Consider the following 57,671-nt stretch of genomic DNA (forward strand, 5'->3'; position numbering starts at 1 on the left):
AGCGATTGTTATTCGCTGGCATAAACTCTGTAAAGGCACATTGTTAACGCAAAAATATGTACAAGGTGAAAAGCTAAGTAAAGTTGAACTCATCTTTTTCAACCAAACGGTTAAACAATACCGCGAACGCCTAGCAAGTATTAGCTGGTTTATGCGGCTATTAAATGAAGACATTGCGCGTAGAGCAAATAAAGAAGATAACTGCACAGGACGATTCTGGGAGGGTAGATTCAAATCGCAAGCATTACTAGATGAAGCAGCACTTGCAGCGTGTATGGCCTATGTCGATTTAAATCCCATTAGAGCAAAAATGGCTAACACACCAGAAGAGTCAGACCATACCAGTGTACAAAAGCGTTTAACATGCGCAGCAGAAGGTAAACAACCAAAACAGTTACTACGTTTTGCTGGTCTGCCTCGTCAGATTATGCCCAAAGGGCTGCCGTTTGAGCTTAAATCGTACCTTGAACTTGTTGAGCTAACAGAGCGAATAATACGAGAGGATAAGCGTGGGCATATTGATAATATGAACCTTCCTTTGTTAGAAAGGCTTAATATATCCCCCGAAAACTGGTTAAAACTCACCACACAATTTACGCGCGTATTCCATGGTGCAGTAGGTAGGCCCACTTCACAAGCAAGTTACTGTGAATATTTAAAGCGGAAACGGCGAACAAATATTAGCAACTGCGAAAAGTTACTCGCATAAAACTTAAACTACTCAGTAAAACCATTCAGTAAACATTAAAACTGTAATTATGTAGTTATTATCATGCGTGTAATTCAGGTTTTAGCGTGCTAATGACTTATTTATTAGATGAAATGAAAGTGACCCAGTAATCAAAGATAAATTTTGAACCTGATTGGCTAATTTAGTGGCACAGTTTTGTTTGTTCGATTAAGGTGGCTGTCAGGTTTGTATTTGTTTCTGTGTATTTCTACATTAAGGAAAAAACCTTAAAGTTAACTAATTGTTTACAGGTGTTTATTTGATGGTTAAGATAAATGCATTGTGATATGTGGACATTTGTCGGTTTATAAAACGACAAATATCGTAGACAAAATTGTTAGGTGCTACAAGCAAAAGGCAGTTGTTTCGAATTTTGCTAAAGCTTCTCAAAAGGAAAATTGGCTGAAAATAGTTTATGAAAAAACACTCAAAATCTGACAAGATACTTTTGGTTTCTTGTGGTCTATTTTTTACCTTTCTCTTCATTCACGATCTACTTACTGGTCAAGTTTCTCCCAAAGGAGGCGAAGATTACTCACTTGAAACCAGCCCAACTATGTTTTACTTTATTCTAGGTGTATATGCAGTTTTAACTGGGGCGTGTATTTTTGAACTTGTAAGAAACAAGATTCAGTTTAAATGAACAGCGCACCTAACAAACCAATCTTGTTCAGCCAGCAAGCAGTTATCGATTTTTCAAAAAACAGGCTAGAGCTTTTTAATAAAAAAAATTAAATAACTAACCTAAACTTTGTTCTTTGGTAGGTTTTAACTAACGCACCATGTTTATGGATTTCACTATGGTATGGTGCGACAGCTGTTATTGTTTACAATTTGTATTTTAAAGCTACTTTTCTAGTTCTTTTCTAATAATTCTTTTCTTATAATTTCAGCCCCAGCGCTCAAGGCATTTAGTTTACCTCTGGCTATATGGTGAGGTAGTGGAGCCATGCCGCAGTTTGTACACGGGTAGAGTTTGTCGGCATCTACAAATTGCAGTGCTTTACGTAGCGTATTAGCTACTTCCTCTGGCGTTTCGATAGTATGATTTGCTACATCAATTGCGCCTACCATTACTTTTTTACCGCGAATAAGTTCTAGTAAATCCATTGGTACATGGGAGTTATGGCACTCTAGTGAGATAATATCGATATTAGATTGCTGAAGCTTAGGGAATGCTTCTTCGTACTGTCGCCATTCGCTTCCTAGTGTTTTTTTCCAATCTGTATTTGCTTTAATGCCGTAGCCATAGCAAATATGCACGGCGGTTTCGCATTTAAGACCTTCAATTGCGCGCTCTAAACAGGCAATTCCCCAGTCGTTTACTTCATCAAAAAATACGTTAAACGCGGGCTCATCAAATTGGATGATATCAACGCCGGCGGCTTCTAATTCTTTTGCTTCTTGATTAAGAATGATGGCAAATTCCCACGCTAGTTTTTCGCGGCTTTTATAATGGTCATCGTAAAGCGTGTCGATCATGGTCATTGGGCCTGGCAATGCCCATTTTATTGGTTGCTTGGTTTGCTTGCGTAAAAATTTAGCGTCTTCAACAAACACAGACTTTTGACGGCTAACAGAGCCCACAACTGTAGGTACGCTTGCGTCGTATCGGTCACGAATTTTTACTGTTTTACGTTTTTCAAAGTCAACGCCATTTAGGTGCTCTATAAATGTAGTTACAAAATGTTGCCTTGTTTGCTCGCCATCGCTAACAATATCAATGTCTGCTTGTTGCTGGTCGAATAATGACAAGCGTAGAGCGTCGTGTTTGCCTTGGGTTAATTCATCACCTTTTAATTTCCAAGGTGACCAAAGTGTTTCTGGCTCTGCAAGCCATAAAGGCTTAGGTAAACTGCCAGCGGTAGATGTAGGTAGTAATTTTTTCATAATAAATAATGCCGTATATTTTAGTTAATTATTAAACGTATCGTTAAGCGCGTTATTACTGGTTGTTACTATTAGTTGTTATGACAGATAGCTAGTAGAGAATTGCTCAAGAACTGTTTGGTACGGTTTGATAAAATGCTCTTGTGCAAACTTGCCTTGCTCATTTGCTAACTTGCCACGTTCTTCTCGGTCATACACAATTTGCGTTAGTGAGTGGTCCAAGTTTTTTAAGTTTGGTTTATATGATTTACCCGCTGTTGCGTTGGCATTATAAATCTCTGGTCTGTAGATTTTTTGAAACGTTTCCATCGTACTAATGGTGCTTATAAGCTCAAGATTGCTGTAATCATTAAGTAAATCACCAAAGAAAAACAATGCCAAAGGCGCGGCGCTATTTTGTGGCATAAAATAACGTACCTGTAAGCCCATTTTTTTGAAGTATTGCTCAGTTAAAGACGATTCATTTGGTTCGTATTCAACGCCAAGTACCGGGTGCTGGTTTTCGGTGCGGTTGTAGGTTTTGTTATCTGACACACTTAGGCATATAACCGGTGGTTTTTTAAAGTTTTGTTTGTATGTATCCGAATTTACGAATGACTGAAATAGCTTGCCATGTAAAACCCCAAAGTCATCTGGAATGCTAAATTGAGGCTTGCCTTTATTGTGCTCTTGTAGGAGAACGCTAAAATCGTAGTCGCGTACATACGATGAAAAGTTGTTTCCTACAATGCCTTCAATGCGCTTATTAGTTTTATGGTCAACAATATTTGTTTTTAATATTTCGATAGAGGGGAAGCTTTCGCCGCCATCTTCAATACCTATCTCAACAGAGACAATTTCAAGCTCAACAGCATAACGCTCACCTTTGGTGTTATCCCAGTGGGCTAGGGCATTAAAACGGTTGTTAATCATGTTTAAGGCGTTACGCAAGTTTGCTTTGCGGTATTCACCTCTGGCTAAATTAGCAAAGTTGGTTGTGATACGCGTATTAGTTGATGGATGATAATTTTCATCGAGTGAAACGCTCTTTATATTAAATGTAAAATCTTTTTTCATCGTGTTTATATCCAATTTTATAATTTAAACCTGATTGATGCTCTGCGCTTTATTAGCCTTGCAACTTACTTAGCTGGCTTAGCTGGTTTAGGTATTCAGCGGCTTTAAGTTGTTAAATAGTGTTTTGCGCTAAGGAATGAGTAATTTATACGTTGATTGGTATATGAAGAAAAACGGTTTAATTTCACATAAAACATGAGTCATATTCATTAATCACTATTGTTAGATTCGATTACGTAGCAATTGGCGAGAAAAAGGCATAAATCGGTAAAAATAAAGGATGGATGTTTAGCCGTTTAGACTTCCTTGTCGTTGGTGTGTACTTTATTCATGTTGAACATGAGGAATATTCAAATGGTTTTTTTGTAGCTATATCAGTATGTTAGTTAAGTTTTTAGCATATTGCGTCGCTGTTTATAATAAATGTCGTCACGGGTAAGTTCCATCTAGCTATATAAGTAGATACCTTAGCTAATCTAATCTAATCTCAAAAGATAAACCGACTTTTCTGAGTACGTATATAAATGCTTGTAAATTAATAAAAGGCTATAAACCATATTAATGGCAATGCCAGTGCGTTAAGTAAGTTATACTCGTTTTTCATCACCTCACCTATTGAGTATTCGTGGATATCAAAGGCACTTGTATTGCATCAACTATTGATGAGCATGGCCCTGTTTATGTATATCAAACAAAAAAGAATCTTATTCTCAGCTTTGACGGAAAAATTTATCAAAGCTGTATTAAATTAAATAATATTAACGGGTTAAGCTTAGCTTATACGCAAGCTATGATGGCTGCGCTTTTTTTTATTCCGCACTTAAAAACCGCGATGATAATGGGACTTGGGGCGGGCTCTATAGCAAAAAGTCTTTATCATGCGTTTCCTGCACTGACTATACATACCGTTGAATACCGCAAAGCCGTTGCTGATATGGCTATAAAATATTTTGAAGTTCCTGTGTCAGAACGTTTGTTTATTCATATTGATGATGCGGCAAACTACATGAAAAACACGCAGATAAAAACGGACGTTATTTTTTCTGATTTATATAGCTCAGAAGGGATGGAATCAGATCAGGTGCAATCATCTTACTTACGCGATTGTAAAAATGCGCTCACTTTTGATGGTGTTTTAGTACTTAATATTTGCCATACCAAAGTTGGGCAGAGGGAAGCGTTTGATCAACTTCTTGAGAAAGAATTTGCAGGAAAGATTCTTAGTTTTATTATTGAAGGCGGTAATAAAATTGTGTTCGCTTTTAACAATAAAATGCCTGCACTTAGTGAAGATGAATTACTTGCTAAAGCTCACGTGTTACAAAAATTAATAAACGTACCAATGACGCGCTATGCCGGGCTTTTATTTAATTAAAATGGTTAGTTTTATTTACTGGTAAATGACGCGTTTGAATCCATCCATCTATCTGTTGTTCATTTAAACTTGGTTAAACTAATTATACTCTGAATAAAAATAATAAAGTACGTACCCGTACGGAAACACTTATACATGGATTACTGTAAAAATATAATCGCTAAATTTATAAGCGCGATGCAAAAGCGGCCTGGATTATTGGCTGTGTTGGCGTTTTTGTCGGGCGTTGCCAGCTTTGCACTTGTAGATAGAAAAGAGTCTTTTTCGCAAATTATTGCGATATTTTTGCTTATTAGTTGGTTGTGGCTAATTATTGATAATTGGTTACGTGACAAAGTAGAAGAAAAGTTTGGTGTGGCTGTATCTCCTAATGTAATGCGTTTTGCTCTGCAAATGGTGCAACAAGAAAGCTTATTTTTTGCTTTGCCGTTTTTTTTAGCGGTTACACAGTGGGATCATCCTCAAGCAATTTTTACCTCCCTCATTGTTTTGTGTGCGGTTATATCGGTTATAGACCCCTTTTATTACAAAAAACTTGCTAAAAACCGTACGTTATTTAGTGTGTTTCATAACTTTGCTTTATTCGTTGTTTTGCTTGTTACTTTACCTATTTTGTTAAACCTTACAACGAGCCAAAGTTTAGCCGCAGCTCTTGTAACGGCTGTAGTGGTTACTCTACCGAGTTTAAACAATTTAATGCCTAATGCACGCTGGTGGCGTTTTCCTATTCTTGTATTGATTTTATGTGCTTTGAGCACTGCTGTGTGGCAATTAAGGAGCTATGTGCCTCCTGCTGCGCTGCGATTAACCGATATTACGTTAGCTCATGAAGTTGATTTACAGCATAAAAAGCCAGTAGGGAGTATTAAACAGTTAGACTCTTATACACTGCACCATCAAGGTTTATATAGTTGGACCGCTGTTAAAGCACCAAGAGGCTTAAATGAAAAAATATTTCATGTGTGGCTTCATAATAAAAAAGAAGTTGATCGGATCACGTTAAATATAAACGGCGGGAGAGAGCTAGGTTATAGAGCGTGGACACACAAAGTAAACTTTCCTAAAGACTCTGTTGGTAAGTGGCAAGTAAAAGTAGTCACCGAATCAGGTCAGTTAATAGGTTTAACGAAATTTACTGTTACACCTTAATTAACTTAGTCGGCTGTATTTTAAACACATAGCTGATATAGTTTTTGCATTCCAAACTAATGGACATAGTTTATGAGTATTGCTTTTGAGATTTTTATTTGGCTAATTGTTGAAACTGGTTTGAGTTTTTTATTTTACTCGACCGGTTGGCTGCTATTAAAAGTGGTAACGTTGGGGCAATATAATAGCGAGTTTAAGGATTTTGCATCTTATAAAGCGAGTAAAGCTAGAAGAGTCGACTTAATCTTCTTACTCGGTTTTTGTTTTTATGTTGCACTCATTGCCGTTATGGCTTATTTAAATCACTAAACTGGCCAACAAATTAGGTTAATAATTTTAAGAATAATAAGCAGCTTAATGAGTTATTGCTGCTTATAGTTTTCCCCTTTACCGCACTTTTTTACACTTCCTACTTATACTTTTCCTGTTTTTGCAATAGGGAACACCTCACCGTGAGTACTATAACTATCATTTTACTATTAAATTAAGTACCTGCTAGAGCATTGCTCGGTGCGTATATAGCTTTGGTTTGTTGGTTGAAATCCGAGCTAATTGCAACTTGTAGTTTATGGGTAATACTTAGTAAATACTTCAAATCTAATAAATAAAACAATATATATGCATCCATTTATTTCGCTAACACGTTTTATAACAATACTATGCGCCACTTTTTACCATTTATGATGGTTTTGGACTTAATAAATGACTCACTATTTAAAATATGTATTTGTTATTACGACTCTAGCGGGTGCAAATACAGCTTACGCACAAGCAAAAACACAAGAGCACTATCAAGAGCTTGAAGTGGGTGTAGGCGGAAATATTAAGCATACCCATACTGACGTAAATTACAAAAATAAAGAGTTTGATTTACATATTCACCCATTATGGGAAAGCCGATATGTAACCGAAGGTCGAGATAACCTTGCCGGTAATGGTATTGTATCAATTGCTACTGAGTTTAATTATAAAAACTTTGCGGTGATCCCTTGGGCCGCAAAAGGTATTAGTAGTGATTATTCAGAGCTTAATTTAAATGCCATTTATACCGCTCACTTATCTGAGCGAGTAGAGATGTATGTAGGTTATAACTATATTAAAGCTCGCGAAGATGGCATTGACGCTCACGATAATGAGCTAAGCCTCGACTTTGCGTATCTCTATGCAGACGATATTCAGTTGTTAAGTAGTGTTTATCATTCATTTGATGCCAGCGGTACATTTTTGGAGTTGGCAGTAAAAAAAGATTTTTATATTAACGATTTACTATTATTGGATATTCAATCGGGCGTGGGGTTTAACGCGGGGTATGTTAGTAATGGGCACAACGGAATTAACAACGTAAAGTTTACTGCAAACTTGTCGTATCAGCTTTTTAATCAATTAGCCTTATACACATATACAAGCTATAGCATTGCCGTTAATAAAGATGAAAAACGCTTTGCAGGTGACGAGACACTTCGAAATATATTTTGGGGTGGTGTAGGGCTAAGTTATCAATACTAGGGCGTGTTTGCTTTTCGAGGGTGAGTTTACAGCTTTTAAATTATTCGTATGTTTTGAATCAATAAACAATGCGTATGTGTAATACACAATAACTAAAAAATGTTAGTGTTTAGCTATCGTTTAAACACAGTTGAGAATTACATATGAAGTTTTTAGTATTTTTAGGCACAGTACGCGATAGCACTCCACCAAAACCAGCTCGCTTAGGCTTAAGGGTTTCTAGGGCTTGTATAGAATGCTTAACAGAGCATTTTGGCGATCATGAGTTTGAGCTAATTGATACGTTGGATTTTCCTTGCGAAAACATATTTAAACCACACTTTGCATACGCTGAAAGTAATGCACCTACAGAGCTCACTCTTTTAGCTGATAAAATTAAAGCCGCAGATGGGTATATAATGATTAGCCCTGAGTACAATCACAGCATGAGTCCAGCTCTCGCTGACTTACTTAATCATTTTGGTAGCTCACTATTTTCGTATAAACCAAGTGCAATAGTAACTTACTCAGCAGGGCAGTGGGGTGGCGTAAGAGCGGCCATTAGTATGCGCACATTTTTATCTGAACTTGGCTGTTTGCCGGTATCGGCGATGATCCACGTGCCAAAAGCGCAAGATGTGTTTAGTGAGGATGGCAAACCTGTTGCAGGAGAGAGTCAATCATCGTGGTTTAATTATTTCTCACGCACGTTTAGCCAACTAATATGGTGGGCGCAGGCTGCTAAAGAGCATACCGAGGTGGTTGACCCACAAAGTTTGCTAAAAAGCTTTAAAACAGATCCTTCTCAGCGCAATGCACCTTAATACCCGCTAACTAATTGTTTGGATTGATTATAGAAACATGGCTGCATATAGTGGTATCATTAACGCTACATATTTTTAATAATGCATAATACCAATTCGCAATAATAGTTAATCAATTTAAGGGATTAAATCGCTAACTGCATTAAAAATTTTTGATATAGAACAACTCAATAACGAAATTTTGCTTTGTTATCGACACGATTTTCTTGTCTCAAAATAGATTACTTAATTATGCGAATTGGTGTAAGAAACAAGGAAATTGTGTCTTGAAATATCTAGCCTTACTAAGTGTGCTAACGCTTAGTGCATGTAGTTCTGTTCCCCATAAAATTGAAATGAGCCAAAGTACGGCTGCAAATATGAACCTTATCGCTTTAACTGAGCAAAGTGCACCAAAGGGGGTTGCTGGCACTTACCAGTTTCATATTAAAGCGGCGGGAGTTCAGGGGAGTTGGTTGTATTTAAATACAGAAACTGATTATCGTGACAGGCGTTCAATTACGGTATCAATACAGCCTAATGTGGTAGCAGAGCTTCAAAGTAAATACGGGCAACCAGCAGACACCTTTTTTATTGATAAAACAATAGAAGTAACAGGCGAAGCTAAACGAGTAACTATCGATTTTATGAGCCGTGGTAGAGTCACTAATAAATATTATTATCAAACGCACATAGCTGTGTCATCACTTAAGCAGCTTCGTGTTATTGAAAGTTAGCAAAAAGCAATGCACTGTATTTATATACAGTGCATTGTAAAAGCTTACTTTGAGCTTTAACGTTTACACTTAAATTTACTGCTATGGCGCTACTTTTGCGCTGTTTTATTCCACGATTTCAAAACTCTTATTTAACCTATTGTAATCTCATTACATAAAACTAATAATTGGTTAGTTTTATAAGTTTGAGTACCTGTATTGAAAGCCAAAGAAATCCGCAACTTTTATATCAACGAAGAGCAATCTGTTTATTTGCTTTCGCACCGCGATGCTAAAAAACACCGCCAGTGGCTTAATATTTGTATTAAGCAGTTAACACTGCTGGGCTACAAAAACGTTGAAATGATTGGCTCGGGTGCTTTTGGTTTTGTATTTGCAGGTGATGACGATAACGGCTTACCTTGGGTATTTAAGTTTTCGCGTATTACGCTTGCCCAAAGTGTACGTGACCGCCTAGAAGACGAAGCGTATATGCTTTCGCAAATTAATAACCCCTTAGTGCCTACCTTTTATGCATTCGAGCGAATTAAAAAACAAGGGATTTTAATGATGGCGCGCGCCATTGGAGAGGACCTTGAAAAAGTATCGCTTAAAACAGGGCGCTTTAGTGCCGCGCAAATAATGGCGCTAGCTGTTAGGTTACGTAATGTATTAATTGATTTACGCAGCCACAAAAACGGCATTAGCCCACAACCTATAGTGCATGGCGATATAAAGCCTTCAAACCTTGTTTGGGATGCAAACACTGATGCGCTGTCGTTAGTGGATTGGGGAAGCTCTGTGTATGCACAGCTCGATAGCGATGGTAACCCTGTTGCGAGTAACTTTATGGATTTAATGTCGGGCGATTTAAGTACAACTAATGCTCGTATGGGCGATGTGTACTTTATTGGTGAAGCACAAATGTCGGGGGAGCAATCATCCCCACGATTTGATGAACAAGGTGTAGCCGCAACGTTGTATGCGCTAGCGTCGGCGCAGTCGTGCCGCTTTGGTGCACAAGCCATCCCTGCAAGCAGCTTAGGGCTCCCAAAAGAGTTGGCTAAAGTGATTGATGGCATGCTTTCTAAAAGTAAGGCAAAACGTGATGGTGCAGGTGATTACTTTATGCGTAATATTACAACTATGGCTAAAGCGTATTTACCTGAGCTTGATAAAAAACAAAAAAAAGCAGATATTCCTTTTTGGTATGGCAAGGCAGAGCAACCCGACACGGTTGTATATAGTTCACGAAAACAGTTTTTACGCCAAGCCGATCATAACCAGCAATTACTAGATATAAACGACGCGCAACTTGACCGTTATTATAAAGAGTTTTTGTTTGATACAGGCGATACCGAAAAAGCATTTTTAGCATCAATAAGCCGATTAGCTAAGTACCCTGTTGTTGGTGGGCTTAGTTTTCATTGGAAGGATGAGTCGATGTTTGTTGAATCGTCTTTAATTATGCATGACGAATCATTGGGTGATGCGTTTAGTGATGCGATTAATAACACGGTGATGCTTGCGCAAGCGATTAATCAAAAAGGGTTATTTAAGTGTTGTTTGTTTGATGCCCGTAAAACCATTCAACTAGAGCGAGATGGCACGGGTGCATTTAAGTTTGATAGCCTACCAGAGCTTGAATACGAAGTTGTAAGTATGAAGGCAAACGACATAACCCGCCCGCATTCATACTTTGAAGACGGTAAAGACCCTGATGAGCAACTACAGCTACCTAAAAAAGTTATTAAGTGCGTATTTGAGCTTAACCAAATTCATCATACGGGGTGTATTATTTTTGAAGCACTGCCCGACAGAATGAAGATTCACCATTACTACCGTTTACTCGATTCGACCAAAGAGGTTGAGTTTAAACGTTTGCTAAATAAACTTATGCAATACGCGGTAAATATTACGGACGTGGGTGTTGCGGGCTTTATGAAACTCCCATATAAAAACACCCGTGAGTTTAGTTTATGTGAGCAGCAACAAGAGCATTACTTTCCTAAAAATCCCAAGCTTGTATCTTTATAGAAAGTACTTAAATTAAGAGTGCTGAATGAAAAGACAAAGATAAAAAAAGAGCACAAGTTTGTTTAACTTGTACTCTTTGCCACTTAATTATTAGGTAAGTATTACTAATTATTAAAACACCTTACTAAAGGGCGACGTTGGTGATAGCTCAAATTGATGAGTTAGCTTTTGCGTTTTATTAGTCGCTGTAATTTGATAATGCTGCTTGTGCTCATTGTTACTAAATAGCTTAACGTTAAAGTTAACTTTGGCTAGTTTACTAGGCAAAGAGTAGCGCCCAGTAATGGTTACTTGGTCTATATTGTCGCTTTTATGTGTATGCGACGCTTCTGGGTTTAGCAAAAGTCCGTCAATAGTAAATTTATACTGATGATCTGCTAAATAAACGTTCTTTTTAACTCGCTTACTTATTTGTTTTTTATGAGCATTAAACTCAACTATTGATACTTTGCCATCCTCATCTTCATCAACCCCTTTAAAAGCCGAAATAGGGATTGAAAGAACAATAAACACGTTATTATCAACAAAATTCAGCGTACCGTGCTCTGCAACCATTAAATGCGCGTTTGCTAATGTTGATGTGCTCAATAAGCCCAATGTGGTCACACTTAACAGATAATTTTTCTTATAAGGCATAACTTACTCCTAATTAAACTTCGCCTTTAACGCAGCGTTGAAAAAACGGGTAAGTGTCTGTTGCGTAGTAGTGGTATATCCCATCAGGAAACTCAGGCGTTACACCAACGCGGCCATTACATTCATCTAAATCACCCGAGCCTGCTACGTATTCCCAATCTTGTGCAAATGTACCTAATGAGTATATATCGGTAGAAGGGCGGTTTGCGCTTACGGTTGTTACGTGTTGATAGCTTGCGGTCATTGCGGTTAGGGCTGAAGTTGCATCACTTGAGTCTGAATAGCCGTAACGTGCATAAATAGGAAAGCCATCTGCTGCCCAGCCTATTAGAGTCATAGTAGTCCTATTGCCACCTCGCATTGCTACAAAGCCTTCAGGCATACCATGATAATGATATGTACCATCGGGTTGTACGTGTGCATTGTTGTCGTCTGTTCCAAAACTAAACGTGTCTTGGCTTAGGGCTTCTATATTCCAGTTGCCGCTGTTGTCGCCTAAATCGCAATCGGTGCCAGAATCATCACAACTTCCGCCTGTGCCTGCGTCTATTTTAATGCCATTAAGTACAACGCCTATCATTCCACGAGGACCACCAAGCATAGTTGCTTGTGTTGTTTCTATAGGCTCAAGTGTGTAGCTTTCATTTACTGATTGTTCAGAAATAGTATTTGGGTTATCAGCATTAGGGAATGTACCTACTTCGTGATCGGGTATGCCATTAGCTGCTAAGTCGCGTGTAGTTCCTGTGCATGACCAATCTGCAGCGCTGGTGGCTTGTACTGACTCTGACTCGTTATATTCACTGTAGCTATATTCACAAAGTACACTTTGGGTTGAACTGCTGGTACCTGTGCCATTATCTGTGGTGGTTTGTGATGAGCTTTCTGTAGTTTCTGAGCTATCAGCTATGCCTTCTCCACCTCCACATGCAACTAACGATGAAACAATTAAAGCAAGAGAAGTGAGCTTTAAAGCATTTATCCTATTTCGATTTTTATTATTAAGTGCGTATTGTTTCATTGCTGCCTACCTGATCAATTAAGTTACTCAAACAATAATCAGCAATTGTGCAAATAGTGTGTAAACAATGATGACAAATTAGCAATTATGTAAATAGGCGGAGTATTAAAGCTAAGTTGAGATTTAACTTTATGAGATTGTGTTTTATTTTAAAATTTCAAAAAGTTAAACTAATGCCAAAATAGCTAACATAAAAGGCTACCTTAATGGCTAAAACAAAACCTGTAGTGACGTTACAAAGTCACGGTATTTACTCTAAGTGGGATAGTGAAAGTAAAGCGTTGCCACAAATAGAGCAATTTACAACAAATGTAATAGCTGAGGTAGATATTGAGTTTGGCTTAATCGTAAATATCAAAAAAGGTAAAGGCGAAAAGCTTCATTATTGTATTTACCATCCTGATATTCCAGACAGTGACGGTGATGTGATGGATCCTTTTGAAGGCGATGTATACGTTAAAAACAGTGATTGGAGCTTTTATTTAGGCGATACGCTTTGGCTGCCAATAGAAAATAAATTGGGTGATTGGCGAATGACGATTGAATTAAATGGAAAAATCATTGCTGATAAAACTTTTAATGTGGCATTAGAGGCGCAGCGCACCGAAACAGATTTTTGGAAAAACCGAGGGTACTAATTGTTATTTATTGGCTATGTAAGGCGGATATAATTGAAGTTAATGAGAAAATAGTCGAAGAGCTATTTATAAATAGCTCTTCGACCTTAAATTAGTAAGTTTTTAGTTACCCCAAGGGTTACTAGAATTAGAACGCTGCTTACGATCGCGAGCACGTTGCTTAGATTCTTTTTTCTCTACAATACGCTTAGCATCAACAAAACTAAGCTCACACGGTTCCCCCGGTTTATGATCAGCTGGGATCACACGATCTCGTGGTGGTAGTTCGTATTGAACATCATCAGGCTTAGGTAAGTTTTTAAGACGATAAAGGTAAAAGTTATCTACTTTTTCTTGTGCCCATTGTGTTTTACGTAAAAATTTAACCGCAGACTTAACATCAGGATTATTTTTAAAGCAGTTAAGTTGTAAATAAGCGTGCAGGAGTTCCCACCCGTATTGTTCAACCAGCTCTTCAACCACTTGTTCTAATTTTACGCCTTGCAGTGGGTTATTACTGAAAAGTTCTTGGTTGCTCATAGGTGTTGCCTCATTATTAAAATACAAATTACATTATAAGTTTTATCTATAATTTTTGATACTCTAAAATCTACACATACAATGAATTGAAAGATAAAATTTACACGTGTTTAAATAATCGGTAATATTAAAAAGCTTTATAAAATACGGCAAGATGCCAATTTATAGTATTAAAGATTAAGGAATATTACGAAATGGGACTTTTTAATAAGATCAAAACTCAAGCAAGCACTATTGGCTCAAATATTAGTGACTCTACATCAAAACTAAGTAGTGATATTGCTACTTCAGCAAAAGAAAACGCAAAACTTTCATCTATTCGTTCAGAAATCACTTCAATCGAAGGTCAGCTTAATATTGGTTACAAAGATATTGGTAAAAAATATGTTGAGAACCTTTTAGCTAACCAAGGTGAAAATGTTGAAGTTGCTTTACAAGAGCCTTTATCAAGAATAGAACCTCTTTTAGAGAAAAAGATTGAGCTTGAAGATGAAGCCATTGAAATTGAAAAGAAAATAAAAGATCAAATTATAATTCAAGAAAAAGCAATTTTTCAAAAAGAATACGATCAAGAAAAAGAGAAGTTAGAAAAAGCAGTAAAACTTGATGTTTTATCTAAAGAAGAAATGGAAGAAAAGTTAGCTAAAGCACGTTTAAAACTAGATAACTTTGACAACATTCGCAAGCTTAAAAAGCAAGAAGAAATGGGTTTGATTACTAAAACAGAATTAGCTGAAAAATTAGCTGCATTCGGTGCCTAGTTAAACGTTTAAGCCACATATTACTATGTGGCTTATTATTTAATTAACTTTGGCAATTAACTACAACACGACCACGAATTTTACCTTCCATAAGTTGCTCTGCGTTATCGATTACGTGTTCGAGTGATATTTCTGTCGAAATTTTATCTAAATAATCAGCGCTTACTAATTTAGCTAAACGATCCCATGCTTCGATTCTGTCGGCTTTAGGGCGCATTACGCTATCAATCCCCATTAACGATATGCCACGTAATATGAATGGCGCAACTGACCCTGGTAAATCCATACCTTGTGCAAGTCCGCAGGCGGTTACTACGCCACCATATTTTAATGATGCACAAATATTGGCAAGTGTATGGCTCCCTACAGAGTCTATTGCCCCAGCAAAGCGCTCTTTTTGGAGGGGCTTACCTGGATTTGAAAGCTCATTTCTGTCAATTACGTGTTTAGCGCCTAAATCTTTTAAATACTCACTTTGATCTAATCGGCCCGTTGCTGCTGTTACGTTAAACCCAAGTTGATTTAATAAATAAATAGCAAAGCTGCCTACGCCACCATTAGCACCCGTTACCAGTATTTCGCCAGACTCAGGCGTAATACCTTGTTTTTCAAGCGCTATAACACTTAGCATGGCGGTATAACCGGCGGTACCAATTTGCATGGCTTGTTTTGGTGAAATACCAGCAGGCAAGGGGATTAGCCAATCGCTATTAAGTGCCGCTTTTTGAGCAAGCCCACCCCAATGTTTTTCGCCTACACCAAAGCCATTTAATATTACGTTATCACCGCTTTTAAATTCATCGCTGGTGGAGTTTGTAACCGTACCCACTAAATCAATACCTGGCACCATAGGAAAACTACGTACAACGGGGCCTTTGCCAGTGATTGCTAAGCCATCTTTATAGTTAAGTGTGCTGTATAGCACGTCGATAGATACGTTTTCGTTTGGTAAATCACTATTTTCGATAGTAGATAATGAAGCGCTATAGTTATTATCTTCTTTATTAATAACAATGGCTTTAATTGGGTTACTCATGGGATATCCTTTTAGACCGATCGTCTTTTAATTGGTAAATAAAAACGCATTAGGTTAATAATGCGCGTAAAAACATTTCTGTATACAAAGTAAGTGGGGTATTTGATTTAGTGAGCTTGGCGCGCATAACAGCACCTTCCCAACCAATCCAAAAGTACTCACTCATTAATTTTGTGTTTACATGGCTTGCAATAGTGCCTTGCTGCTTAGCTTTGTTTAAGCAAACTTCTACATGGTTTTGCCAAGCGGTGTAGCTTTGCATTAATCTGGTTTTAAACTCTTCACTTAAATGATTAAGCTCTTGGTTTAAGTTACCGACTAAGCAGCCACGTTTGTAATCGTATTTTTTCATCCCCTTAATTGCGCTTTGGGTAAAATTAACGATTCGCTCCAGTGGGGGAACATCTTCTTGCTGTAAGTAATAGGTAAGCTTGGCAATAAAATAATTGTCGTATGCATCAACTAACGCAATACCGTAGGCTTCTTTACTTTTAAAGTAATGATAAAAAGAGCCTTTAGGTACAGCGGCTTTTTTTAAAATAGTATCGAGGCCTGTGGCACTAAAACCAAATTCGGTTAGTGTTTCTAGGCCCGTGCGAATAAGTAACGCTTTTGTATCGGCGTTCTCTCTGGCTATTTTAGGTGGGCGACCACGGCGTATTGGTGTTGATGTATTTTTGTTCATAGGTATATATTAGACCGATCGACTTTAAATAATCAAGTGTAAATTTAAATTGTTTAAAAATAGTTCAAATTAGGTGCGTAATAATAACTGAAATAAAAGTGTCACGATTACATTTTTGTTTGGAACTTAGTCAAATTACTCAGGTCGTAATTTATGTACTTAAGTACATTTTAGCGATTATTGAGTCGCATTTTATTTAGCATAAAACCGGTCAAATTAAATGTTGCATGACCACTTACTTTTTTAAATGTTAATTCATTTTTGCATCAGCAGCTTAGTTAAAGTCAAACAATTTAATTGCTTTTACGATTTGAATTTTACATTTTTATTAACTATTCATTAAATGTAGATTTCACTAATGCTACACAATATATAAATAAAAAGGTGAGGATATTACCGATGAAGAGACAGAAAAGAGATCGTTTAGAAAGAGCTCATTCTCAAGGTTTTAAAGCAGGTTTAGCAGGTCGCTCAAAAGAGCTATGCCCTTATCAACAAGTAGATCCAAAATCAGAGTGGTTAGGAGGTTGGCGTGAAGCGATTGAAAACCGCAACATGTACAAAACCTAAAATCAATAATCGAATTTAAGCAAAAAGGCCTCCAAGTTGGAGGCCTTTTTGTTTGTGCGTTTAAAAATTAAAATGCGCTAGTGTCTTGGAACAAGCCCACTTTTAAATCTTTTGCTTCGTAGATTACTCGGCCATCTACTTCTACAGTGCCGTCAGCAACGCCCATAAACAATTTACGTTTAATTACGCGTTTCATTACAAGGCGGTAAGTTACTTTTTTATTTGTTGGTAAAATTTGGCCAGTAAATTTAACTTCACCCACACCTAGCGCACGGCCAAGACCAGGGCCACCAGACCAACCTAAGTAAAAGCCAACTAGTTGCCACATAGCATCTAATCCTAAACAACCTGGCATTACTGGGTCGCCTTTAAAATGGCAATCGAAAAACCAAAGGCTAGGGTCAATATCAAGCTCAGCAACAATCTCGCCTTTACCATGAATTCCGCCATCAGCAGTAATAGAGGTAATGCGGTCCATCATTAACATGTTGTCACTTGGTAAACGGCAGTTGCCTTCACCAAACATTTCACCTTGACCGCAAAGGATCAAATCTTCTTTTGTATAGCTATTTTTAGGTTCCATAACACTTATCTTCGCTTAGAAATTGCCAAGTACTTTAGCGTACACTTGTACGCTAAACAACTCGGAGCAGTTAAAAAATCAAAATATTGCATATTAAATCACCAATCAATCAGCGCGATTGGTTTTTGCACTATAAAACCGCGCAATTACAATCAGAAATCATTATAATTAGCGCTGTCTTATAACCAGTCTAAAGGAAGTTTATGATCCTTTTTGTTAACTCACTAACTGTGATTGATTTTTCTTACTTATGTAACAAACGCGGCGCCGTTGGCGAGAGCTGGATTGTTGATTTAACTTTGCACGGTAAACTTAACGAAGAGTCTATGGTTTTAGACTTTGGTTTAGTTAAAAAGCAAATTAAAGGCATTATAGATGAGTGTATTGATCACCGATTAGCAATTCCTACGGGCCTTAATGGCACTGTATCTGAATTTGACGAGCATAAAACACTCGACTGTACATTTGGTGAAAACAACCACTTGGCTATGAGTGCTCCTCATCAAGCTTATTGCATGATTAACGCAAACGAAGTCACTGTTGAATCGGTAACTGAATTTTTAATTGCGACTATTTTACCAAAGCTACCAGATAACATTGAAAAAATTGAGTTGTCTCTTAAGCCTGAGCACAGCCAAAGCTTTTACTATCATTACAGCCATGGCCTTAAAAAGCATGATGGTAATTGCCAGCGTATTATTCATGGGCATCGTTCTCAAATTGGTATTAGCTTAGATGGCATCTCTATGCCGCGCTTGCAAAAAGAATGGTCTCAAAAGTGGGAAGATATTTACTTAGCCTCTAGTGAAGATCAAATTAACGCACCTGATTTAAAACATATAACAGCCAAAGCGGATGATGTATGTTTTGCTTACACATCGGCACAAGGCTATTTTGAAATGGCTATAAGCGAGTCTCGTTGCGACATTTTACCAGTAGACACCACTGTAGAATGTATTGCTGAACATGTAGCTGGCCAAATTAAAGCCCAATACCCAGAAAAAGCAGTAAAAGTAACCGCTTATGAAGGGGTTGGAAAAGGATCGATTAGTTATGTTTAAAACACTTATAGCAACAGCGCTTGTCGCCTCTGCTAGCTTTAGTGCTATAGCGCTTGAGTTAAAAGGGCATTTAACGCAAGGCGGTTTAGTTACAGGTAAGCTAGAAAACGCTAAATCAGTAAGTTTAGATGGCAAAAGCTTAAAGCTTTCGCCAAATGGTGATTTTGTATTTGGTTTTGGTCGTGACGCTGATACTACCCATTCTTTAAAATGGGTAGATAACACGGGTAAATCGCATTCTCAGCCGCTAGCCATAACTAAGCGTGAATATGAAATTGATAAAATTACCGGCGTGGCTAAGAAGTATGTTTCACCGCCAAAAGAAGTCAGTGCACGTATAAGCCGCGAAGCTGTTGCTGTTCGTAAAGCGAGAGAAGTTGACTCTGATTTACTGTACTTTTTAGACCCTGTGTTAAAGCCTGCAGAAGGGCGTATATCGGGTGTTTATGGCAGCCAACGTTATTTTAATGGCGAGCCTCGTCGCCCACACTTTGGCTTAGACATAGCTAATAAAACAGGCTCTCCTGTTTATGCTCCTATTAGTGGCACGGTGGTATATGCCGAACCTGATTTATACTACTCAGGCGGTACATTAATTATTGATCATGGTCATGGTATTACCTCAACTTACATTCATTTAAGTAAGCTTGATGTAAAAGTGGGTGATAGCATTGAGCAAGGTAACAAAGTGGCTGAAATTGGTGCAACAGGGCGTGTAACGGGTCCTCACCTAGATTGGCGTTTTAACTGGAAAGGCGAACGCCTTGATCCTGCATTACTAATGCAAGATACATTAGCAAACAAAAAGTAGAAACTATGACTGACGTAAATCGCGATGCAATAATTGCTCAGCGTATTGAAGACTCAACCACATCGGTAACTAAAACAGTGTTTCCAGGGCGCACCAATCATCACAATACATTATTTGGTGGTGATGCACTGGCGTGGATGGATGAAGTTGCATTTATAGCGGCGACTCGTTTTTGTCGTAAGCCTTTGGTTACCATATCCTCTGATAGAGTTGATTTTAAAGAAGCGATACCAGCAGGTACGTTTGCAGAGTTAATAGCTAAAGTAGTGCATGTAGGTAACACCAGCTTAAAAGTTGATGTAGATATACTATTAGAAACTATGCACAGAGACGATAAGCACTCAGCTATTAGTGGCAGCTTTACGTTTGTTGCAGTTGATGATAACCACAGACCAACACCGGTAGTATGCGATAAAATGATTTATGGTTTTGAGTAATTTAGAGCTTTAAAGACATTAGGGCGTGTTGAACTTTGGTGGGTGAATTTGCAGCAGTATGTTTGGTTTTTAGGCAAAGCAGAGCTTATGTAGTGTGGTTATTCCCCATAAATAGGCGATAACGCAGCATAAAGACCAAACATGCACTGCCCTTTGGGTTCTTTCTAGGGACGATTAACTCTTTGTTGCTCAGTTTTTACTTAGCCCACTAGGTTACAAACCTCGCGCCGCGATTAAATCCCCCCTAGATTGAACAAATTTCAATCCACAAAGATCAACACGCCCTAGAGTAAAGCTATATAAGCACCTTAATTGGTGCTTATATAAAACACAATAAAGAACACATCATACTAAATATTCATTAAATATAACCTCAACAACAGAGTTAATATTAACTAATAAAAGTAATCAAACTGGTGGGATTGATAGGGGGGAGAGTTGTTGGATTTGGATACTAAAAAGATATGCTTTTAACATACCTTTTTGGTTATCTTCAGCTTTTAATTACACTTACGTAAATACTTTTTAAAGCACCATTGCTGCAATCCAGCCAAATATCAGCAGCGGAATGTTAAAGTGAATAAACGTTGGAATAACAGAGTCTCTAATATGGTCGTGCTGACCATCGGCATTTAAACCTGAGGTTGGGCCAAGTGTTGAGTCTGAAGCAGGGGAGCCTGCATCACCTAAAGCGCCCGCAGTACCAACAAGTGCAGCGGTAGCCATAACAGAAAAGCCAAGGTCTAAACATAGAGGTACAAACAAAGTTGCAATAATAGGCACTGTTGAAAACGAACTACCAATTCCCATTGTAATTAATAAACCAACTAACAAAATAACACCCGCAGCAAGGGGTTTATTACCATCAAAAAGGGCAGCTCCACTGTGTACTAAGCTCGCTACATCGCCGGTAGCTTGCATAACCGATGCAAAGCCTTGTGCCGATATCATAATAAAACCAATCATCGCCATCATCGCAACGCCTTTACTAAATACGTCGCCGTTTTCTTCCCACTTAACTACACCAAATACACTAAATATCATTACACCTACTAGACCACCTAAAATCATTGAGCCACTTAGGTTTTGTGCAACAAGTGAGGCTAACACAGCGCAAAGTCCTACAATCATTACTTTTTTAGGCTTTTCGACATCAGCAGATTTACTCTGAGTTGTTAATGGGAGCTCTGTGTATTCACGGCGTTTTTTGTAGGTAATAAATACCGCAATAAGTAATCCAATAAACATACCCAATGCAGGAATAATCATCGCCATAGGGACTTGTGTATTTACAATATCTAAGCCGTTATCGACCAGGTTTTTATGCAAAATAGAATATAAGTAAATACCACCAAAGCCATAAGGCAGCACCATATAAGAGGTTGCTAATCCAAATGTTAAAATACATGCAATAGCACGCCTGTCTAACCTTAGCTGATTAAAAACAACGAGTAACGGTGGAATTAAAATAGGAATAAACGCTATGTGTACAGGTACTAAGTTTTGCGAAGAAATCGCACAACCTAAAATAATTAATAAAATGAAGTAACTTAAAAATGTTTCATTCCCGCTGCCTTTAGCATTTACTTTAGCAAGTAACTTATCAGCGAGAATGCGTGTTAAACCCGACTTAGAAATAGCAACGGCAAACGCACCAAGCATGGCATAACTTAGTGCAATTTCAGCTCCAGCAGAAAGGCCAGAATTAAATGCATCAACACTTTCTTTTATACCCAAGCCTGCGGTTAAACCAGCAACTAAAGCACTTATGATCATGGCAACAATGACGTTAACGCGAGCCAGAGATAGCCCGAGCATTAAAATAACGCCTATAACAACAGCATTCATAGTATTCTCTATTTGGAAATTTTAATTAATTTTATCAGATCTTTAGCCTGAGTTTTACGCTCTTTCGTAAAAGGTTTTTTACCATAGCGAACTTGGTTAAATAACTGGCTAAATGTGTTTATAGATTGTGCAGAATGAGGAAGTTGCTCAGCAAAAAAACGTAGTTGCTGACTAGGTGTTAAATTATCGGGTGTATTCATTTTTTGTTTTTTCGCCCATGCTTTTATTTCATAGAACTCTTTAACCATAGGCGCTAATTTAGCCGGACGTTTTGGTAAGTTTAAATAAACAAAATAACCTACAAAACAAAAACCAGCTGTTAATAAAACTATTAATGGTACAAGCCAAATATTATTACTACCAAAAATTGATTTTAAAAAATCATTTTGTTTTTCTTCATCAAAACCAAGTACCCAGCTAGACCATTGATAATCGAGATTTTCAAGTTCCAACCTTAACCAATTAATAGCGGGGAAATTACTTAAACTCACTAAACCAAAATCAAGATTACTTTTAAATTCGTTATTCAGCTCTTCGTTCTGAGAAAGTGAGCCATTTAAACGCTCTGGTGCAACAACGGCGGTTGCATCAAAAATAACCCAACCCTCGTTTTGTAAATATACTTCTACCCATGCGTGTGCGTCGTACTGGCGAACTGTTAGCGTATTATTATCTTGATTTAATTCACCGCCTAAATAACCACTTACTAATCGAGCGGGTATACCTGCAGTTCTAAAAATGTACGCAGCAGCGCTTGCATAATGACCACAAAAACCTCGTTTATTATCAAATAAAAATTGGTCAATGGTATTATCGCCGCTAATAGGTGTAGGAGTTAGCGTGTAAGTAAATCCCGTACCTGCAAAGTATTGCAATAAGCTATTGTAAAAATCGCGGTCAGAGTGTGTTTTTTGCTTTAAGTTTTTAGCAAGTGATGATGTTTTTATATTCTTTTTATGGGTTAGGTATTTGTAGCGTTTTTCTTCAAATTCGCCAAGCGGTAAAGTTGCAAAGTTAAAGCTATTTACATCGTATTGTAAGTTTTTAGCTTGTCGGTTTTTTTTTCGCAATAAACCTAGCGAATTACCTTCAACATTTTGTGAGTTACTACTGGAATAGGCTAAACCATAAAGCCACTTTTGTGTAGCAGGCTCTGTAATAACTGAGTAGCTTGCAATAAGTTGCTCATCATTTTTGCTCTGCGTATTTGCTTTTAAATTATTATATTTTAAAAAGTCAGACGTAAGCCACGCATTGCCATTAAATTCATCATGGACGATTGCTCGCCAATAATAAGGCGCTACAGGTTTTTCTTCGTTAAATTTAGCTCTAAAGACAAGTTCATCTGAGTTTGAAAGCTTTGCGATATCGAAAGGATCGACTTGTTCAGAAAGCCCTGTTTTTGCAAGCTTAGGCCCAGGAAGCTGCCAAAAGGCGGGCATTTTTGGTAAAAAAAGCAGTAAAAATACAGCTAAAGGAAGCGCTAAAAGTAGTAATTTACCACTTTGCTTAGAGGCTATTTTTAAATTATGTTTGGATTCGAGTAAGCCAAGTACTGCAAAGTTTAATATGTATAAACCACTTACAGTTAAAGTCGTTAAAATGCTTTGGTTAAATAAATACACCGATGAGAGTGAAAAAAACGTAAGCGTTGTAATTACATGATAGTGTTTTTTGGTTTTAGCCTGCAGCAGCTTAAATAAACTAGCAAGTAGCAGCATGGCCACAAATAAAATAACCGTATCCGACATGCCTACGGTGTAGAGCATTAAACCTAGTGACACACCTGCGAGTATATTTGCCAGCCAAGCATTTGGCTTTGGTTTATTACTCAGCGTTATGTAAAAGTTCCATGCACAAATAAGTGAAAGTACACCTACAAAAGCAAGCGGTAAATGTGATACAAAAAATACAATTAAACATGCATATATAAAAGACAGCGAATAATTTATTACTTTTTCGTTTTTAAGTATGTCCATTACACATCACCATTAAATGAGCATAATAATTCTAAGCATTGCTGCTTATGTTGCTGTCCGGTATTTGTATTTATTGTTTTATTCGGTAGCTTTAACATAAAAGGGGTGTTTTTCTCGGTTGCTTCACACACTAAAAAGCATAACTGGCTTAAACGTTGTTCTGTATCTCCATTCATCAACGTAAAATCGAAGAGCGCATTCGCTGTTTTAAAGTCTACAAACTCTTTAACTAACAACTGCTGTGTTTTTGCGTAATGCTTCCAAGAGACTCTTTGCAAGCCCATTTCAGGTAAGTGTGGGATTAACGACTCAAACTCTTCGCTACCAGATTGTGTAGAAATACCTTTATCGGCTTGCTCATCAAGCATAGAAACATGCGCATCACTGTGTACTTGTTCAAGCGACGGGTATACAAAAACACCTGTTTGTAATTGAATGTAGCTCCAAACAGTTATTAAGCCAAAGGGGTAGTTACTCGCTATTTTAATACGTTGCACTGAGTACTTACCGCGTGAGCTGTAGGGTAAGTTGAGTGTAAGTAACTGAGGTTTACTATCAACTTCGTCGGTATGTTTGTGAGTTTGCTCACTACCTTGATATGTTAAATTAATAGATTGGGTAACAGAAGGGCTTTGTAATTCAAATACAATACTCGGTTTTTGGGGTGCGTAGCTGTTAAATGCATCTTTAAATTTAACCGTTAAGCCTTTAGCGTTACTGTAGCCCATTAATACAGCAATAATCATCACCACAAACATAAGATAAGACATTATTAAAATTAAGTTATTTTGATAATTAATGCCCATTACAAAGTTTAAAATAGCCACAATTACAAAGTACCAACCTAGGGACGATGGCAATACATAAATTGTTCTGTGTTCAAGTGTAATTGAGTTTTTTAAATGCTTATTTTTTAATAACTTATTAAATACATCTCGCTTAAATGACTTAAATAAAGAAGGGCGCTTAGCTGTTTTTTTTGGCATAAAAGTTTATACCGGAACTAAAATGTTTTTTAAAATATCGTTTACTTGCGCTTCACCTGACTCATTATGCAAACCTAAACGATGCTGACACACACTTGCAAATACGGCTTGAACATCTTCTGGCATTACAAAATCACGACCATCAATAAAGGCCCACGACCTAGCCGCTTTAGCAAGAGCCATACTGGCACGCGGTGATAACGAAGATGCAAAAGCGTTGCTTGTGCGTGTGTAATTAACAAGCTCTATAATGTAGTCAATAACCGGGCTACTTAAAGTAATTTGGCTTATCTGGGTTTGAATTGCCGCTAACTCTTGTTGGTTAATACGCTTAGGTAACTGACTGTAATCTCGTTTTTGCATATTCAAAATTAAGCGTTTTTCGGCTTCTTTAGGTGGAAAACCTAAGCTAATACGCATTAAAAAACGGTCTAATTGCGACTCAGGTAACGGGTAGGTACCTGATTGGTAAAGCGGGTTTTGTGTTGCTATCACAAAAAATGGATTTGGCAGCGTATATTTTTTTCCATCGACTGTTACTTGTTGCTCTTCCATTGCTTCAAGCAACGCACTTTGTGTTTTAGGCCCTGCGCGGTTTATTTCATCAGCTAAAACAACTTGGCTAAAAATAGGGCCTTTATGAAACGTAAAACTGTGCTCGGTAGAGTTAAATACATTAGTACCCAGAATATCAGCAGGCAGAAGATCACTGGTAAATTGAATACGCTGATACGATAAACCTAACACAGCTGACAATGCATGAGAAAGAGTGGTTTTTCCCATACCAGGCAAATCTTCAATGAGTAAATGCCCTTCGCTAAATAAGCATGTAAGTGCCAGTTTTATTTGTTGTTGTTTACCAAATATAACACTCGAAAGATCTTCTATAATCGCAGTAACAGTACTATGCATGCTAACCTTATTATTATTCTATTATTTCAAGACGCTTCATTACAGTGTCTACTTTTTTTGTGTTGAAAGGTTTTGCAATAAAGCCTTTAGCGCCCATTTCCCACGTGTTTTGTACGTTTTCGAGACTATTGTGGCCAGAGCACATAACAACATGAGTGTGCGGGTAAGCACTATTAATGTATTCCAATATATCTGCACCGTTAGAGTCAGGTAAATCTACATCTACAAATATAACGCCTGGCGGTTTATTGTTCATAATAGGTTTAGCAGAGCTAAAATCAGCGCTTTCTAATATATCTTCAAACCCTAAGTCAGTTAAAATTTGGTTTAGATAATCACGAATTTCCTTAACGTCATCAATAATGAGGATGGGCTCTAGCGGGCGAACAAATTCCATATGTAGGTTACTTCTATTTTGAATACATCTAAGTGCTTTAATACTAAGCTAACCCCATCATAAGCTCAAGAACGTTACTTAAAAAACACTAATAAATAAACTGTTTATAGGTTTGCCCAACAACCTATTTTTAAAGGATTACCTGCTTTCATATCTTCTACTAACTTATATTTTCATTAATTGTATTGAACAATAATGACGTATATACGATAAATCCCTTAATCCTACACTTTATTTCCTCAAAATTTGATGTAACAAATTTGCTACTTAACTTATTGATTCAAAAATATTTACATATAAATTCGATTTTTTGTAAACGTTTTGTAATAAAAAATCGTTGACCTTCTAAATTCATTCTGTGATTATGCTCAGCAGATGGGCTTATGCTCACAAGTGCGGTTTCATTAACTATTTAATGTTTTGCTCAGCCAGCCTCATCTATACACACTGAATTAATACCAATTTCATTAAATGAATATGCAATTTAATAAAGTTGGCATCACACACCACACTAAATAAAGAGCTTATTATGTTGAATAATAAAAAGACTAAATTTGCAATTTCTCTCATAGCGGCAGCTATGGCTACATCGGCTCCAGCACAGGCTGATATTTCTGAATATTTAGATCGCGTTGACGTAGACTTTTTACTAATGCAAAACTTTCAGTCAATTCAAGCTAAAGACGGCGCATTTCGCCCAGAAAATGAAGAACAAGAATCAGGATTTGGCCGTATTAGAGCTAATCTAATGCTTAAATTTCATATTAACGAGTTCATCACTGCCGATATAGATATTGCAGAAGAGCCTAATGACTTTGGTGGCGAAGATCGTGACTTTTCATTTCACAACGATTTTGCAGGTGTTGAATTTGACTTACTAGGTCTTTATGGCACACCAAAAGAAAACGCAAATTTAACACTGCGTTTGGGTAATATTGGTGGCTCACCATTTCAATTTAAAGGTTTTCAAGACGGCGCAGATAACCAAAATAATGCACTTATTGGTAATGGTATTACCGATTACGCAACCGCCGAAAACGGCGCACAGCTAAGTTACAGCGAAACTTTCGATAGTGGTGTAGTACGTGCTTATAATGTTACAGGTCACATTACGACTTCTAGTTTCGGTGAAGCCTTTCAAGAAGACAGAGGTTATAACTACCGACTTCAAGGTACTCTAGAATTTGAAGGTGGCTTTAAAGCAGGCTTAAACTTATTAAAAGCGAATCAAGGCGACCAGTTACGTTTTGAAAACGGCGTAGCCAGTCTTGATGGTGTAACCACAACAAACTATCGCTTTGGCGATGGTGAAAACTATAACTTCTCAGCGTCACCTTCAAACGAGCGTGACACTCACGTTGGCGCAATGCCAGGGCTTGAGCAATCAATCATCCAGCTTAATTTAGCTTATCAACCATCTGACGAAACAAGCCTAATCTTTATGGTTGGTAAATCATCTGATGATTACACATTTGCAGATGCCGCTGGTAATGCAGTTGCCGGTATTACCTACTTTGGTACAAACGGCATAGCTGATGAAAATGGCACTACTTTTGATTCAAACAGTGTAATAGAAGGCGACTCATCGGTTGAGTACTTCGTGTTTGAAGCACAACAATATCTAATCCCTAAAAAGTTATATGTAGCGGCTCGTTATGCAGAAGCCGAAAACACTTCCGACTTAATTGAACAAACAGACAACACAGTAGAGCGTATTCAAGTAGCCGCAGGTTACTGGTTTAACGATAAAACGCTTTTAAAAGTTGAGTATGTTAACCAAGAAGAAGGTGTTAATTCGGGCGGCCAAATCGGTAAAGGATTTGACGGCTTCACTTCTGAAATATCTGTTAAATTTTAAGTCATTATCCAACTAGTCTAACTATTTAAACAAAGGACCTAAAAAGGCACTTTGCGGGCAGTTTTATGCGTTAAAACTGCCATAAATAGAATTGGAAATAGATTGAAATTTAATAGCACTTGTTAAAACATAACGTGTATGGGGAATACCCGATGAAAAATAAATTAATTATGCTCGCGTGTGGTTTTATAAGCATGGGCGCTGCGGCAAAAGAAACAATTACAATAGCGACTGTTAACAATGGTGACATGATCACCATGAAAGAATTAAGTAGTGACTTTACCAGCCAAAACCCGGATATAGACCTAAAATGGGTTACTCTAGAGGAAAACATTCTTCGCCAACGTGTCACTACCGATGTAGCAACAAAAGGTGGCCAATACGATGTTATGACCATAGGTACTTATGAAGTACCTATTTGGGGCAAACAAAATTGGTTAAAAGAGCTGGATAATTTAGGTGAAAATTACGATTTAGACGATTTAATTCCGGCAATTCGAAGCGGTTTAACCATTAACGACAAGCTTTATGCTGCACCATTTTATGGCGAAAGCTCAATGGTTATGTACCGCACTGACTTAATGGAAAAAGCAGGGCTGACAATGCCTAAAGCCCCATCATGGGACTTTATACGCAAAGCTGCTAAAGCGATGACAGATAAAAAAGAAGGTGTTTATGGCCTTTGTCTACGTGGTAAAGCAGGTTGGGGCGAAAACGTTGCGCTTATTACATCCATGGCAAATTCGTTTGGTGCGCGTTGGTTTGATGAAAATTGGAAACCTCAGTTTAATACCCCAGAGTGGGAAAATACCCTTCAGTATTATGTCGATGTGATGAAAGAATCTGGTCCTGCTGGTTCATCTGCAAACGGTTTTAATGAAAACCTTGCACTATTTCAAACCGGAAAATGTGGTATTTGGATTGATGCAACCGTTGCAGGCGCATTTGTTACTAACAAAAAAGATTCAGAAGTTGCCGATAAAGTAGGGTTTGCACTTGCGCCAGATAACGGTCTGGGTAAACGCGGTAACTGGTTATGGTCTTGGACTTTAGCCGTACCGGCAAGCAGCAAAAAACCAGATGCCGCAATGAAATTTATTAGCTGGGCAACATCTAAAGAATACACTCAACTTGTAGCCGACAAAAAAGGTTGGGCAAAAGTACCGCCAGGTACACGTAAATCACTTTACAGTAATCAAAAGTACATGGACGCAGCACCGTTTGCGCAAATTACCTTAGATTCTATTCAATCTGCAGATCCTAAAAATCCAACCGTTAAACCGGTGCCTTATGTAGGTATTCAGTTTGTTGCTATTCCTGAGTTTCAAGGAATTGGTACAGCTGTTGGGCAACAATTCTCAGCAGCATTAACTGGCCAAATGACCGTTAAGCAAGCGCTTAGTACGTCTCAGCACCTCGTTGAGCGAACAATGCGTAAAGCTCGCTATCCTAAATAGCATGTAATGGGCGGGTAAGTACTCAAACTTACCCAATATTTTATGTCAATTCTATTTACTTGTTAGTTATAAACGCTATCAAGGGTTTCTGATTTTCACTTGATAGTTAACAAGTAAATAGAATTGGCTTTTTTAAGGTCACCTTTATGGCAACAACTAACTCGCGCACGCTTGCTCGGTTTATGCTTCTTCCAAGTGTAATTTTATTACTTGCTTGGATGATAGTTCCGCTGTGTATGACACTGTATTTTTCTTTTATTGATTACAACTTACTCGTTCCAGGGGATAAAGAGTTTGTAGGCTTTTTAAACTATGAATTTTTCCTAACTGATCCGGCTTTTTTTGAATCATTTTTTAACACGCTCTACCTAGTAACTGGGGTTTTACTTATCACTATTTGTGGTGGTATTGGCTTAGCTATTTTACTAGACCAAGCAATATGGGGACGAAACTACGTTCGCATTATGGTACTAGCCCCATTTTTTGTAATGCCAACTGTGTCGGCATTGGTATGGAAAAACATGCTAATGAACCCAGTTAATGGCTTATTTGCACACTTTGCTATTTGGCTTGGCTTTGAACCTATCGACTTTTTTGCTCAAATGCCGCTATTTTCAATCATCATAATTGTGTCTTGGCAGTGGTTACCGTTTGCAGCTTTAATACTGCTAACAGCAATACAATCACTCGACCGTGAACAATTAGAAGCGGCTGATTTGGACGGAGCTGGCCCATTTAGTAAGTTCTTTTACATCGTTTTACCGCACTTATCGCGCGCTGTAACTGCGGTTATATTAATCGAAACTATATTTTTACTGTCAATTTTTGCTGAAATATTAGTTACAACCAGTGGCGGTCCTGGTTATTCGTCAACCAATATAACGTACTTAATTTATACGCAATCGCTACTTCAGTTTGATGTAGGCGGCGGTTCGGCAGGGGGCATAGTTGCAGTTATTATTGCAAATATAGTCGCTATATTTTTAATGCGCTTAATTGGCAAAAACTTGGAGGGTTAATTATGACTATAAAAGATAGCCGTCGTTCCAAACTAATTTATACCATTGCTGCATGGACAATAAGCGGCATGATTTTCTTTCCAATTTTATGGACGTTAATCACCAGTTTTAAAACGGAAGCCGAAGCAATTTCAGCAAGCCCAAGCTTATATGCGTTTGATTGGACGCTCGAAAATTACCGCGATGTACTGTCGCGCTCGCCATACTTTAACCATTTTTGGAACTCTGTAGTTATATCGCTAGGTTCAAGTTTACTGGGCTTATTAATTGCGGTTCCTGCTGCTTGGTCTATGGCTTTTGTACAAACTAAAAAAACAAAGCATTTATTAATGTGGATGCTTTCAACTAAAATGTTACCGCCAGTAGGCGTACTTATTCCGATTTATTTATTGTTTCGTGACTTTGCGTTACTCGATACAAAATTAGGTTTGGTTATTGTAATGACACTCATTAACTTACCAATAATGGTATGGATGCTTTACACCTACTTTAGAGAAATACCAAACGAAATACTTGAAGCTTCTCGTATGGATGGTGCAACAATTGGTGAAGAAATATTCCATGTTTTATTGCCAATAGCCTTACCGGGTATAGCCTCAACGCTATTACTCAATGTTATTTTGTCGTGGAACGAAGCGTTTTGGACACTTATTTTAACCGCTGCAAATGCTGCACCTTTAACGGCATTTATTGCCAGTTACTCAAGCCCTGAGGGGTTATTTTACGCTAAGTTATCGGCAGCATCTGCCATGGCCATTGTGCCAATTTTAATACTTGGTTGGTTTAGTCAAAAACAATTAGTGCGTGGATTAAGTTTCGGCGCAGTAAAATAGGAGAATACACATGGGCAGCATCACACTAAAACAAGTCACTAAAAACTTTGATGAAGTTAACGTAATTAAACCGCTCGACTTAGAAATTAAAGACGGTGAGTTTATCGTTTTTGTTGGTCCATCGGGCTGTGGTAAATCTACATTACTTCGTATGATCGCAGGTCTTGAAGATACCACCAGTGGTAATATAGAAATTGATGGCATTGACGCTACAAAAACACCGCCTGCAAAAAGAGGCTTAGCAATGGTGTTTCAATCCTATGCGTTATATCCGCATATGACAGTGCGTAACAATATTGCTTTTCCTTTAAAAAGAGCCAAGGTTAGCCCTGCAGAAATTGAAAGTAAAATTGCTAACGCCGCTAAAATTCTAAATTTAACTGATTATTTAGACCGAAAGCCTGGGCAATTGTCGGGCGGTCAGCGCCAGCGTGTAGCGATAGGGCGCGCAATTGTACGTCAGCCTTCGGCATTTTTATTTGACGAACCACTTTCAAATCTTGATGCGTCACTACGTGTAAATATGCGTTTAGAAATATCTGAATTACATAAAAGTTTAGCTACAACAATGATTTATGTTACACACGATCAGGTTGAAGCCATGACAATGGCAGATAGAATCGCGGTATTTAATGCCGGTATTATTGAACAAGTAGGCACACCTTTAGAGCTTTATAAAAACCCTGTAAACAAATTTGTAGCTGGTTTTATAGGTTCGCCAAAAATGAATTTTATAGATGCTCCACAAAATGAAGATGCGAATGTTAGCTGTATTGGTATACGACCAGAGCATTTAACACTCTCTACTGAGCAAGGTACTTGGGCTGGAACTGTAGGTGTAATTGAGCATTTAGGATCGGAGAGCTTTTTACATATAAATATTGAAGGCAAAGGGACCGTAACAGTAAAAGCAGATGGTGATTGCCCATTAAAATATGGCGACAGTATTTACCTAAGCGCACCAGCAGATAAAGTATTAAAGTTTGATAATAACGGTTTAACAATTCGCTAAAGCCGATTTTTAAATACCTTAAATAGCACCTTTATAAAGGTGCTATTAACTAAATTCTAATTACATAATCCTATGAAACCTAGGTATTTTTTATTAAGGAATGGTATATTTACAATTATAAATAACAAAAACGTTATTGATAAATCGATATTCCAAAATTAATAAAATAATTTATATAGCAGCACATATAATTAAAATTATGTAATGAAAATAAGGATTTAGTTTTCCTTATATTTTAAGAGGTTTACGTGGTAAAGCTATCAAATACAGAAATTAGAAAGCTAGATGATGCAGCCAGAGCAGGGTGGTTATATTATGTTGGCGGTAACACACAAGATGAAATTGCTAAAAAGCTAAATATATCTCGTCAATCTGCACAAAGAATGGTCGCATTATCTGTGAGCCAAGGATTAATTAAAGTTAGACTTGACCACCCGATTGCTAAATGTATGGATTTGGCCGAAAAATTAAAAAGCCGTTTTGGGTTAGATTCGTGCGAAGTTGTACCGAGCGATCCGTCTGAACCATCATCTACATTAGGTTTGGCTCAAGCTGGCGCGGCTGAAATAGAACGTCATTTAAAATCAGAACAGCCCAAAGTACTTGCTATGGGAACAGGTCGTGTTTTACGTTCATGTGTAGATGAGCTAAGAACCGTTGATTGTCCGCAACATAAAATTGTAGCAATGCTAGGTAATATGGCTTTGGATGGATCGGCTTCACCTTATGATGTTGTAGTAAGAATGGCCGAACACACCAATGCAAAACATTACCCAATGCCATTGCCAGTTTTACCAAGAAGTATTGAAGAAAAAGAACAGTTACATGCACAACAAAATATTACCGGTAATTTAAAACTCGCTAAAGATGCCGATGTAACATTTGTGGGTATTGGTAGCTTAGGTGAAAAATCGCCATTACATATAGATGGTTTTATTGATGCGCAAGAACTTAAAGAGTTACAAGATCTTGGTGCCGTTGGTGAAATGATTAGTTGGGTGTTTGATAAAAACGGTAAGCTTTTAGATTGCACGGTTAATCAGCGTGTAGCAAGTACGCCACTAAAAACAAATGCTAACAAACAGATTTATGCGATAGCTGCTGGTGAAGAAAAAGTGTTAGCCATTTTAGGCGCAGTAAGGTCAAACATGATCAGCGGATTAATTACTAACGAATATACAGCTGAGCGTTTATTAAGTATTGATTAAACAAATTGATAAATAAAATTAGTAATATCTGTATTAGTAATATCTGTTATTGTAATAAAATCACTTAATGTCCGATACCGTCTAGTATTGGACATAGTAAGGGCGCATTTAAGCGCTCTTTCTATATATATATTAACTACCTATAATTTATATTATGTTAAATAGCATAAATAAATACATAACCAAGTTACTCACCTTCATTAATTAACGTATAAACGCGATATTTTGACTATTTAATAAGCATTAACCTACTTATCTTAATAGTTAGTGCCTTACCCATTTACGGTATTAGCTTCTTGAACATATAAAAATACCGCTTGGTTATTAATATAATCAAGCGGTATTACAATGATTGCCTATTCGTTACTTTACCCAATCAAACTTAACGTATTGAAAAAAATAGCTTTTTAATAAACCTAGTAATTCACTAGAATGTTTTATCATTCATAAATTCACTAATAAGATCAGACACTTTATCTGGATGTTCATCAATAACCCAATGAGCGGCTTTATCTATCCAAATCAATGATGAATTTGGAATTGCTTCTTCTAACATTGGCGCATACTTTGGCTTTTGAAATTTGTCTTCTTTACCCCATATTATGAGTGTTTCATGAGGTAAGCTTTTAAGATCGCCTGTAATAGCTTCGGTATATTCTTTATTGAGCCTGCGCATGTTACTAAATAAAGCGGCTTTTCCTTTTTCATTACTCCATGGTGCTAAGTATATTTTCATCAACTCTTCAGTCATTACGCTCGAGTCGTAAACACCTTTGGGCATAAAATCTGTTAATGTATCGATAAATTCATCTACCGTTGTTTTTTCTTCTACACCTGGTTCTAGCAAAGGTTCAAATTCTGGTATTGGCCAAGAATCAAAACATACACTATCAATTAAAACCAACCCGTTTACTTTATCCGGATGATTTACAGCCATTAATTGAGCAACACCACCACCAATATCATGTGCAGCAATATTAACTTTAGAAATACCGAGTTCTTCCATAAACTTACACATTATTCTACATTGCGCATTTATAGATACATCGGTGTTAATTGGCATATCAGATTCACCAAAGTTTAGTAAATCAGGCGCTATTACTCGATATTTTGATGCAAGTTTTGGCATCACATTTCGCCATAAAAATTTATTGGTTGGTATTCCGTGTATCAATAATAAAGGTGTTCCTTGTCCCATTTCTTGATAAGCAATTTGATGACCTTCTACTGTAACGTACTGTGTCTTGTTCATAATTTTGCCTCTTTAACTTTAAAAATTATAATATTTCGTGAACTATAAAATTGGAATATAACCTTATAAAGCAAATTCCGTCCCAAGATGAGTATTTATTAGTTATTAAAAAATCTTAATGTTTTAAAAGTTAAACCCTTGCGATACGTGGGCTCTAGGCTAAATAAATTTACTGACTTTATAATATTACAGCGTTTAACAATTGTGTTTATCAAACCGCTTTAAGAAGTGTGAAACGATGACTCGTATACATGCAACAATTACAAAAGCGAAGTTTGTAATACTTTGAAGGAATAATTTGAAGTAATTATTCTTATTAAAGGACTTTTACAAATTTAAATAAATTAAAGGTTCATATACACAAAAGCACTAATAAATATTAGTGCTTTCAAAAGTTATAATTTAATTTTTTAGTAAGCTATAAATAAAAAATAGTTAACCGCCCTACTGTTTCTATTTATCATTCCAAGAAAGATCTAATATTTTCTATTAATACACTTTGCTTAACTGGCTTCAATAACAGACCGTTAAACCCAAGCTTCACATACTTGTTATCACTATTTTCGTTTTCACTAAATGTATGAGCGATAATTTTTGTTGCTGATGCGTCAGCATGCTTTCTTATTTTTAGCATTGCGTCGGTACCTGTAAATTGCGGCATTACTATATCCATTAAAATAATATCGTAAATATTTTGAGAAACCATAAGTAGTGCCTCTATAGCACTTGATGCAAAATCTATTAAAATATTTTCTTCGTTAAGCATTTTCCTAATTACTATTTCTATTAGCAAGTCATCATCTACTAAAAGCAGTCGTTTAGTTTTATTTATTGGCGTTACTTTAAACTCGATAACTTCAGCCATATTTTCAATAGTGTTTTTCATGTTTTACCTCATTACTGTTCCAGTAATATACGCTAATTTATAACGACTTATCTTTTAAAATGCGTGTTATTTGGTTTATTAGTACACCTTGTTTTACTGGTTTTAATAGCATTTCATCAAAGCCCTGGTTAACGTATTTTGAATCTGTATCGGGTGTCGATGTATGCGCAATTATTTTAGTTTTCAAATTGTCACTGTGTTTTTTTATTTTTAACATAGCGTCAGTTCCCGACAATTCTGGCATTACTATGTCCATTAAAATAATGTCGTAACTGTTTTGCGATACCATCAACATCGCTTCTATTGCACTGCGCGCGTAATCTATTTTAATATTCTCATTTTTTAGCATCGCTCTAATTACAATCTCAACAAGAGGATCGTCATCAACCAGTAATAGCGTGTTTTGGTGTTTGTTAGTTACTAAACTAGCTTTTACTAAATCATTATTTGTTAACGAGCTACTTGGTACTTCTTGCTCGTTGTCTTTACCTTTACCTTGTTTGGTTGCTATGTTGACCAACATAGAAAGTGATATCGTTGATTTATTCGCGTTACTACTTACAGTTATCGCTTTACCACCTAACATTTTAAATATTGAAATAAAAAACTTTAACTCTAATGACACGTCTTTATCATCTATAAAGCGCGTTATATCATCACCCGATATACTTTTAAGCTCAGTTATAAAGTTACTACTGTCGATCAAATTACTTAATGAAAAATCGAGGTATAAGTAATTACGTTTACTTTCATTTTTAATCTGAGCGTTAATTGAAAGCGTTGTATTATTTGATGAATCCAAAACCTCAGTCACTAATTGAATAACCAATTGAGAAATTAACTTTTCATCGCTTGCGACCGTTAATTCAGGCGTAATATTATTTTTGAGAACGATTCTTTTATTTTCAGCCTCTTTAGCTAAAATCGACATATTATTATTGATCATTTGATTTAGATTTACGTTTTTGGCCTGAAGCTTTAACTTACCTATTTCCGATTTATTTATATTTACGAGTTGTTGAATTACACTTTCGAGCTGGTCGCATGCATCAGAAATATTCCCCACATTGTTTTTAAATTCGTTAAAGCTTATTGGATCTTTAGATATTTCAACTAATGACTTTAAAGATGATAAAGGCGTTTTTAACTGACGGCTAAGCCTTGTAACAAATTTTTCTTTTAATTGATTTGTCTGTTTTGATTTTTCGAGAACATCAGCGAGTAAACATTCTTTTTGATGTGCCTCTGTATCATCTCTAAAGTAGCAAACGAAACCATTAAAATCTGTATGTCTTTGTAATACAGTTATCCACTTCCCGTCTGTAAAACCTATATCTATTAATTGGTTACGATCATCATCAAGCTTATGATGTTCATGGTAATGATTTATAATATTATGCTGCTGCGCAATACTTATCAGCTGGCTATACGATAGCTGACTGTTTTGTTTATTCACCTGTGCAAATAAAAGATTAAAAGCATTATTGGTAATCACAGGAAATTCGTGGCTATTAAAAATAGCAAACCCATGCGGCAGTGCATCCAGAGAACTTGAAAAAAGCGCTTCTCTATTGAGTATTAACTGATTTTTTTGTTTTATTTCATTGTGTAAACGCCTTGGTAGACGTAAAAAATAATACACAAACACGAATACACAAAAAGAGATTAACCCTAATCTAATTAAACTGTATTTAGTTATTTGTGGTCGTACTATTTTATTCATTGGTTGCACATGCAAGCGCCAAGTAGGTGGAAAACGACTGCTTAAAGCGCTAATACTATTTTTAATTATACTCGGGTTTACTTCTCCTTGTTTTCCTAAAGTAAACTGTGGTGTTGCTATAAAAACGTTATAATTTTCAGTGTTTAATTTGCCAATAACGGCTTTTAAAAACTTACTTAAATCAAATGCTGTAAGTGTATAAATAGAGCCTTGTTTTATTTTTATTTCAGAAATTAAGAAGGCCGTATCAGCAACCGTAAATACTTCTACTGCTTGTTTATTCGCTCTTTTATTAAATTTTTCTAACCAGTTTGTAAACCCATACGCGGCTAAATCAAAATTATTTTTTGACCAAAGTGCAAGCTGGTTATACTCAGAATCAAACACAACATACCCTTTATAAGTTAAACTTTGTGAAACCTGACTCTGTACTAAATTATTAAGTTGTTCTTTTGTATGGCTATTTTGGCTTTGTAAAAAACCTGCGATAACTAAATCTTTTTGCGATATATATAATCCTTGATTATCAAATCGCTCTAAAGCATTAAATAACGTTTTACGTAATTGCTGAGTTTGTTCATTGTAATTACTTTGCAGCTCCTTTTTTTCTATAGTATAAAGAAGTAATGCAGTGAATGAGCATAATACTAATGCAATTAAGAATGCGACGGGCGCTAAACTAAATACATGAATATACTTTTCCCCATAATTCTTTTTCTCAGGATTAGTACTTTGATTACTTACTGAATCTGAATTTTTATTTAACTGTGTCTGCAATAATTGAGCAAATGAAATAAACTGATCTTTTTGTGAACCTATTAATGTTTTAGGTGCTAAATCGGCCATCAGCACTACGCCTATCAATTTATTAGTGACACTATAAATTGGATATTGTGCATAAAAACGAATTAATTTGTGAGTGTTGTTTGATACATCATCAAAAAAAGTATCTTCAAATAAATATAGTTTTTCTTGTGTGCAGCGTTGTTGATAGCTTAATAACTCATTTTCGACGCTTTCTTTATCGTTGCAGGTTATTAACTGCTCTGAATAAACTTCTCTAAAATCGATAAATTTAACAATTGCAACGTCATAAAACTGTTTTAGTAGCGTTAGCGTTTCTTTAATTTCTGTTGATATTTCATCAGTTGGTGTATCTGCTAAATTAGCATGTGAGGTAAATATATTTGAGGCGTTCATTGACGTTCTCCTTCCCCTTTTGGGGGAGTATGTATCCACGTTGTACTGTTTTGGCCGCTATGTACGGGCAGTAAAACTTTAAATGGTGGTGTTAAGCTACTAAGTGCAGGTTCGCCTGTGGTGATATTAATTACTTGTTCTGCATTAACTAAATTAAGTGATGTTTTGCAATATGTAATGCCTGGCTCAATCCCTATTAAGCTCAGTGTTTCACTAATGATAAGGTTATTTACTAAATCGATCCCGACCAGCTCAAATGTAGTTTGTAAAATAGTGAAGACGAGTGTCTCTACAATGTTTTCATCTTCTTCTAAGCGTGTACCTTCTGGGCAGCATATTGTACCAAGCTCTATATCAACGTTTGTGCCTATACCTACTAATGAAAGCGCATTAAGGGCTGTATTTAAAAGCGGTTCTACCTGAGGTAAATATAAATCAAGTATGTCACCTTGCGATTCGTACCCTGTTTGGCATGTATCACACGATTGCGATAAACCTTGATCGCTTGTACCTAAAAGTGGATTTCCTAAAGCTGTTACTCCAACTAAACAACTGCTGTCGGCCGGTTGTTTATCTATTTCAAAGCTTTCACAAGGTGAGCCTGTTACTACTTTTTGCGATACATAACGAGATAGAATTTGTTCACTATTAGCAGGGCATTGTTGTGGCGTACTTTTTAATAACTGACCAATAACGGTGTTACCTAACTGCCCTATTGCATAATTTGGACCTTGCTGCAGCGCATTTATATAACTTACATTACCGGTATTATTTAACTTGCTGACACCTTGGCTGTCGGTTGCTTCATCGCTTAAGCCCTTTAAACACGGGTTACCTTGGCAATTTGGAGCATCGTAATAAACAGCTTCTCGCGAGGTAAACCTATCATCTCTTATGCCTATTAATGCCCTGTACGTGTTGTTTGCTCCACGGTCTGTATAAAAAATGAGTGGTGCTTGGTGCTCATCAAAACTTACTGCAATACCGAGTGGTCTATTATTAGCATCAACTACAGTAATTTGATTATCTACCTTAGTTTGGTGGCGCTTAATAAGGGCATCCCTTACTAAAATCACCCCACCAATTGAGCCAATAATTAAAATAGTTATAATTAATATAAGCTCAATAGTAAGTATGTACCCTTGTTGATAATGCTTTTTCATATCAGGCTCCTATAACACTTCTACAAGCATTTTAAGTACGTTCATTACTTGTAATGCTGCGGGAAAAAACACCAATACCAAAAACATCGGAAAACAAATTAAGATAATGGGAAAGGTTGTGTGCATCGCTTTTTTGTTTACCTTTTTAGCGAGTAAAATGTTCTTTTTTAGAGCTAGGCCTTCAAGTTGAGCCTCTACTGCTTGGATAAGTGGCGTACCAAGTTTTGACCCTATTAACATTAAGTTAGCGAGCTTTTTAATTCCTAATACGCCGGTTCTTTCAAAAAGTGAATTAAATGCAAATTCACGATCTTTACCTGCGCTTAGTTCGAATAAAAATAACTTTAGCTCTTTGTATAATGGGTGTTTTTGACTTAATCCATGATCAACCGCCAGTGCAAATGAGCGCTCTAACGAAAATCCAGCGCGCATGTAAACCAGTAACACCCGTAAAAAAAACTCTAAGCTATTATTAATAGTGGTTTTGCGTTGATTTTTACGTAATAAAAACCAGCATTCGGGTGCAAAAAAACACATAAAACACAGTAACAATTTAATCGATTGGCTCAGCTCATAACCTGTTAGTTCTATAACCGTAAATGCACTAAAAGTAGCAGCCACTTTGAAGCAGTACAGACTTGTTAATATTTTATTAATTTGAATCCCTGCTTGTCTTAGTTGACGTTTAGAGATGATGATTAGCGGATACCAATTAATGTTTTTAGTATCGGGTTTATCTAATTCAACTTTAAGAGATTGCCTATGAATATGGATAAATGACCCCATACTTACTAAAAGTCCGATAAGTAAAAGTATATCAATCATAATGTTACCCTTAAGCTAAGGCGTAGCCATAAAAAACCAAATAGCTGACAAAGAAGCGCAACCGTTATAAATGCAATACCATTAGGGTCGTTTAATAATGGTTCAAACCAGGTTGGATCGGTATAGCTAAATAAAGGAATTAGTGCGTAAGGTAAAAAACCACTAAATACAGCAGCGTATTTAGTGCCCGAAAGCTTAGCTTTTAGCTGTTGGCGGTCGAGGGTCCGAAGCGACATCATGTTGCATACGCTTTTTAGCATGTCGGTTAAATCACACTGGCTTTGTGTATGTGTAATGATGCTATGAGCAAACAATCTTACGGTTTCGCAGTTGTATCTTTCAATTAAAGGGGCAAACGACGTTTCGGCATCACTACCCATGCTCATGCGTTGTATTAGTAAGGTGCTTTGTTTTTTTATATATGGGTCTGCATGTTCATCAGCAAACTGCATTGATTGCTGTAGCGATAGCCCAGTGCTTAAACACGATTGTACGGTTTCAATAAATTCTAAAAAATGATGCTCAAATTTTGCTAATTTATAATGAGCCAAGTCAATCACAGTTATAAAACAGGTTACAAAAACCACGATTGAAATAATAAACGCGCTGGTTGATGCCTCTGGATAATATAATTTAGCTAAAAACCATGAACTACTAGAGAGCGAGCACGCCATGCTTATAAACCAGGCGTTACTTATGTTTAAGCCTAGCACTCGTAGTGACAGAGTAAGTACGTCTTTTTCTTCTAAAATATCTACTTTTTTAGTGCCTTGGCTGCTTTTATTTTTAGCATACAAAGAAACCAACACACTAGTTGCAATTACAAAGGTTATAACCGCCGCTATAGCTAATAAATAATCAAGTTTAGTCATTGTTAGCCTCCGGGTTATTGTGCAGTAATGCTTTTAATTCTTGTGCATTTGCCCCTTGGCCTTTCATAAACTCAATAACACTTGAGTTATCGATTAACTCACTTTGTACTGGCTCTGCTTCATTAATACTATAAAGCGGGCTAAAATTTGCGCCGCCATTAACACGCTTAATTTCACCAATACTTTTTAGAGTTCGGGTGCCATTAGTTGAGCGAGAAACATGCACAATAAGTTGAATACTCGACGCAATTAACGAACTTGTATGGGTATCGCTCAGTTGTGCATTGTGTAACTGCACTAAGGTAGATAAACGAATAACGGCATCATTTGCACTGTTAGCATGTATGGTCGTCATCGAACCTTGGTGACCACAGTTCATTGCTTGGAGCATATCAATTACTTCGCCAGAGCGTACCTCTCCAACAAGTATTCTATCTGCGCGCATTCTAAGGGCTGCTTTTACTAAATCTCTTAGGCTTACTGCACCTTTACCATCGCTGTTTGTGTCGTGAGCTTCTAATTGCACAACGTGGTTGTGATGCAAATTAAGCTCAGCACTTTCTTCAATGGTTACAACTCGTTCATTTGGGTTAATTGAGTTAGCAAGTACGTTTAATAATGATGTTTTACCTGCCCCGGCATTGCCACACACTAAAATATTAACGCCTGTTTTAACTGCGCTTTTTAAAAATGATAAGATGTTTTTATCTAAAAAATGATTATTAACTAAAAAGTCATCGTTTATTTTTTTATGATTAAACTTACGAATCGATACAATCGCGGCGCTGGTACACGCAGGCGGTACAATAATATGAACTCGGCTACCATCTTTTAGTTTGCCATCAACAATTGGCATAAGCGCATTTACTTGGCGACCACAGCCATCAAGTAAGCGATCAACAAATCGGCGTAAATGGCGTTCGTCGTCAAACTTACTGGCTGTGCAAAGTAGTTTGCCTTGTTTATCAATCCAAATATCTTGCGTGTCGTTTATTAAAATATCACTTACTTGATCGTCCAGCATAAATTGTGCAATAGGGCCAAGGCCCTGAATTTCATCAAATACAGCCTGAACAACCTGCTCTTGTTGGTGTTGATTAAATGAAGATTGATTAAATTGTGGAATTTCACTGCACAATGCAGAGATTTTTTCGAGAACATTACTTGATAAAAGCGCGGTTGGCTCTTGTTCGTACTCTTCGATAACGGCATCGTGCAATAGCTTTTTAAGCTCTTCAAAGGTACTTAAACTGGTTTGAACTTCTTCATGTTTGCTTGATAAATTAAACATAAAAACTCACTTAGCTACATATACAGCTTCGTTTTTAACGCCTTTAACCACTTCGATTGTGCGACTGGTTTGTAAGCGTGAAAAGTTTTGCAAACGACCTTGTTCAATGTCATAAGCGCTATGCACAATAATTGAAACTTTGTCGGCGTTATCTATACCCGCCAACGAATAAACATCTTTTGGAAGTACCGCAAGGACTAATGAAACGCCGCCCGCAGCAGAATTAGACTCTTTAGCTAAATTATCCATTACGCCACTTTTAGCGGCTTGCGATTTAGGACCTTTTGAAACACCAATAAGCTGTACATCACGGGCAACTGTTCTTACTAAGCGATTAGTTTTAGCGACTATGTCGAGTCGGTCACCTTTGTGTATGCGCGAAAGCGGAATATCTAAGGTGTTTAGTTTTAAAGTATATAAAACACGCCCTGCCGGTATGGCTTCTGATAAATTTTGGCTTTTCGCTCTAATAAAATCGGTGTCGAACAAGGGTTGTTCAACCATTTTGTTAGTTGCTAATTTTTGACCAATTAATGCACGCGGATTTTGAACGCTCAGTGCAATATTTGAATAGTTACTTGGATCTATACTTTTTTGTTCTACATCGTGAACGGTTACTGTTTGACCGGCCGACATATTTTTGTTTACTACCCAAGCTGTTACGCTATTTTCATCGTTTACCTGTCTAATGCCCAAAGCCGAAGCTAACATGCCAGAGGTGATGAGTAATGTGAGAGCCGCAGTGGTTGCGCCTTTGTTACTTTTACTTTTCATAATATTCCTCCAGAGTAACTTTCACTGCCACACTTTTGTGGCAGTGAGCCTTAAGCTTGGTATTCAAACCTGGTTGCCTTATATTGGGTACCTTGCGTTAGTTACCTTGCGAACCGCCAGCTGCTGTACGTGTTGCAGCATCGCCGCTTGGTGTTGCATTAACAAGTGCGGCACTTTCACTAAAGTCTGATGCAACAAAAGTGAATGAACTGCCATCACCTGCGTACACATCAACTGAATCTACAAACCCAGAGCCAGACACTTCAGCTGTGCCTTCGGCGTTAATCATGCCGTCAAATACATAGCTTTGGTCAAGTGAGCCAATTGCTTCAGCTACATCTTCAAGTTCGCTGGTTACCGAGTCACGTAATGTAGATAAACCAATTACAAGTGCTGCTACCATTGAAGTAGAAAGAATGATTAGCTCTGACGTTAGTACAAAACCTTTTTGCTTTTTGCTATTTAAGTTATGTTTAATAGTTTTCATAATCGTAGCCTTTAAATTAGAAGAGCTTATGCTCACTTTACATATTGCGAGGACCATGCCAGCTATAAATAACCTTTAAATACAGTTGGTTATGTTTTTAATGGTTGTTTTTTATTAGATATTTTCATTTTTGATTTGCAAAATGCAAATCAATATTAAAAATATTTTAGATAAATAATGCTAGGTTTACGTTATTGAAAGTATTATTAAAACTGATGGATAGTGTAAGGGGTAAATATTAAAAGCAGTCTTGTGAGGTTACGTATAAAACGTAGGATGAGCGTAAGCTTTACTTGTATTGTTGATAAATAATAAAGTGGTTTTGGCTCCTTATACCAACCTGCATAAATCTTTGATCAATTTAACGAATTAAATTGCACTATAACGTCGTTAAAAATTTTTTATTTAGAACAACTAGATACAAAAATTTTTGCCTAGTTCTAGCGTAATTTTCTTAATGTTAAATAGACCCCATATATAAGCAGATTGGTATTAATAATGCCAAATTGTAGACATAAAAAAAGGCCCGAAGGCCTTAAGAATAACAATTACCTAAAACGGAGAGTTTACCGCGCCTAGCAAGTGCTTTTTTATGCGTGGGTTCTGCACGTAAAACTTGCTCATAGTAGCCACAAGCCAATAAATTATTGGTATTCGCTTCTTCAATTAACCCTTTATGGTAAAAATAGGCGGTGCTATTTAAACCAAACTTAACCGAAAGCTCTAAGTAGTTTGAAGCTATAACGTAACTGCCCTGAGCATAATGTATAGAGGCCATTTGCAGGTATGGTGAAGCATGTGTACCAAAAACATCAACGCCGTATTGAGCAATACTTTTTGCTTTAGCTAAATTACCTTGCTCTATTGCTAACGTAACCCCTAAAGTAATTGCATTTAATGGTGGATTAGCTTTATTCAGTAATGTGTTTATAACTTGTTGAGATTGATTAGCACGGCCACTTTTATAAAGTACGTAGGCCGATATCGACAGTATTGCCGTGTTATCGGGGTGTTCAAGCATTAATTGATTCACCTCATGCACTAGGCTCAAACAGTTACTTGCATTTATACCTTCACACTTTAATGGTTGGGCATTTAATTGGTATTTTTTAACTATGTCACCCAGCGCGTTGTAAGGATTTACTGTTGGCTTGTAATCAATATGAGCGCAACCCGATAAAGTAAGCAGTAAAATTATATAAAATATTTTCATAGCCCTTGCTCCTGTATATAGCTAAGTACCTGGGTGTCTATATTTGCCTGCTCCCACGAACGTAATGTATTAATTGGCTCACGCACCAGATTTGGAGTTACAACAATTATAAGCTCGCGGTTGTTTTCACTTTTGCTGGTTGTTTCGCTTAACTTTCCTAGCATGCTATTGCCGTTGCCATCAGGTACAAAGTCGTGGCTTGCATTGTTATCAGTGCTAATTAAGCCACCAATAATAAGAGGTTGCCCGTCTTTTAAACGCGTTGATGTTTGCATGCTGCGTGTATTAAATGCACTACTGTTTAAACTGCTGCCTGTGCTTTGTGCAATTTCGGCGGTTAACGTGGTATCGGGTAATGAAATTACTGGGTTTAGATCAAGTGTTATTCTATCTTTGTCGTCAACCATGGCGCGTACATTTAATTCAACTCCAAATGATTTAAATTCTGTACCGCTAAACACCGACCCACTACTACCTTGCTGACCGCTTGTAATTCCTGAAGGGCTATAACTTGTAGGTACGGGTACTTCACCACCGACTTTAAACACGGCACTTTCACCGGCTAAAACTGTTATTGTAGGGCGAGAAAGCGTTCGAGAAATACCTTCTTGTTCAAGTAATGAAAATAACATATCAATGGCAAACTGTGAGGTAGAAAGCTGTAAGTTATTAGTTAATTGACCACCAATTAATTGCAGCGCATTTTCTATTGTTGCAGAGCCAGATTCGCGATTAGTCATACCGTCACGGCCAAATAAGCCCGCTTCTTTTTCATATCCATTAGAGAGCACGCTAATGTCTGGGCGCCATTGCTTTAACCTACGTTGATTTACTTCGTATAGCTGCACCGATACACGCACTTGCGGTAAATCTTCAACTTCAATACTCGACAAAACTTTACCGCCAGCCACTGACAGCAAAGTTGCTCTTGCAATATTGGAACTCACATTACTTAAATTTAATCCTGAGGTAGCATCATTTATTAAACCGCCTGACTCGTTGGCAAGTACTTCAATACCTGAACTTTTATCCTGCGTTGCGCCGCCCATTAAATTATTAGGATCAAGAGGAGAGCCCTGAGTTTGTAATGCTTGCTCTGGTTCGAATAATTTATTAATTGTATTTAATAATCGCACTAGCTCTATCTGGTTTTTTACAGAGCCGGAAAGTAAAAACACATCGTTGTCGTCATTTGATAACTCATCAACCGAGATGCGTTTAATGGTCACTTTATCTGCGCCCATTGATTTAATCACCTCGCTAATACGCTCTTCTTTTGGCTTGGGTGCTTGAGTTACTTTTATTAAATTAATAATAGCGACTTTACTCGAGTTTTGAGAGCTGCCGCCGTTTGCGTTACCCAAGCCTTGCAAGCGTTGAGCAAGTGAATTAAACATGCCTTGGTTAGGATTTGAGGTGATAACGGGTTGTGATGCTTGTGAGCTACTGGCATAAAGGTAGTTTTTTGCAGCTTCATAAGCGGCATGACGATAATTTATAGTAGGTACTTCACCACGTAATACAACAGCATGGCGATCAGGCGCTATGGTTAGCTGTACGTCAGGATGGATGTCGTTTAAGGCATTTTCTAGTACGCTGTAGTCTTCGGTTACGCCAAGTAAAAATGTTTCAGAGCTTTTATCGTCGTACCACACCATCATAGATGTACGGCCCAACTTTTTAGCTAAAATTAGTAGCTCACGGCCATTTACCACGTTCACATCAAGTGTTGTTTCGTGGCCAAGTGCAATACGAGAAATATCACGGGTAAACACAAAGCGAGTATGCGTCCATTTAACTAAGTGCGATACTTTTTGTACCCGCTCACCATTTGCATTTTCTATATAATCTAAATGACTTTCACTGCCCATAGCGGTAAAAGATATTAGCAATAGTATAAAAATAAATTTTAACATAAGCCTTTCCCTCAATTTGCTTACTGTATAGGTAGCAAGTATGAGACCAAGGGTTTTTGTATTTATAATCAATGGATTAAGATGTATAAACGTGTTTTTTATTATTTTGATTCGCAAATTGCAAATCAACAATTCATGAAGAGGTTAACAAAGAAATAAGAGCAGAGGTGTGTGGCGCAAAGCGAGTGAAAATACGCTTTACGCTAGTTTTAATTAATGCAAAGCGGCTGTAAACGGGATGCTTTCACAGATTTTAGCTTCAGCTATAAGCAGCTCTTCTAGACGAACATCAACTTCTTCTTTTTCAAAGTATTCGTAAGCTAGTTCTACAAATAGGTTTTTATGTTTTTCTTCTGACTTAGCAATAGCAACATAAAAATCTTTTTCTTTACCTTCAGGAAGTGCTTGTGCAACTAAAGAAAAACGCTCGTGGCCACGTGCTTCAATTACACCGCCAACCAGTAATCGGTCCATTAAAAAACCATCACGACCATGTCTAAACAGTGCACGTATTTGTTTTATGTACGGATCTTTTTTGTCGTCACCTAGGTTTACATCGCGCTCTAAAAGCAATTTAAGTACTTGTTTAAAGTGTATTAATTCTTCTAGCGCTAAGTCGGTCATAGCTTTTACTAATTTACGTTTGTCTGGATAATGCGAAAGCATAGACATAGCCATACCCGATGCTTTTTTTTCTGCAGCGGCGTGATCTTGTAAAAAAGTATTAAAGTCAGCAAGGACAACTTCGGTCCATTCAAATGGGGTGTGGTATTTTAATTCAAACATGTTCTGTACAACTTAAATAATAATGCGGGGATTTTAACGTATTTGATTTAAAAAATCTTGTAAGGCAGTAATTTATCTATCCGCCCTTTAGCCGTAGATTCAACTTTTAACGGGTGTTTAATATCGTTCCACGCGGTAACTTTGCCGCCCATATTCATTTTTTCAAAATCAGTTTTATCACTTTTTAACGCTAAAAAATTGCATAACTTTTTATAGCTATCAGGCTTTGCTATATCAATGGATAAAAAATCGTTGTCGCGGTTATTAAAATACGTTTGAGCATCATTAAAATGTTTTTTATAACAGTCTGCTAAGTAACTATCGTCGCTAATATTATTAAGCGAAAGCTCACTAAACGTATTTAAATAACAGCGTTTTATATGAATATTAAAGCCCCCGTCTGCACGGGTTAAATTAGTGTGCATACGCGTTAAAAGCTGTTTTATTGATACAAGCCATGCACCAGGTTCGCGCTCTAAATAAATAAACTTAGAGTCTGGGTAATGAATATCAAGCGCTTTAAAGTCATTAAATATGGGAGTGTCGGCAATCGCGTTAGCATTTTCAAAACAAGCATTAGTATACGCGGTATGCGCCGTTGTAATACCAAGCTCTAAAAATGCGTGGCACACACTAGTAGTGCCGGTACGCGGTAAACCTATTATAAATATTTTGCTCATTAACTTTTCTTTAATTAGCCACGTGTTACTAGCAATACAAAGGCGCTAACAATAATCACTAAAAATGTAGTAATAGTACCAATTTGGCGATATTTCAGGCTTTTTTCTACTATGCCTAAATTTTGAAACACACGCCCTATTAATAACGCACCACCTAATATATGACAGTAATGGCTAGCAAGCCCTTGGTACTCTGCCAAAAAAAGTAAAATTAAAGCAATTGGCACGTACTCCATAAAGTTAGCGTGGGCACGCACAGCACGTTGCAGCGTTGCGTTACCATTATCACCAAGTGATATCTGCTCCGCGCGGCGCACTTTTATTACGTTAAAGCTCAAATAAATGTAAAACAATGCAAGTAATGCAGCATAAGTTGAAATGATCACGGCGTTTTCCTGTTATTTTTATCGCATAAGCATGCGCTTTATTATTGTGGGCGTGATAATAACATATAAATTTGAGCAGCATTATCAGAAGTTTAATAAATGCCTATGCTAAGCTAAGAGCATTAAGTAAGTAGAAAATTACATAAGGATTTTATGTTTGTACCTCGCAAAGTAGCCGACAGTTACCGTGAAATGATTAACAGTATTGGCTTTTACCCTTCTATGCTTTCAGTGGGCTTTTTAGTATTTGCCATTATAACTATGTCGGTTGAATATTTAGCCCCTGTTGAGCAGCTAAAGTCATTTATATCAGTTGTACTTGTTGATAGCGCCGAAAACGCGCGTACTATTTTAAGCACCTTAGCGGGGAGTATTATTTCGCTTACCGTGTTTAGTTTTTCGATGGTCATGGTGGTTTTAAATTCGGCCAGTGCGAGTTTATCGCCTCGCGTAGTGCCTGGGCTTATTACGCGTAAATCACATCAAATGGTTTTGGGCTTTTATTTAGGCAGCATAATTTACTCAATTATTATGCTCATAAATATTAATAAACTTGAAGGTGGCAGTACGGCTATTCCTTCAATTGGTGTGTTGTTCGCACTTGTTTTTGGGTTGATTTCATTAGGTTTATTTGTATTTTTTATACATTCAATCTCTCGTGCCATTCAGGTTGATAACGTGTTAAATGGCTTGTTTAGCCAAACTAAAAACGAAATTAAAACAATAATACAAAGACAACAAGAGAACCCAGTTGAAGACTTTCCAGACTTTAGCAAATGGCATTCGGTTAGCAGTAAAACAGAGGGCTATTACAAAGGCGTGCAAACCGATAAGCTCTGTGCCATTTTGGCAGAGCAAGATATAAAGGTGTATATCTCTGTTAACCAAGGCTATTTTACAGTTAAAGGCTATCCATTTTTAAAGTGTAATAAAGACATATCAAACGATGAAGAGTTGATAAATAAAATTCTCGACTGCTTTATTTTTTATATAGAAGAGTACATCAGCGATCATTACCGTTATGGGTTAACGCAAATATCAGAAATTGCAGTTAAGGCAATGAGCCCGGGCATAAACGATCCAGGTACTGCGGTTAAATCAATTGATATGCTGAGTATTTTACTTATCCAACGACTTTCAATTAACGATATTAACTACTCGTTTAAGCACAGTGATAATGCCCCATTGTTATACCTTCATGAAACAAGCTTTGATGAGTTATTACATGACAACTTTACACCGCTGCGTAATTACGCCAAAGGCGATGCATACGTAATGACAAACGTGCTTGAGGCATTTAAAAATATTTTGTTTGTTGCCCATAAAGATACCGATGCACGCAACAGTTTATTTAATTATTTAAATGCAATTGTTGATGACATAAATGAACATGTAACTAATGAATACGACAGACGCGAAGTGACTAATATGCTCAACTCAATAGCGCGTATTAGCCAAGAGCAAGGTGAGAAGTTGGTGGCACGTTTTGAGCACCACTAGGGCGTGTTGAATTATTTGGATTGAAATTTGTTCAATCTAGGGGCGATTAAATCGCGGCGCGAGGTTTGTAACCTAGTGGGCTAAGTAAAAACCGAGCAAAGCTTCCGCGTCCTGCTCACGCCCCTTACCTACATCCTGTAGGCAACATAGAGTTAATCGTCCCTAGGAAGAACCTATATTTTAATCTATGTAGTACACAGCATAGCTTGAGGCAGTAACTTTAATCTCTCCAGCATGGTAGGCATCAGGTACATAGTTACTTGGTGCGCTATCAGCCATCATTACTTTTTCTGCGCGCATATAAGGTTGCGACTGCACATTGAGTGGACTTAGTGACGCGCTGTATAATCCTTTTAAATCAACGCCATAATCTTCACTAAACTCTTTTGCTGCATCCCGTGCGTCTTTAATTGCTAACTTTTGCGCTTTTTTGTGCAGCTCATTGTAGTTACTTGCTAAAAATTGCGTTTGATTAATTTCGTTAATACCGTTGTTAACTAAGCTTTGTAGTAACTCAGGGTATTTATTTATATCGCTAAGCTTTACAGTTAATGTACGAGAAACCTTAAAGCCTTTAAATTCTTGATTACCGGTAGTGCGGTTGTATTGGCTATCACGGTTTATTGAGATTTGCCCGGCGTTTATATCTCCCTCTTTAACACCAATTTCTTTTACGAGCTTAATTGCTTTAGCGATGGTTAAGTCGGTTTTATTTTTAGCAGCAATTAAGTCTTTATCAACTTCGGTAATACCTACGCTAAGCTGTACGTAATCTGGCATTGTGGTAAGAGTCGCTTCGCCCTTAACATAAATATGAGGAGCATCGGGAGTCGCTGCCGCAAGTGCATCAAAACTAAGTACGTTTAAAGCCAGTGCACTACCTAAAACAAGAGTCAGTGTTTTCATTAAGTCGATCCTTTAATTATGTAAAAGCAAGTAAACACCGTACGCGGTTAATTAAATATGAACAAGCACAAAAAAACAGGCAATTGCCTGTTTTTTATTAAGTGTTGTAACTGCGCTACAACACTGTTTACTTTTAATTACGTATAAACGTTATTAAACACTACAACGTTTATAGTTACGGTATTTTGGTAACCAGTAATTTTTGTCGATTGCTGCCCATAACGCATCATCAGTAATCTCAAGAGCAACGCCCTCCTCGATTGCTTTTTTAGCAATGGCAAATGCAATACGCTTACTTAGCGTTTCAATTTCAGTCAAGGCTGGTAATAAACTACCTTTACCCGTATTGGCTCGCGGCGACGACTCTGCAAGCATTTCGCTAGACACACTTAACATAGCATCTGTAATGCGTGTCGCTTTAGCGGCAATAACACCTAAACCAATACCCGGGAAAATATAACTGTTGTTACATTGTGGGATTGGGAAAATTTCACCGTTGTGTTCAACCGGATCAAACGGGCTACCTGTTGCAACAAGCGCTTTACCGTCAGTCCACTTAATCACATCAGCAGGATGCGCTTCTACCTGCTTAGATGGATTACTCAATGGGAAAATAATTGGCTGTTCACAACCGGCGTGCATTGCACGAATAGCTTGCTCAGTAAACAAACCAGGTTGGCCTGAAACACCAATTAAAATGTCTGGTTGTGCACAGTGCATAACATCAAGAAGTGATGCGTATTCACCGCTGTAAGTCCAATCACTTAACGAGCCTTGCGGTTGTGCAAGTGCTTGTTGGAAATCGCGTAAGCCTTCCATACCCTCTGAAAGTAGGCCAAAACGGTCAACCATAAATACTTGGCTACGCGCTTGAGCTTCTGTAATACCTTCAAAAACCATTTGGCTAATAATTTGCTCAGCAATACCACAACCAGCAGAACCTGCACCCACAAAAACTACTTTTTGTTGGCTTAGGGTTGAATTTTTAACACGACACGCAGCAAGCAAAGAACCGACCGTTACCGCCGCAGTACCTTGAATGTCATCGTTAAAGCTACAAATTTCATTGCGGTAGCGCTTAAGTAACGGCATTGCATTTGGTTGTGCAAAATCTTCAAACTGAAGTAATACATTTGGCCAGCGACGTTTAACTGCTTTAATGAATAAATCTAAAAACTCATCGTATTCGTCTTGAGCAATACGCTTATGGCGTGCACCCATGTACATAGGATCGTTTAAAAGCTTTTCGTTATTAGTACCCACATCAAGCATTACAGGCAATGTGTATGCTGGGCTTATACCACCACACGCAGTGTAAAGTGACAATTTACCAATTGGAATACCCATGCCACCAATACCCTGATCGCCTAGGCCTAAAATACGCTCGCCATCGGTTACAACAATAACTTTTACTTTACCTTTGGTAGCGTTGCGTAAAATGTCGTCAATTTGGTAGCGATCTTCATACGAAATAAATAAGCCACGTGCGCTGCGATAAATGTCTGAGAATTTTTCACAAGCGTCGCCAACTGTAGGCGTGTAAATAATTGGCATCATTTCTTCAAGATGATCACGCACTAAACGGTAGTAAAGTGTTTCGTTGTTATCTTGAATCGCACGTAAGTAAATATGCTTATTAAGGTTGTCGGTAAAGCTAGAATACTGCTGATAACAACGCTCAACTTGCTCTTCTATTGTTTCAAAGCGAGGAGGAAGTAAACCAGCAAGATTGAAATTTTCGCGTTCTTTTTTACTAAAGGCACTGCCTTTATTTAATAGCGGTGTTTCAATTAGGCCAGGGCCAGAATGATGAATATATAAGTAGTTAGGATCAGTATTAGTTGTCATATTTCCAGGCTTTAACGGAGTCTTAAGTTATGATCTGTCATTATCAGTGTTAAAGGTTTAATTGCAACGACAATTAAGCTAGTCAGACCATTGAGAGAAAATACATGCGGGCTTCACTGCCCACATGCATATTATACATAATTTAAAATTGTATAGTGGCGTTATTATCAGTTAAATCAGATAACGCAACACCTTCACGGCGCGGATCGGCACCACCATATAAGGTATTATTTTTAACTTCAACTGCGTGTAAGCCTGAGTTTAAATCAATAATACGTACATTGTGGCCGCGTTTAGTAAGCGCAGGCGCAATGGCTTCAATGGTTGTGCCTTTTTCAAGGCTGGTGTAATCGTTACGATTTGTTGTACGCGGTAAGTTAATAGCGTCTTGTGCTGATAAATTCCAGTCAATAACACCCACAACAACTTGTGCAACGTAATCGATGATACGACTACCGCCAGGTGAGCCTACAATTAAACGTAAGCTGCCATCTTTATTAAATACCATTACCGGTGACATAGAGCTACGCGGGCGTTTACCAGCCTCTACACGGTTTGCTACAAGCTTGCCGTTTTTACGTGGCGATAACGAAAAGTCAGTTAGTTGGTTATTTAAAATAAAGCCATTAACCATAACCGTAGAGCCAAACGCCATTTCAATTGAACTGGTCATCGAAACTGCATTACCTTTACTATCTACAATAGAGACATGCGAAGTAGAAGGTAACTCGTATGAATCATCCATTGCATAACTTAAGTACCCTACTGGATTACCGGCTACGGCTTTTTGGTCTGTTTCGGTAATTAATTTAGCGCGTGAGGCAATGTAATCTTTGTTTAAGAGTTCTTGTGTAGGTACTTGAGTGAAATCGGGATCGCCCATGTACATATCGCGATCGGCAAATGCAATACGCGAAGCTTGGCTAAAGTAATGAATCGCCTTTTCGCCATTTGGTTTAAGTGCGCTCATATCTTTATGCTCAAGTAAGCCAAGCATTTGTAGTACTGCTACACCGCCACTACTTGGTGGCGCCATAGAGCACACGTTATAAGCACGGTATTGTATACATACCGCATCGCGTTCTTTACTTTTGTAATCTGCTAAATCTTGCACACTTAATTTACCAGGGGCAACTTTAGAGTGCTGTACAGCATTAACCATTTGTTTAGCGTTTTCGCCTTTGTAAAATGCATCAATGCCCTGCTTTGCAATGTCTTTGTATAAATCAGCAAGTGGTTGATTCTTTTTAACGCTACCCGCTTCGATTAATTTACCATTTGGGTAAAAGTATTCGTTAATAATCGGCATACTCAATACGCCTGGGTTTAACTGGCGTGCTAATAAGCCATGTAAACGCGGAGAAATTACAAAGCCTTGCTCTGCAAGTTCAATAGCCGGTTTAAAAAGCGCTTCCCACGGCAATGTACCGTATTGTTTATGCGCGCTTGCAAAGGCATGTAAAATACCAGGCACACCAACAGAGCGTCCGCCTACTACAGCTTCAATCCATTTAACGGCTTTACCATGCTTATCTAAAAACAGCGTTTCGTCTGCATTTGCAGGTGCTGTTTCGCGGCCATCAAAACTAGTCAGCTTATTGTTTGCTTTGTTGTAGTACATCATAAATGTACCACCGCCAATACCTGACGATTGCGGTTCAACTAAAGTAAGCACTAGTTGAGTAGCAATGGCAGCATCTACGGCACTGCCGCCTTTGGCTAAAATTTGTTGACCGGCTCTTGAGGCATATGGATTTGCCGCAGCAACCATGTATTTATCACCTTGCACCACTTTTTTATGGATTAATCCAGTAGCGGCTTCAGGTTCGCGAGTTTCAATTTGAGTTGCTTGCTGTGCAAATGAAGGCAGTGATACTGCGCACAGTCCAATGGCAAATAATGAGTTAAGTTTAAAATGCATAAAAATACTAAAAACACTTAATTACGTAGTTGTATTTGGCATCTTAAAGTTAAACGGGCACAATATGCAAAAATTTTGACTAAAAAAATATAATAAAATGCTTAATTTACCTATTCAACCACGTTATATATTACCGCCTATTATTCTGCTGCTATTTAGTACCATTTTTGCTGCATTTGATTTAAATAATTTACTTGAATTTAACCGAAGCCTAATTGATGAAGGCGAACTGTGGCGAATTTTTTCTAGCCAATTTGTTCATGCTAATTGGGCTCATTTGGGATTAAATGCCAGTGGTGTTTTATTAATATGGCTTTTACATGGCGAATACACATCACCTACTCGCTACGCTTTTAATACAAGTGCGCTGGCGCTGTGGTGTGGACTCGGCGTGTATTGGTTTTGCCCAAGCATACATATTTACACCGGATTAAGTGCTCTCCTGCATGGTGTAATTATTTTGGGGGCAGTTAAAGATATAACTGTAGGGCTTAAGTCGGGTTATTTATTATTTATAGGCGTATGGATTAAAATAGTGTTTGAGCAATTTAGCGGCCCTAATGCTGATATAGGAAAGCTTATTAACTCCACTGTGGCCATTGATGCACATTTAATTGGTGTAATTGGCGGGACTCTGCTTGCCATACCATTGGTTATAGAGCTCTTTAAAAAGAACTTTAAAAAGAAAAAATAAAGTTAGATTTTGTTCAACCCAATAAAAACGCCGCATTAGTTAACTAAACTAATGCGGCGTTTTTATTTTTATACTTTAAGAATTAGAGATTAAAGCGTTTCTTTAAATAATTTATGAATACGGCGGTATTCGTCTAACCAACTTGAAGGCTGTACAAAACCATGTGGTTCAACAGGGAATATAGCTGTTTCAAAGTTTTGTTTTTCTAGCTCTATTAAGCGCTGTACTAAACGCACTGAGTCTTGAAAAAACACGTTATCGTCAACCATGGGTGCATTAATGAGTAAACGTTTGTTTAAACCCTCAGCGTAATAAATTGGCGAGCTGCGCTCATATGCAATCGGGTCAACATCAGGATGGTTTAATATATTAGCCGTGTAACCTGTGTTGTAATGTGCCCAGTCGGTAACAGGTCGTAGTGCCGCACCCGATTGAAATAACTCAGGCGCGGTAAACAATGCCATAAAGGTCATAAAGCCGCCATATGAGCCGCCATAAGTGCCGACTGCTTTGGTATCAACATTGGCATTTTGCGCCATCCATTTAACGCCATCGGCTAAATCTTGTGTTTCAGGTGTGCCCATTTGACGATAAATCGCGGTGCGCCAATCACGGCCGTAACCTTTAGATGCGCGGTAATCCATATCCATTACTATGTAACCTTCATCAGCGAGCAATGAATGGAACATAAATTCACGAAAATAAACCGAAAACCCCATATGTGAGTTTTGTAAGTAACCCGCGCCGTGGTTAAAAATAACCGCTTTGCGGTTTTTACCTACTTCACCTTCTACGTAATCAGCTGGGTAGTACACTTTTGCGTATATTGGTTGATCAGTATGGCTCGATGGCACAGCAACAATTTTAGGTGCAGTTAGCTTTTTAGCTAAAAACTCATCCGACACAGTATGCGTTAATCGCGTTGCTTTTGTATTGGCTTGAGCATCAGCTACATAAAGCTCATTAGGCATGGTAATTGTAGAGTGCTTAAGGAGTAACTTAGTTTCATCTGGGCTTAACGTGTAATCAGTCATGCCATTTAAGTCAGTAACTTGCTCGCTATTACCTGTTTGCGGGTTAACACGGTAAATTTCGTACAGGCCTGGGTGCTCAACATTCGCTTTGTAATAAATTGCGCTGTCATCGCTGGCAAGCGTTAAGTTAGAAACCTCAAATTGGCCTTGTGTTAGCGCGGTTGCTTTGCCGTTAATTGGTTTTTTATAAAGCTGGCTGTAACCCGACTCTTCCGATAGGTAATAAAGCGTGTTCGAGTTATGTAACCAGCCAAAGTCGTTAAACGCATAAGCAATCCATGCATCGTCATGCAGGCGATGTTGCGACACAAGTTTGTTGTTTTTAAAATCAACGGTAGCAAGCCAGCGGTCTTTGTTGTCCCACGCTTCTAGCATGACAGCTACTTGCGAGCCGTCATCGTTCCATACTATTGGGCTTTGCTCAAAACCCCAGTCCATAATAAGGTTAATGCCACGAGGCGCCTTTTTAGACTTATATGTTTTACCTTTCCGTGCATAATTTTCTTTTTTAACTGCGGCTAAAACATCTTCATCAAAGCCCGGTAAGGTATTAAAGCTAAGTGATGTTTGCTCTTTGTTAGTTAAATTGATGTACACAAGCTTTGAGGTTTCTTGTTTAGCATCGGCTACACGGCGGCGTGCTTTTTTAGGTTCTATAGTGGCGTCATTTGTAATGTAGTTAGGCATAATATCGCCATCACCGCGCCAATCTGTTTGCTTTTGTACAACGACTAACAGCGCATCACCATTTGGCGAAAGCTGTGCTTCTGCAATTTTATTACCATCACCTAAGTAGTAAGCCGTGT

Annotated in this window: 53 protein-coding genes (1 of these 53 running past the window's edge); 22 read left to right on the forward strand and 31 right to left on the reverse strand. The window is 37.6% G+C overall.

The window, feature by feature from the left end; translation table 11 throughout:
• The coding region (locus GQR39_RS06245; protein WP_165735118.1) for a transposase at positions 1-709 on the forward strand (709 nt) is incomplete at its 5' end.
• Between the two features lie 876 nt (positions 710-1,585).
• Here GQR39_RS06245 and GQR39_RS06250 read toward each other — a convergent pair.
• Both GQR39_RS06250 and GQR39_RS06255 read right to left on the reverse strand, forming a co-directional pair.
• Positions 1,586-2,620, reverse strand: a complete 1,035-nt coding sequence (locus GQR39_RS06250; protein WP_165735119.1) for a methionine synthase — start codon at positions 2,618-2,620, stop codon at positions 1,586-1,588.
• 78 nt (positions 2,621-2,698) lie between these two features.
• On the reverse strand, positions 2,699-3,676 hold the full coding sequence (locus tag GQR39_RS06255; RefSeq protein ID WP_165735120.1) for a DUF1852 domain-containing protein: 978 nt from the start codon (positions 3,674-3,676) through the stop codon (positions 2,699-2,701).
• Positions 3,677-4,301: 625 nt separating this feature from the next.
• On the opposite strand from GQR39_RS06255, the gene GQR39_RS06260 reads away from it, so the two are divergent.
• From GQR39_RS06260 to GQR39_RS06290, 7 genes are all read left to right on the forward strand, one after another.
• On the forward strand, positions 4,302-5,051 hold the full coding sequence (locus tag GQR39_RS06260) for an ATP-binding protein (RefSeq protein ID WP_165735121.1): 750 nt from the start codon (positions 4,302-4,304) through the stop codon (positions 5,049-5,051).
• Between the two features lie 135 nt (positions 5,052-5,186).
• Positions 5,187-6,200, forward strand: a complete 1,014-nt coding sequence (locus tag GQR39_RS06265) for a DUF5924 family protein (RefSeq protein ID WP_165735122.1) — start codon at positions 5,187-5,189, stop codon at positions 6,198-6,200.
• Positions 6,201-6,272: 72 nt separating this feature from the next.
• Positions 6,273-6,509 (forward strand): hypothetical protein, encoded by a 237-nt coding sequence (locus GQR39_RS06270; protein ID WP_165735123.1) that lies wholly within the window; start codon positions 6,273-6,275, stop codon positions 6,507-6,509.
• A gap of 393 nt (positions 6,510-6,902) precedes the next feature.
• Entirely contained in the window at positions 6,903-7,706 is an 804-nt protein-coding gene (locus tag GQR39_RS06275) for a hypothetical protein (RefSeq protein WP_165735124.1), read from the forward strand.
• Between the two features lie 143 nt (positions 7,707-7,849).
• Positions 7,850-8,509: an NAD(P)H-dependent oxidoreductase gene (locus tag GQR39_RS06280; protein WP_165735125.1), complete on the forward strand. Its 660-nt coding sequence runs from the start codon at positions 7,850-7,852 to the stop codon at positions 8,507-8,509.
• Between the two features lie 266 nt (positions 8,510-8,775).
• On the forward strand, positions 8,776-9,225 hold the full coding sequence (locus tag GQR39_RS06285) for a hypothetical protein (RefSeq protein ID WP_165735126.1): 450 nt from the start codon (positions 8,776-8,778) through the stop codon (positions 9,223-9,225).
• A 198-nt stretch (positions 9,226-9,423) separates the two neighbouring features.
• Complete coding sequence (locus tag GQR39_RS06290) at positions 9,424-11,241, forward strand: serine/threonine protein kinase (protein ID WP_165735127.1); 1,818 nt, start codon at positions 9,424-9,426, stop codon at positions 11,239-11,241.
• Between the two features lie 111 nt (positions 11,242-11,352).
• Here GQR39_RS06290 and GQR39_RS06295 read toward each other — a convergent pair whose 3' ends face one another.
• Positions 11,353-11,877 carry a hypothetical protein gene (locus GQR39_RS06295; protein WP_165735128.1) on the reverse strand — a complete coding sequence of 175 codons (525 nt, stop codon included), beginning with the start codon at positions 11,875-11,877 and terminating at the stop codon, positions 11,353-11,355.
• Positions 11,878-11,890: 13 nt separating this feature from the next.
• Complete coding sequence (locus GQR39_RS06300) at positions 11,891-12,898, reverse strand: YHYH protein (RefSeq protein ID WP_165735129.1); 1,008 nt, start codon at positions 12,896-12,898, stop codon at positions 11,891-11,893.
• A 206-nt stretch (positions 12,899-13,104) separates the two neighbouring features.
• On the opposite strand from GQR39_RS06300, the gene GQR39_RS06305 reads away from it, so the two are divergent.
• Positions 13,105-13,536 (forward strand): DUF3859 domain-containing protein, encoded by a 432-nt coding sequence (locus GQR39_RS06305; protein WP_165735130.1) that lies wholly within the window; start codon positions 13,105-13,107, stop codon positions 13,534-13,536.
• A 102-nt stretch (positions 13,537-13,638) separates the two neighbouring features.
• Here GQR39_RS06305 and GQR39_RS06310 read toward each other — a convergent pair whose 3' ends face one another.
• Positions 13,639-14,055 carry a VF530 family protein gene (locus GQR39_RS06310; protein ID WP_007582761.1) on the reverse strand — a complete coding sequence of 139 codons (417 nt, stop codon included), beginning with the start codon at positions 14,053-14,055 and terminating at the stop codon, positions 13,639-13,641.
• Between the two features lie 194 nt (positions 14,056-14,249).
• Here GQR39_RS06310 and GQR39_RS06315 point away from each other — a divergent pair, with 194 nt between their 5' ends.
• Entirely contained in the window at positions 14,250-14,816 is a 567-nt protein-coding gene (locus GQR39_RS06315) for a hypothetical protein (RefSeq protein ID WP_007582760.1), read from the forward strand.
• Between the two features lie 43 nt (positions 14,817-14,859).
• On the opposite strand, the gene GQR39_RS06320 is transcribed toward GQR39_RS06315, so the two are convergent.
• Both GQR39_RS06320 and GQR39_RS06325 read right to left on the reverse strand, forming a co-directional pair.
• Positions 14,860-15,852, reverse strand: coding sequence for an MDR family oxidoreductase (locus GQR39_RS06320; protein WP_165735131.1), 993 nt, complete (start codon positions 15,850-15,852; stop codon positions 14,860-14,862).
• 49 nt (positions 15,853-15,901) lie between these two features.
• Positions 15,902-16,537: a TetR/AcrR family transcriptional regulator gene (locus tag GQR39_RS06325; RefSeq protein ID WP_165735132.1), complete on the reverse strand. Its 636-nt coding sequence runs from the start codon at positions 16,535-16,537 to the stop codon at positions 15,902-15,904.
• A 399-nt stretch (positions 16,538-16,936) separates the two neighbouring features.
• On the opposite strand from GQR39_RS06325, the gene rmf reads away from it, so the two are divergent.
• Positions 16,937-17,107 carry a ribosome modulation factor gene (gene rmf / locus GQR39_RS06330; RefSeq protein ID WP_002960897.1) on the forward strand — a complete coding sequence of 57 codons (171 nt, stop codon included), beginning with the start codon at positions 16,937-16,939 and terminating at the stop codon, positions 17,105-17,107.
• 67 nt (positions 17,108-17,174) lie between these two features.
• Here the strand turns inward: rmf and fabA are convergent, their stop codons facing one another.
• Positions 17,175-17,690: a bifunctional 3-hydroxydecanoyl-ACP dehydratase/trans-2-decenoyl-ACP isomerase gene (fabA, locus tag GQR39_RS06335; protein WP_007582756.1), complete on the reverse strand. Its 516-nt coding sequence runs from the start codon at positions 17,688-17,690 to the stop codon at positions 17,175-17,177.
• A gap of 203 nt (positions 17,691-17,893) precedes the next feature.
• On the opposite strand from fabA, the gene GQR39_RS06340 reads away from it, so the two are divergent.
• From GQR39_RS06340 to GQR39_RS06350, 3 genes are read left to right on the forward strand one after another with little or no spacing between them, the layout of a single operon-like run.
• On the forward strand, positions 17,894-18,751 hold the full coding sequence (locus GQR39_RS06340; protein WP_165735133.1) for a 6-carboxytetrahydropterin synthase: 858 nt from the start codon (positions 17,894-17,896) through the stop codon (positions 18,749-18,751).
• Positions 18,744-19,562, forward strand: a complete 819-nt coding sequence (locus GQR39_RS06345) for a M23 family metallopeptidase (RefSeq protein WP_165735134.1) — start codon at positions 18,744-18,746, stop codon at positions 19,560-19,562. Before GQR39_RS06340 ends, GQR39_RS06345 begins: the two co-directional genes overlap by 8 nt.
• A 5-nt stretch (positions 19,563-19,567) precedes the next feature.
• Entirely contained in the window at positions 19,568-19,999 is a 432-nt protein-coding gene (locus GQR39_RS06350; protein WP_010552809.1) for an acyl-CoA thioesterase, read from the forward strand.
• Positions 20,000-20,524: 525 nt separating this feature from the next.
• Here GQR39_RS06350 and GQR39_RS06355 read toward each other — a convergent pair.
• The 5 genes from GQR39_RS06355 to GQR39_RS06375 are packed head-to-tail and all read right to left on the reverse strand — an operon-like array spanning position 20,525 to position 26,121.
• The gene (locus tag GQR39_RS06355; RefSeq protein ID WP_024593634.1) at positions 20,525-21,847 is read right to left on the reverse strand and encodes a Na+/H+ antiporter family protein; all 1,323 of its coding nucleotides are present in this window, start codon (positions 21,845-21,847) and stop codon (positions 20,525-20,527) included.
• Between the two features lie 8 nt (positions 21,848-21,855).
• The gene (locus tag GQR39_RS06360) at positions 21,856-23,826 is read right to left on the reverse strand and encodes a DUF3488 and transglutaminase-like domain-containing protein (protein ID WP_165735135.1); all 1,971 of its coding nucleotides are present in this window, start codon (positions 23,824-23,826) and stop codon (positions 21,856-21,858) included.
• Positions 23,826-24,812 carry a DUF58 domain-containing protein gene (locus GQR39_RS06365; protein ID WP_165735136.1) on the reverse strand — a complete coding sequence of 329 codons (987 nt, stop codon included), beginning with the start codon at positions 24,810-24,812 and terminating at the stop codon, positions 23,826-23,828. Before GQR39_RS06365 ends, GQR39_RS06360 begins: the two co-directional genes overlap by 1 nt.
• Before the next feature lie 6 nt (positions 24,813-24,818).
• Complete coding sequence (locus tag GQR39_RS06370) at positions 24,819-25,724, reverse strand: MoxR family ATPase (protein WP_165735137.1); 906 nt, start codon at positions 25,722-25,724, stop codon at positions 24,819-24,821.
• 13 nt (positions 25,725-25,737) lie between these two features.
• Positions 25,738-26,121 (reverse strand): response regulator, encoded by a 384-nt coding sequence (locus GQR39_RS06375; protein WP_007582739.1) that lies wholly within the window; start codon positions 26,119-26,121, stop codon positions 25,738-25,740.
• A 529-nt stretch (positions 26,122-26,650) separates the two neighbouring features.
• Here GQR39_RS06375 and GQR39_RS06380 point away from each other — a divergent pair.
• The 6 genes from GQR39_RS06380 to GQR39_RS06405 all read left to right on the forward strand — a co-directional run bounded on the left by GQR39_RS06380 (position 26,651) and on the right by GQR39_RS06405 (position 33,508).
• The gene (locus GQR39_RS06380; RefSeq protein WP_165735138.1) at positions 26,651-27,979 is read left to right on the forward strand and encodes a hypothetical protein; all 1,329 of its coding nucleotides are present in this window, start codon (positions 26,651-26,653) and stop codon (positions 27,977-27,979) included.
• A gap of 152 nt (positions 27,980-28,131) precedes the next feature.
• Positions 28,132-29,436: a sugar ABC transporter substrate-binding protein gene (locus GQR39_RS06385; RefSeq protein ID WP_165735139.1), complete on the forward strand. Its 1,305-nt coding sequence runs from the start codon at positions 28,132-28,134 to the stop codon at positions 29,434-29,436.
• 146 nt (positions 29,437-29,582) lie between these two features.
• A complete protein-coding gene (locus GQR39_RS06390; RefSeq protein ID WP_002960879.1) occupies positions 29,583-30,455 on the forward strand; it encodes a sugar ABC transporter permease in 873 nt (290 codons plus the stop codon).
• A gap of 2 nt (positions 30,456-30,457) precedes the next feature.
• Positions 30,458-31,288 carry a carbohydrate ABC transporter permease gene (locus GQR39_RS06395; RefSeq protein WP_002960878.1) on the forward strand — a complete coding sequence of 277 codons (831 nt, stop codon included), beginning with the start codon at positions 30,458-30,460 and terminating at the stop codon, positions 31,286-31,288.
• Between the two features lie 10 nt (positions 31,289-31,298).
• Complete coding sequence (locus tag GQR39_RS06400) at positions 31,299-32,300, forward strand: ABC transporter ATP-binding protein (protein ID WP_165726033.1); 1,002 nt, start codon at positions 31,299-31,301, stop codon at positions 32,298-32,300.
• A gap of 248 nt (positions 32,301-32,548) precedes the next feature.
• A complete protein-coding gene (locus tag GQR39_RS06405; protein ID WP_002960874.1) occupies positions 32,549-33,508 on the forward strand; it encodes a sugar-binding transcriptional regulator in 960 nt (319 codons plus the stop codon).
• 427 nt (positions 33,509-33,935) lie between these two features.
• Here the strand turns inward: GQR39_RS06405 and GQR39_RS06410 are convergent, their stop codons facing one another.
• From GQR39_RS06410 to GQR39_RS06475, 14 genes are all read right to left on the reverse strand, one after another.
• Positions 33,936-34,760: an alpha/beta hydrolase gene (locus GQR39_RS06410; protein WP_165735140.1), complete on the reverse strand. Its 825-nt coding sequence runs from the start codon at positions 34,758-34,760 to the stop codon at positions 33,936-33,938.
• Between the two features lie 460 nt (positions 34,761-35,220).
• Positions 35,221-35,646, reverse strand: coding sequence for a response regulator (locus GQR39_RS06415; protein ID WP_165726036.1), 426 nt, complete (start codon positions 35,644-35,646; stop codon positions 35,221-35,223).
• A 37-nt stretch (positions 35,647-35,683) separates the two neighbouring features.
• Positions 35,684-38,569: a response regulator gene (locus tag GQR39_RS06420; RefSeq protein ID WP_165735141.1), complete on the reverse strand. Its 2,886-nt coding sequence runs from the start codon at positions 38,567-38,569 to the stop codon at positions 35,684-35,686.
• Positions 38,566-39,732, reverse strand: a complete 1,167-nt coding sequence (locus tag GQR39_RS06425) for a hypothetical protein (RefSeq protein WP_024589371.1) — start codon at positions 39,730-39,732, stop codon at positions 38,566-38,568. The genes GQR39_RS06420 and GQR39_RS06425 overlap by 4 nt, the downstream gene beginning before the upstream one ends.
• A gap of 9 nt (positions 39,733-39,741) precedes the next feature.
• On the reverse strand, positions 39,742-40,557 hold the full coding sequence (locus GQR39_RS06430) for a secretion system protein (RefSeq protein ID WP_165735142.1): 816 nt from the start codon (positions 40,555-40,557) through the stop codon (positions 39,742-39,744).
• Positions 40,554-41,429 carry a type II secretion system F family protein gene (locus GQR39_RS06435; RefSeq protein ID WP_165735143.1) on the reverse strand — a complete coding sequence of 292 codons (876 nt, stop codon included), beginning with the start codon at positions 41,427-41,429 and terminating at the stop codon, positions 40,554-40,556. The genes GQR39_RS06430 and GQR39_RS06435 overlap by 4 nt, the downstream gene beginning before the upstream one ends.
• Entirely contained in the window at positions 41,422-42,720 is a 1,299-nt protein-coding gene (locus GQR39_RS06440) for an ATPase, T2SS/T4P/T4SS family (RefSeq protein ID WP_165735144.1), read from the reverse strand. The genes GQR39_RS06435 and GQR39_RS06440 overlap by 8 nt, the downstream gene beginning before the upstream one ends.
• Positions 42,721-42,726: 6 nt before the next feature.
• Entirely contained in the window at positions 42,727-43,494 is a 768-nt protein-coding gene (locus GQR39_RS06445; RefSeq protein WP_007586678.1) for a hypothetical protein, read from the reverse strand.
• Positions 43,495-43,591: 97 nt separating this feature from the next.
• The gene (locus GQR39_RS06450) at positions 43,592-43,981 is read right to left on the reverse strand and encodes a hypothetical protein (RefSeq protein WP_010552792.1); all 390 of its coding nucleotides are present in this window, start codon (positions 43,979-43,981) and stop codon (positions 43,592-43,594) included.
• A 535-nt stretch (positions 43,982-44,516) separates the two neighbouring features.
• Positions 44,517-45,194, reverse strand: a complete 678-nt coding sequence (locus tag GQR39_RS06455) for a hypothetical protein (protein WP_165721891.1) — start codon at positions 45,192-45,194, stop codon at positions 44,517-44,519.
• Positions 45,191-47,110, reverse strand: a complete 1,920-nt coding sequence (locus GQR39_RS06460; RefSeq protein ID WP_024609061.1) for a pilus assembly protein N-terminal domain-containing protein — start codon at positions 47,108-47,110, stop codon at positions 45,191-45,193. Before GQR39_RS06460 ends, GQR39_RS06455 begins: the two co-directional genes overlap by 4 nt.
• A gap of 213 nt (positions 47,111-47,323) precedes the next feature.
• Positions 47,324-47,896 carry a tRNA-(ms[2]io[6]A)-hydroxylase gene (locus GQR39_RS06465; protein WP_007586685.1) on the reverse strand — a complete coding sequence of 191 codons (573 nt, stop codon included), beginning with the start codon at positions 47,894-47,896 and terminating at the stop codon, positions 47,324-47,326.
• Between the two features lie 47 nt (positions 47,897-47,943).
• Entirely contained in the window at positions 47,944-48,576 is a 633-nt protein-coding gene (locus GQR39_RS06470) for a sulfotransferase (protein WP_165735145.1), read from the reverse strand.
• A gap of 14 nt (positions 48,577-48,590) precedes the next feature.
• Complete coding sequence (locus tag GQR39_RS06475) at positions 48,591-48,962, reverse strand: MAPEG family protein (protein ID WP_165735146.1); 372 nt, start codon at positions 48,960-48,962, stop codon at positions 48,591-48,593.
• A gap of 153 nt (positions 48,963-49,115) precedes the next feature.
• Here GQR39_RS06475 and GQR39_RS06480 point away from each other — a divergent pair, with 153 nt between their 5' ends.
• The gene (locus GQR39_RS06480) at positions 49,116-50,462 is read left to right on the forward strand and encodes a DUF2254 domain-containing protein (protein ID WP_165735147.1); all 1,347 of its coding nucleotides are present in this window, start codon (positions 49,116-49,118) and stop codon (positions 50,460-50,462) included.
• Between the two features lie 180 nt (positions 50,463-50,642).
• Here GQR39_RS06480 and GQR39_RS06485 read toward each other — a convergent pair whose 3' ends face one another.
• From GQR39_RS06485 to ggt, 3 genes are all read right to left on the reverse strand, one after another.
• Positions 50,643-51,368, reverse strand: coding sequence for an SIMPL domain-containing protein (locus GQR39_RS06485; protein ID WP_007586691.1), 726 nt, complete (start codon positions 51,366-51,368; stop codon positions 50,643-50,645).
• Positions 51,369-51,521: 153 nt separating this feature from the next.
• On the reverse strand, positions 51,522-53,216 hold the full coding sequence (locus tag GQR39_RS06490; protein WP_007586692.1) for an NAD-dependent malic enzyme: 1,695 nt from the start codon (positions 53,214-53,216) through the stop codon (positions 51,522-51,524).
• Between the two features lie 142 nt (positions 53,217-53,358).
• Complete coding sequence (ggt, locus tag GQR39_RS06495; RefSeq protein WP_165735148.1) at positions 53,359-55,137, reverse strand: gamma-glutamyltransferase; 1,779 nt, start codon at positions 55,135-55,137, stop codon at positions 53,359-53,361.
• Between the two features lie 97 nt (positions 55,138-55,234).
• Between ggt and rrtA the strand changes: the two genes are divergently transcribed.
• Positions 55,235-55,831: a rhombosortase gene (gene rrtA / locus GQR39_RS06500; RefSeq protein ID WP_165735149.1), complete on the forward strand. Its 597-nt coding sequence runs from the start codon at positions 55,235-55,237 to the stop codon at positions 55,829-55,831.
• Between the two features lie 89 nt (positions 55,832-55,920).
• Here the strand turns inward: rrtA and GQR39_RS06505 are convergent, their stop codons facing one another.
• Positions 55,921-57,671, reverse strand: partial view of a prolyl oligopeptidase family serine peptidase gene (locus GQR39_RS06505; protein WP_165735150.1) — the 3' portion only. It continues 754 nt past the right edge of the window; only the last 1,751 of its 2,505 coding nucleotides appear in the window; its start codon lies beyond the right edge, outside the window; its stop codon occupies positions 55,921-55,923.

The organism is Pseudoalteromonas sp. C8, assembly GCF_011378685.1.
In the GTDB taxonomy this organism is placed as follows: domain Bacteria; phylum Pseudomonadota; class Gammaproteobacteria; order Enterobacterales; family Alteromonadaceae; genus Pseudoalteromonas; species Pseudoalteromonas arctica.

Bases quoted from the DNA above. Each gene is read 5' to 3' on its own strand.
- GQR39_RS06250 (WP_165735119.1), bottom strand. From the start codon at position 2,620: ATGAAAAAATTACTACCTACATCTACCGCTGGCAGTTTACCTAAGCCT.
- GQR39_RS06255 (WP_165735120.1), bottom strand. From the start codon at position 3,676: ATGAAAAAAGATTTTACATTTAATATAAAGAGCGTTTCACTCGATGAA.
- GQR39_RS06265 (WP_165735122.1), top strand. From the start codon at position 5,187: ATGGATTACTGTAAAAATATAATCGCTAAATTTATAAGCGCGATGCAA.
- GQR39_RS06270 (WP_165735123.1), top strand. From the start codon at position 6,273: ATGAGTATTGCTTTTGAGATTTTTATTTGGCTAATTGTTGAAACTGGT.
- GQR39_RS06275 (WP_165735124.1), top strand. From the start codon at position 6,903: ATGACTCACTATTTAAAATATGTATTTGTTATTACGACTCTAGCGGGT.
- GQR39_RS06280 (WP_165735125.1), top strand. From the start codon at position 7,850: ATGAAGTTTTTAGTATTTTTAGGCACAGTACGCGATAGCACTCCACCA.
- GQR39_RS06295 (WP_165735128.1), bottom strand. From the start codon at position 11,877: ATGCCTTATAAGAAAAATTATCTGTTAAGTGTGACCACATTGGGCTTA.
- GQR39_RS06300 (WP_165735129.1), bottom strand. From the start codon at position 12,898: ATGAAACAATACGCACTTAATAATAAAAATCGAAATAGGATAAATGCT.
- GQR39_RS06305 (WP_165735130.1), top strand. From the start codon at position 13,105: ATGGCTAAAACAAAACCTGTAGTGACGTTACAAAGTCACGGTATTTAC.
- GQR39_RS06310 (WP_007582761.1), bottom strand. From the start codon at position 14,055: ATGAGCAACCAAGAACTTTTCAGTAATAACCCACTGCAAGGCGTAAAA.
- GQR39_RS06315 (WP_007582760.1), top strand. From the start codon at position 14,250: ATGGGACTTTTTAATAAGATCAAAACTCAAGCAAGCACTATTGGCTCA.
- GQR39_RS06320 (WP_165735131.1), bottom strand. From the start codon at position 15,852: ATGAGTAACCCAATTAAAGCCATTGTTATTAATAAAGAAGATAATAAC.
- GQR39_RS06325 (WP_165735132.1), bottom strand. From the start codon at position 16,537: ATGAACAAAAATACATCAACACCAATACGCCGTGGTCGCCCACCTAAA.
- rmf (WP_002960897.1), top strand. From the start codon at position 16,937: ATGAAGAGACAGAAAAGAGATCGTTTAGAAAGAGCTCATTCTCAAGGT.
- fabA (WP_007582756.1), bottom strand. From the start codon at position 17,690: ATGGAACCTAAAAATAGCTATACAAAAGAAGATTTGATCCTTTGCGGT.
- GQR39_RS06340 (WP_165735133.1), top strand. From the start codon at position 17,894: ATGATCCTTTTTGTTAACTCACTAACTGTGATTGATTTTTCTTACTTA.
- GQR39_RS06345 (WP_165735134.1), top strand. From the start codon at position 18,744: ATGTTTAAAACACTTATAGCAACAGCGCTTGTCGCCTCTGCTAGCTTT.
- GQR39_RS06350 (WP_010552809.1), top strand. From the start codon at position 19,568: ATGACTGACGTAAATCGCGATGCAATAATTGCTCAGCGTATTGAAGAC.
- GQR39_RS06355 (WP_024593634.1), bottom strand. From the start codon at position 21,847: ATGAATGCTGTTGTTATAGGCGTTATTTTAATGCTCGGGCTATCTCTG.
- GQR39_RS06360 (WP_165735135.1), bottom strand. From the start codon at position 23,826: ATGGACATACTTAAAAACGAAAAAGTAATAAATTATTCGCTGTCTTTT.
- GQR39_RS06365 (WP_165735136.1), bottom strand. From the start codon at position 24,812: ATGCCAAAAAAAACAGCTAAGCGCCCTTCTTTATTTAAGTCATTTAAG.
- GQR39_RS06370 (WP_165735137.1), bottom strand. From the start codon at position 25,724: ATGCATAGTACTGTTACTGCGATTATAGAAGATCTTTCGAGTGTTATA.
- GQR39_RS06375 (WP_007582739.1), bottom strand. From the start codon at position 26,121: ATGGAATTTGTTCGCCCGCTAGAGCCCATCCTCATTATTGATGACGTT.
- GQR39_RS06380 (WP_165735138.1), top strand. From the start codon at position 26,651: ATGTTGAATAATAAAAAGACTAAATTTGCAATTTCTCTCATAGCGGCA.
- GQR39_RS06385 (WP_165735139.1), top strand. From the start codon at position 28,132: ATGAAAAATAAATTAATTATGCTCGCGTGTGGTTTTATAAGCATGGGC.
- GQR39_RS06390 (WP_002960879.1), top strand. From the start codon at position 29,583: ATGGCAACAACTAACTCGCGCACGCTTGCTCGGTTTATGCTTCTTCCA.
- GQR39_RS06395 (WP_002960878.1), top strand. From the start codon at position 30,458: ATGACTATAAAAGATAGCCGTCGTTCCAAACTAATTTATACCATTGCT.
- GQR39_RS06400 (WP_165726033.1), top strand. From the start codon at position 31,299: ATGGGCAGCATCACACTAAAACAAGTCACTAAAAACTTTGATGAAGTT.
- GQR39_RS06410 (WP_165735140.1), bottom strand. From the start codon at position 34,760: ATGAACAAGACACAGTACGTTACAGTAGAAGGTCATCAAATTGCTTAT.
- GQR39_RS06415 (WP_165726036.1), bottom strand. From the start codon at position 35,646: ATGAAAAACACTATTGAAAATATGGCTGAAGTTATCGAGTTTAAAGTA.
- GQR39_RS06420 (WP_165735141.1), bottom strand. From the start codon at position 38,569: ATGAACGCCTCAAATATATTTACCTCACATGCTAATTTAGCAGATACA.
- GQR39_RS06425 (WP_024589371.1), bottom strand. From the start codon at position 39,732: ATGAAAAAGCATTATCAACAAGGGTACATACTTACTATTGAGCTTATA.
- GQR39_RS06430 (WP_165735142.1), bottom strand. From the start codon at position 40,557: ATGATTGATATACTTTTACTTATCGGACTTTTAGTAAGTATGGGGTCA.
- GQR39_RS06435 (WP_165735143.1), bottom strand. From the start codon at position 41,429: ATGACTAAACTTGATTATTTATTAGCTATAGCGGCGGTTATAACCTTT.
- GQR39_RS06440 (WP_165735144.1), bottom strand. From the start codon at position 42,720: ATGTTTAATTTATCAAGCAAACATGAAGAAGTTCAAACCAGTTTAAGT.
- GQR39_RS06445 (WP_007586678.1), bottom strand. From the start codon at position 43,494: ATGAAAAGTAAAAGTAACAAAGGCGCAACCACTGCGGCTCTCACATTA.
- GQR39_RS06450 (WP_010552792.1), bottom strand. From the start codon at position 43,981: ATGAAAACTATTAAACATAACTTAAATAGCAAAAAGCAAAAAGGTTTT.
- GQR39_RS06455 (WP_165721891.1), bottom strand. From the start codon at position 45,194: ATGAAAATATTTTATATAATTTTACTGCTTACTTTATCGGGTTGCGCT.
- GQR39_RS06460 (WP_024609061.1), bottom strand. From the start codon at position 47,110: ATGTTAAAATTTATTTTTATACTATTGCTAATATCTTTTACCGCTATG.
- GQR39_RS06465 (WP_007586685.1), bottom strand. From the start codon at position 47,896: ATGTTTGAATTAAAATACCACACCCCATTTGAATGGACCGAAGTTGTC.
- GQR39_RS06470 (WP_165735145.1), bottom strand. From the start codon at position 48,576: ATGAGCAAAATATTTATAATAGGTTTACCGCGTACCGGCACTACTAGT.
- GQR39_RS06480 (WP_165735147.1), top strand. From the start codon at position 49,116: ATGTTTGTACCTCGCAAAGTAGCCGACAGTTACCGTGAAATGATTAAC.
- GQR39_RS06485 (WP_007586691.1), bottom strand. From the start codon at position 51,368: ATGAAAACACTGACTCTTGTTTTAGGTAGTGCACTGGCTTTAAACGTA.
- GQR39_RS06490 (WP_007586692.1), bottom strand. From the start codon at position 53,216: ATGACAACTAATACTGATCCTAACTACTTATATATTCATCATTCTGGC.
- ggt (WP_165735148.1), bottom strand. From the start codon at position 55,137: ATGCATTTTAAACTTAACTCATTATTTGCCATTGGACTGTGCGCAGTA.
- rrtA (WP_165735149.1), top strand. From the start codon at position 55,235: ATGCTTAATTTACCTATTCAACCACGTTATATATTACCGCCTATTATT.